Here is a 54,197-nt window from a genome sequence, read left to right as displayed (position 1 = left end):
GAGCTCGGCGTCGGATTCCAACACCGTCTCCACCATGCGCACTGCTCGCTGCCGGAACTCCGGCGGGTACTGACGTGGCATAGCTCCATCCTCCTACAAAGAACGGAACAAAACCTGGGGTACTTCACGGGCTGTGTGGGGTCGAGTCACCAGGTGGACGGTTCTGGTCGGTAGGCGCTGCGTGTGGTGTCGGACGGTGAAAGCGTGCCGACTCTTGGTCGACCTTTTGGGGCGTACTTCGGTGAATCCGTCTGGCCGTGAGTGGTTGCTCGACTCCCTGAACTGGCAGGTCGTACGGCCAGTAGTGGACTCGGATGAACCAGTATGAATTGTCATCACTAAGACAGCGGGTCCGGGGTCCGAGTCCCTGATGGCGCACAAAGATGACCCCCTGACCAGTGGAAACGCCGGCCAGGGGGTCATCTTTTTGTCGTCGCGACGCGGTGAATCCGACTTTTTGACCTCAAAGAGTCGAGTGAATTTGGGCCGGTTCTCCCACGTTTCCCCAGGTCGCGGCGAACTGAGCAGTTCCCGCGGCCAGACTCGAACCTCAACGCTGTTGGTGGTGGCGTCAAGTGTCGCGTTCGCACTGCGCATGCCCGGTAACCAGCAGTTCGTTAGCTGAGCGGCGCGGAAACTGAATGAATGAGCAATCTTTGAGCGTGGAAGTCGACTTCTATTCGCCTTTTTGGATGGAAGGACGAAGCGAGATCGTGCACCCCGACCTCGCTCGGTGGTGGGTCGTCTGCGCGTTCCTCGATTACAGGCGTGTGTGCAGAAGGATCTGAACTGGGCTTGCCTCCGCGGTGTATGCGCCCTGTGCACCGGTTGGGGTGATAGGTAGCCGTTGTGACGCTTTGAGTTGGATCTGTACGTCTGCCCTAGTGCTCGTGTTGCGGGCGCAAAGCATCTTTGATTCGGAACGGCACGAGCGCGATGCGATTGCAGCACGAGAGGCAACCGAGCACATCTTCGAACATGCTGCGCAGCATTAAAAGGCGCGCTGCGTCGAACATGCCCGAGAGCGGATCCGGCGCCTCCTGCGATTGTGCTTGACCGGGCTTCGATTAGTGTCTCGATGCTTGTAGTGCATAGCCTTTGGCCGGTCATGCTGTTGGTTGCGAACGGTTGTCAGTTGACAGTGACTCCGGCGATCGGACGAGGCGGGGTTCGCTTGAATTGGAAGAACTTACATTTCGCGGTCGATCTCCGTCGGACTCGCGCTGATAGCGTCGGGGAGCGTCTACTTCGCGTCCAGGGGCCTCGCGGCAGGTCGGAGTAAATCACCTTCACCGTTTGTCGGTGGGGATATCGGAGACGTCGATCCGGCCGATTCCGAAGCTTGGGAGGTTCATACGGCAGCCGAGCGTCGTGAGACGATATGTCGAGATTCTCAGCGAGGCTGAGTGACGTGTTCGGCTTAAGAGCGTCGCGCACTTATCATTTCGCCATGCGATGTCCGTGTCGGCTTTTGAAACGAGGTCAACCATGATGCTCCGTAGGCTCCGGATTGAACACTTTCGTGGTATCGAGGCCGTGGAGTGGACGATCGGCCGGCGGTTCATCAGTTTGGTTGGTGCGGGCGACAGCACCAAGACCACGCTGCTGGACGCGATCGGATTGGTGCTCAGCCCGAGCTACAGCCCGCAATTCACCGATGCGGACTTCTTTAATCTTGACCTGAGTAAAAGCATCGTCATCGAGGCAGCGGTGACGGACCTGCCTGACACCCTCGTGAAGGAGAGCCAGCTCGGCAAGGATCGTTCGGGGATCATGCCTGACGGAACTCTCGTACACGATCCCGTCGACGAGGCTGAGGAGTGCCTCGTCCTCAGACTGACCGTGACCCCGGAGCTCGAGCCGACATGGGAAGTCGTTCGGCCCGATTCGGACGATGCCCGCACGATCTCGGCCAGCCAACGACGACAGCTTGGCTTCTTCCGGCTGGGGGAGCGACCTGACTTTCATCTCCGCTGGGCCCGTGGCTCGGCCCTCTCAGGTCTGACTGAGGGCGGCGACGGTGCGTCGTCCGTCATCCTCGATGCGCACAGGGAAGCACGGGCGGCGGTTTTCGCCGCGGAGCCTAATCCCTTGCACGCCGCCGCAGCGGAAGCTCAGACATCGGCACGAGCAGTCGGCGCAGCGACGTTCGGCAACCTGCGCCCCGGCCTTGAGCCCGTTTCGGCGTCATCCACACATGCATTGATGCTTCATGACGGCGACGTCCCGCTGTCTGGACTCGGGCTAGGTACGCGCCGACTGACGAGCTTGGCGATCCAAGACCAGGCGATGGCACACGGCTCGATCATCGCCATCGACGAAATTGAACATGGGCTCGAACCACATCGATTGGCGCAGACGCTTTACCACCTCAGGCAGCGGACTGCCGCCGGTCAGCTCCAGGTCATCATGACCACCCACTCACCCACGGCAATCCAGACGATGAGCGCGGTTGACTTCGTTGTCGTGCAATCCGATGGTGCCGGCTCTACCACGTGTCGACCGGTCCCAGAGGACCTCGACAACGTGCAGGGCACGTTCCGCAGCGCCCCTGCTGCGCTCCTAGGCCGTCGTGTGCTCGTCGGGGAGGGGGCGACAGAGGTCGGCTTCCTGCGCGGGCTGCTTCGCCATTGGGACGCCGAGCAGATTAGCAAGGGTGAAGTCACTGCGGCGGTTGTAGGAACCGTCCTCGTCAATGGGGCGGGAGGAACTCAGCCGACGCAGCGTGCCCAGAACTTCCAGCACCTCGGGTATTCGACGTGCATGCTTGTCGACAATGACGACCGTGAGGTTGATGATTCGGTGGCGCAGGCCAGGGCAGCCGGAGTCGAGGTGTACCGCTGGACGCCGGACAACTCTCTCGAGGACGAGGTGGTCAAGACACTCGCGATCGCGGGCCTACAAGCAGTTGTGGATCTCGCCGTGGAAATCAAGGGCGAGCAGTCGATCCAAGCATCCGTCAGCGCCAAGCTCGGCGGCCAGCAGATCGACGGTACCGACGTCACGGCTTGGAGACAGCAAGCCGGAGTTGACGAGCTCACGGTTCGGAACGCCATCGCTGGCGCTGCTGTTGCGAAGAAAAAAGAGTGGTTCAAGCGCGAGGACCGGGGAGAGGAGCTGGCCGGGGTAGTGATTGCCCACTGGGACGGACTGGAATCTAGTCACCTGATGAAAGTGATCGGCAAACTGCAAGACTTCGCGTACCCAACGGCAGCTACGCCGACCGCCGCGAAGAATGAGAAGCCCGCCGGTGCATGACAACCCACCCATCAAGGAGGCCGTCGGAACGGTGCTCGCAGCACTCCCATGCTCGGTGACGCTCCCGGCGGGCGCAGGCAAAACCGAGCTGATCGCGGCTAGCGTGGCAGAAGTTGCTCGACGCGGCGGCACTTCGCTCGTGCTCACACACACGCATGCCGGTGTGGACGCTCTGCGTCGCCGAGTGCGGAAGTTCGGCGTGGCAAGCGATCACGTTGTCATCCGCACGATCGACGCATGGTCGTACGACTTGATCGCCCACTTCCCGGACCTTTCGGGCCTCGCCGTCCCCACGGCCCCCGATTGGGGCAAGTCTGAGGAGTACCACCGCGCCGCCACGCGTGCATCTCGTTCTCTGGCGGTGGTGCGGATGCTTCAGGTCAGCTACACGAACCTTTTCGTTGATGAGTATCAGGACTGTCTGCTCGATCAACACCAGCTTGTGCTTGCGATGGCCTCGGCCGTTCCCGCAGCGGTTTTCGGGGATCCGCTGCAGTGCCTCTTTAATTTCAAGCTGAATCAACCTGTTGACTGGACCTCCGATGTCCTCTTGAACTTTCCCCCGGCAGTGATCGAACATCGCCCGCGGCGATGGGATCCGGATCATCAGGATCTCGGGAAATGGTTGGTCGATATCCGAGCAAATCTGCTGAGCGGCGAGCCCATCGATCTTGGGTCGACGCCGGCGAAGTGGGTGCACCGTCGTGACGCGCGAACGTACGTTGGTGTTTGCTTTGGGGCTGCGAACCTCGTAGGTACGGTTGCCGTTCTAGGCAACCGTCGCTGGGACTGTGTCGGCGCAGCTGGAAATCTGGGTGGCAGATTCACTGTGATGGAAGCCATCGACGAGAAGACCGTGGCGGTACTGGCAAGTCGCATCGACACACACGATGGTGCGGCTGTTGCGCAGGCAATCGTCAAATTCGCAGTCGATTGTTCAAGCGGGCTAGCACCCCACATCTCCGTTGCTAAGCGGAAGCAACTCGGTGATGGAAAGTCATTCGCGACTCGAAGTGCTGTCCTGAAGCCAGCCTACGATGCAGTCCTTGAGGTCCGCCGCGATCCTGCACCGGCGTCCGTAAGAATCGCACTTGACCTACTCAGCAGACTGCCAGGAGTAACAATTCACTGCCGTGAGGCATGGAACGAAATCAACGGGTCTACTGGCGTTGCCGCCACCGACGGTTGCACAATGTCTGAGGGCCTCCAGCGTGTCCGCAACCATTCCCGAGTGGCCGGACGCAGGCCGACCAACAAAGTCGTCTCACGCCCACTGCTCGTCAAGGGGCTTGAGTACGATCACGTCATCATCCTTGCTGCCGAAACGTACAGTGCCCAGGAACTGTACGTGGCTTTGACCCGCGGATCGAAGTCAGTCACGATCATAAGCGATACCTCAGTACTTCCCCCTGCAAAGATGGCAGTTCGCAACGCAACGGGCGATGGACTGCAAGAATAATAGTTGAACCGCACCCGCAGCTTTTACGGTCGGCATAACGCAATTAATTGACGGATGTTTTAGGCGAGATTGATTAGTTTGGAGAGTGCTTGCTGTGCCGGCGACGATCGTGTGCGTCGCAATCTGGCTAGATCTTGGAGGCCGACTGCTTGGGCGACGCGTCGATGATAATGACTTCCATGGTGTCCGGCTCGTTCAGTCCGAGGGCCTGTACCGCTTTCTCTGCCTTCTCGATCTCCTGCTGCGAGTAGGCGATCACGACGAACAGAGCCGAGTCGGTGCCGTTCGCCTTCTTGTAGACCTCCACCTGGTTCTCCATATTGCGCTTGAGCGAGCTGCTCTTGGCGAGCTTGAACTCGATCAAGGTCTTGTCGAGCCCCATCGAGATTTTGAAGTCGACTGGTCCGCGGCCGTTGTTGACTTCACGGTTGATGTCGAACCGGGACTCCTGGAGCAGCAGCCCGAAGAAGATCTGGACGTCCTGTTCGCTTGATAGTCCCTTGCCGTTGCCCTTGTTGATGTTGCGCCAGCCGTCCTGGTTTTCGACGTAGTTCTTGAAAATTTCGACGGCTCGGTGCGCTTCCTGCTGCGAAGTCCAGAGCTTCTCATAGAGCGGGGTCTTTTGCGCGAGGTCGTGTGCGGCCCGCTGCACCTGGTCGCGGAGCAGCGCCTGGGTGTCGTCAACTTTCTGGCGGCTATTGGCGATGGCCTGGTCGCCGGTGTCCTCCTTGACCTTGATGTAGCAATCGACGAGTTCAGGAAACGAGCGGAGCGCAAGTGCGCGTACCTCTTGCTGTTCTTTGGGTGTCGACTTGCTGGTGAGCCGTTGGCCGAGGTAGTGGTTGACGTCCGCGCGAAGTTGATGATTCTCAGTCGCTTCGAGGACCATGTCGAAGGACCGTTCCAGGTCGGAGCGATTGATCCACGTGTCGTCCTTCGTGAGGATGTCCGCGGGTGTCAAGATGACGAAGTCACCCTCGGTGAAAGGGAGGTCACAGGTCTCGGCAGCCCAAGTCTCGGTCCGGTAATTGAACTTCGCTCGTGCGACTGGAATCCTCTTTCGGCTCTCCGGCGGGAGGTGCGCCATCGCGAAGTCGCTGGTGTAGCGAAGCAGGAAGTGTTTAATCAGGTTCGTGGTGAGATCTGAGATGGTGTCTCTGCCGACGCCGTTGCTGACGAGTGCGAGCTTTTCGACGTGGCTCGAACTGGTCAGCGGCTCCTGGCCGACGTTTCGCAGCAAGTTGCCGAGCGCCTCGTGCAACGCGACCGCAAACTTCTTGCCCAATCCGTGGCCGCGATTGCTGCCGACGGTGAAGCCGAGCCAGTTCTGTCGGACCTCTTTAAAGGTGTACCAACTCTTGATGCGACCTGGATCGAGGTCCACATCCGCGTGATCGCGAAGGAAGCACAGATAGCTGACGATCTGCTCGTGTAACGCTCGGTACTCTTCCTTGTCGCTGTTGAACAGCAGGAACGGGTCGATGAAGACAGGAAGGTCAGACACGACGGAGATGTCGAATGCGCCCCATTCCTCAAGGAGACTAGGAGCCACGTTGAAGCGGTCGCTGAAGTAGATGCCGGCAGTGTCGGCGACCCACGGAAACTCCTGCTCAGCCACGTTCGACGCCTGTTCCTCTCCACGACCCGCTCGGTCCCCGTGCGACAGCCTATCCGTAGGGTTCACCCTGGGGTTTGGGGCTGGGGTGAATGGACGAGTAGCCTGCCGTGCACCGCAACTCTTGCATCGCGTTGAGCGGCAGGAGATGTCAACTACGAGGCAAGCAGTGCTATGGGGTGATCAGCGTGAAGCGGCCCGCAGCTGCATCGGCTCAACGCGTCACCGCGGCGGTTTGTCGGGGGATTGTCAGCAGGGGCGGGACCTCGTCCTCCCTGAGCGTCCGTCCGCACAGCGATCACTGGAGCCGTCCGGTGCCAACCGTCGAAGCCCGGGCCGACCAGGACGTGTGGCTCGTCGCTCACGACCTCGCGGCCGCAGTACCGGGCTCCGTTCATTGCCATCTCGCGGTGGTGGACGGAGCGGGCCGCTAGTGGATCTCTATAGTTGAGCGTGCTTGGTATCGGGGTTGGTTGTTAAGTTTTTATGAAAGCGACGTGCGGAGCCCCGCCCTGATTAGAACCACTCGTCGAGCGTAAGGGAAAAACCGTTCTCGAGTTCGTCTTAAGGGATTCAATCGAAGCGTTCATGGTCAATCTCGATATCCAATCCCACGTGCCTGGTCGAGGAGTTCTTGCAAAAAGTTTTCGGCTGCTGTCTTTGGATTATCATGCTCTGCAATTATCGGTGTAATTCCGCGTGTACTCAGCAAGAGTTCCTGTACGGCGTTCGGGCGGGCCAGAAATATGAAAGATTGTGGTTTCGATTTGCTTACACCGTACTCGGACCACTGCTGCTCTAGGCGGTAAAGTAAGTACCGCAAGTTGATATCCGAAAGGCTGTATCCAAGGTACAAGATCGTGTTGCCTAGCACGTCAGCGCGAAGTTTCAAGTCCAGGGGTGACTCGAAGCTCATACGGCGAAAGTAGCTAGACTCGGTAAGTACTAGGGAGTCGTCGTCGTCAAAATCGCCGTGAAACTTTATGATTTGGGTTGTATCGATGGGAGACCTTGCTATATCAGCAACATTAGCAATCTTGTGGTACGGCTTGTTCCAATGGTCAAAAGATTTCTCAATCCACCTGTCGTAGTTGGATGTATAAATCGATCTAAATTCAAGGTCCACAATTGCGCGGTGTATTGCAGATTCTTCGATTCTAATCGATTCTGCATGCCAATTTGTATCCATCCAACTTCTGAGTGGACCGAGACGACCCTCGTTGACGACGCTGTAATACTCTGTCAGAGTCATAAAGTCGCCCGCAAGCTGAAATAATTCAGCATCAAAGTCGAGGTCCTCGGCAAGTTTATCTATCAGGCTTGAGAAAGACGGAAGTCCCAAGTTCATCGAGAGGCCCGCACCCGCGAATAGAATCGCTTTATTGCTGCGTACAGCATCAACTAAGGCTGTAGGTATCATCATTGTCATCCTTGTTTTAGATAATCGGCAAACTTGTCCAGGGCTTTTCGGCGCATGGATATCGCGTTTTTTATGTCTGGGCCTAGTCTTGCAAACGTGTGCTCGTATCCGTCGGGAATGAAAATGCAATCCCATTGAAAGCTGCGGTCGCCGTCAGGATTCGGTGCGATTGTTCCCGAAACTTCGCCTTCGAATAGTTTGATCTGCATCTTCGATGAATCGACGTAGCCAATGATCGTCCTCGCTATGACGGCGCTGCCTCCGAAAAGCTCCGAGAACCTGTCTGCCTCGAGACTATCCCAGAAAATCTGTGTCAACCCTCCGGGCAACCCATTCATTCGGTCGAGGTAGAGTCCGGTGTGTTCCACGAACAGCTCACGACCAACAATTTTGAAAGCTCGAAGGGCTTTGTCTCTCACGAGTTTGACCGTTTGTTCGGTTTGTAGCTCATCTACTTGCTGGCTAATCTTTGTGACGGAAACGCCGGCGGGTTCCAGAATCTCTGCTGCCTCGGCCAGCTTATGCGGATTTCTGGAAAGAAATCGGATTGTTCGCTGCTGGCGTTCGTGTGTTCTGCTCATCATTCTCCTGGCTCATCACCTACCGATGCCAGCATAACGCATGTGCTTGCATCTTCGGCATGCGATCTCATTTGATTTTGCCACCACAAATACTCCAGTGTGGCGGCTTTCGTGCGACGCGGTGTTTCTCGGCAACCCGTCTTATGCGCCGAAGGACCTGCCGAATCGCGCGCGCAGACTGAGAAGAAGTGGTGTGGCCGAAGTTCCTATTTTTCGAATTGCCTTGGTTAGTTTGAAATCCACACCACTCTGAGCGGCGGACGGAAAGTAATTCTGACGCCACCTTGTACTTTCTGGCCTCTTTGCGCACGATGCTGGTGGTCACGAGTGGTCGACGGCCTTGAGCCAGTTTCGGGCGCGTGTGAGGGCCATTGCCCGGTTGGATTGATAGGTCTGTGGCCATTCGATTCCGTATTGGTCGATTCGGTCGATGATTTCGTTCGTGGTGATGATGTTTTCGCGGATCAGAGCGGCGACGAACTGGTGGTCTTTGCTGCGGCCTGCGATGCATTTCGAGACGCAGAGGTCGATCGGGTCCAGGCATAGGGCGGTCCGCCCGTAGGGCTCGGGCGAGCCATCTTCGACGGTGAAGGGCACCAGCCGGTTTTCCCACTGGTTGGGTAGCACGACCGTGTCCTTGTGGATGCCCTCGATGTAGAAGCCGTGGTGAAGGTGGAACGGTGAGTCCTCGCCGAGTCGAGCGTCGAGAGTGAGCAGCTTATCGACGACGCCTTCGGGATGAGTGATGCCGCTGATGGGAAGTATGTCGATCTCGGTTGATTGGAACGCGGTGTCGGGTAGTTCGCTGGTGTTGTAGCTTCCGAGGATTGACTGCGACCCCAAGACGATGACCTGAAATTCTTCGATGTTCGCGCATGACGCGGTTATCGCCCGCGCGAACTGTTGTCGGTTCACGCCAGGATGGTGGTACGAAGGTCGTCGATGACTTGGAGCCGCTCGGGTTCGGTCAGCAACACGTACAGCGGGGACAGGCTCCGCATGTCGTTTCCGGTTTCGTCATCGGATTGGACGAGGCTTCGAAGGGTTTCGATGTCGCTGTTGCGGATGATCTGCTCCCACCAGTCTAGGTAGCTGGTCATGAGTGGATCGCGCGAGGCGTTGCGGCGGATGGTCTCGAGGCTCTGCCTGACGGCGTCGGTGTCGATCGAGAGGTGGTCCCGTTCGATCTTGTTCAGGATCGCCTTCTGCATGAGTCGTTGACGAGTTGCTTTCATGTTCATGACGGGCATCTCGCACTCCTCTCATGGCGCAGGTCAGGCTTCCTATCGTACGGTACTTCTTCTGTCGAATCCCAGGTCGAGGCGGCGGTGCGCGTGTGGCCGTGGTCGGTCGGATGTGGTGCAACGAGGTCGGTGGGCAAGCATCGATAGTTCAGCTGAGAACCGCGGTGTCGGGTTTGATGACGAGGAGACTGGCGGACCCGTCGATGGATTCTGTCTCGATGTTGTCGGTGATATCCCGGATCGGAGCCGACCGGCATTTCGTGTTCGGTGTTCGGTCAATACCGAACACCGAACAGTGCATATTCTCACGAACGGAACGGGGTACTGCGCTGGAATCAGGTCGACTTATTGGGCTGTGTGGGGTCGAGTGACCAGGTGGACGGTTCTGGTCGGTAGGTGCCGTTAGCGGCGTCGGGTGGACGAAAGTGTGCCGACTCTTGGTCGACCTTTTGGGGCGAACCTCGGTGACTTCGTATGGACGCGGGTGGTTGCTCGACTCCCCGAACGCGCAGGTCAGGCGGTCTGTTGTGGACTCGGGCGTACCCGTATGAATTGTGATCACTAAGACAGCGGGTCCGGGGTTCGAGTCCCTGATGGCGCACACCAAGTGCCCCTGAACAGCGTTTACGCTGTTCAGGGGCACTTTTTGTTGTTCGAATTCGCCTGGGTGTCCGCGAAGTTCGCGAAAATGGACAACGCTCTGACCTGTGGATTCTCAATTCGCGTAGGGCGTTTCGGAGACTTGACTCCCAATCGCTCTGTTCGGGGAGTCAAGTTCGCGCAGCCTGCTGCTGACCTGCGTAATCGCGAGCCCTAGTCCGCGTTCGGTTCGCCGACGGACGCCTGCGGACGCTCAACTCATCACTTACTCATCTTTTTGCGCTCAAAGAGTCGACGGTTGAGACTCTGCACCGTAGTTCGTGGCGATTGATCGAATTGGCCCAATCGATGGTGGCGATACGGGTGCGTCCAAGCTCTGTCGTCGAGTCGCGGGCTTGCCGCCGTCGCCTAAGAACAACGGACGTTGGCGATCGCCTCGCGCTGGTCGTTCTTGGCTGTGGGGTCGGTTCCTGCCGAGCACACCACCGCAGAATCGATTCTCGACCAATTGCTTCACCACGCCACCATCGTCGTCACCGACGGTGTCGCTATCCATGTCGGTTGGACGGCTGTGGAACTACGACTGATGCCGTCGCACGATGCGGGAACACCGCCTTAATGTCCGAAGCTGTGTTGGAGTTCGGACGACCTGCGATGGATGGCAAGTCTCTCACCTCATGGCGCTGTTCCGCGATCGCCCGGTGGCACAACATAACTGCACCAATCTCAACGATGGAGGGTGGCCTGGCAGGGCTATGAAGATTGCATTCTCGCCGCCACCGTCGTCCGGCGCAGTTTCGCCTCGGGATGACTATTTAGAGTTGGAGGGATTGGTCCGGCTTCCTGGGATGGCGACGTGGATGATGTGGCGCGGCTCTGGGTCTCCCTCGATGTCGAACGCGGTGTGCCCGATCAGTGACTTGATATGCGGCGGTGGACCGGTGGGGTCAAATGCCTTGTGTCGCAACGCGACGAGAAACCCGATGCGGATGTCATTGCCCTGGTAGGTCGCTGCTTGCTTTAGGTACGCTGTCCGATTGCTCATCGGAAGTTTGGTGTAGTCCACCTTCATCTCGATGTGGATGGCGAAGGTATCGAACTTCAGCCGGATGTCGACCCGCCCTCCGCCGACATGCGAGACCTCGTACTCGGCGCGACTGCCGATGTTGCCGACCAGGTAGTTGTATAGATCTTCATGGATCTTGTCTTCATTTGCCGTGGGGTCAAACAGATATCCGTAGTGGCCGGCTGAAGACCCGGTTCTGCTGGCTACGAAGTTCACGATGAGCAGCAGAACTTGGTCGACGACCGGTTCGACCTCGTCCTTGTAGTCCGGGTTGGTCGAAAGCGCCTCACGCAGCTGGTCGAACAGCTCCCGCTGAGTAAGGTTCAAATGTGAACGTCCGGCAGCGACATGGTCAATCCGTTGTTCTATGGCGGTGAGGATCGCCGGCGAGATATGTTCAAGCAGATCTTCGTCAGGCGAACCAGAGGGAATCAGACGGCCAAGTAAAGGGGGTAGCGGCGTGGACGGGGCGCCGCCTCGGACTTTTCCCGGCGCCTCACCTCCCTTCGCCACGCGTCGGGCAGTCTTGACGATGCTGCGAGCGGCGTGAAGCTGAGCCTTCTCCTCGTCGTCAAGCTCGCTGTCGCCCCGCGACATGAGATCAGCGGCGTACTCCTCGAGGTTGCTCAGATGGCTGGCGTTGCTGGCGAAGCCCCCGTCGATGACTGGCCTAATCAAGTCCTGAACGCCCACGATGTCGGCACAGCGGGTGCCGACGCGGAACGTCCTTGCGCTGACATAGACGGTCAGTAGGTCACGGACGACGACTTCGGCTTGATAAAAACCGTCCTTACCGAGTTGAGTGCCCATCTGTTCGAGGTCATCGGCAAGTGCAGACCAGGCGGTGAGAGCCGCACGTGTGTTATCGCCGTACCAGTGGTCAAGACCACTGGAGTCGATTCTGAATCTCAGTATCTGCTCGCGGACAACAGCGAGCGTGTCCGACGAAAGCGGGACTGTGGCCAACGGGCCCATCGCGTCGTTGGAGACAACACCGTTCACGAGTTCGCGGAGGGCTTTGACAATGCTGAACATCGGGAGGGCGTCGGGCCGGTGGAGGGCGTCGGCGGCTACTCCGAAGAACCTGGCTGCGTCTTCGAGGTGCGGGCCCATCTCCTGAACCGAGGCGGCACGTAGAGCGCGGAGCAGGGAAGCCATTGCAAGAACCCATGCAGCATCCGACTCAACATCAGCGGCAAGCGCTGAGTCGGCGCCGTCCACCGCGTCGACACCACCGAGGGCGCGGACGACGTCGACCAACGGATCTGCTTCTGGCCAGATGTCAATGGCGGTGCTCACCGAACGGATCACTGCGCGCGACATCGGGGCGACCATTGGAACGGTGAACTTCTGCAGCAGCGCCAGCAGTGAGAAATGCGATCCGTGCCCGGCGGCAACGAGACGGGTCAAGGCTTCGAGCGCGTCCGCAGAAGCCAGGTCTGCGGAGGCCTCTGGCTGCTTACGGGCGAGGAAGCCTGCGGCCACGGACTCGAGACCTGCGACGAGCCTGACGCCGGCAACCTGGGTGACGACAGCGCTGTCCAAGAGCGCGTCGAGCGAGTCCCGAAGTAGCGACGGCTGAGCGGTCGCGACGACGGCATCGGCGACAGCTGTCGCGGCTGCGGCAGCTTCAATGTCACCCGGTTGGGCATCTCTAGCGACCAGGGTGGCAACAAGCGGAAGTACTGGTTGTCCGATTAAGGTCGCGGCGTCCCAAGCGATCCGCGCCCATCCCCCGAGGTCGGCGATTGCGGAATGTGGGAACGGTTTGCCGCTGGTCTCCTGCGCCAGGCTCAAGGCAGCATCAGCGAGCGATACGGCACCGGTCTCGCTCATCTGGTCTCCTCCTGAACCCTGGCAGTTCATCTGATGGTTGCTTGGACTGCCGACAGACCAAATGAGTCGACCTCACCACACGAAGTCGCCGCCTTCCGCGATGAGCCGGTTCTTCTCGGGCAGGAGATCAACAAGCGGACCAGTGCTCCGTGTAGCGACGATGATCTGCATCGGCGCCTCTTCGGCAACCTCCAGCAGCGCCGACATCATTGTCGCCAAGTCCCCATCAGGCATTTCCTCCGCGGCTGGCGAGTCCAGCAGCAGGAACCCCGGATGACGGCCAATATTCTCGGCGTACCCGTGCTTGATGAGCGCGATTACCGCGGCGATCTTCAACCGCAGCTGCTCGCCGGGAGACACCGCGCCGTATGAGGAAGGGTCCCCGTTCTGCCGCAGCGTCATGTTCGCGGCACCGTCAAGCCTGATATTGCTCAGGCTATCCGCTCCAAAGTTCACGACCAAGCGCCCGATCTCGGCTGAGATAGTTACAAGCAGCGGGTCCTGGTTGCCCTTTACCCAATCGCCGAGAACCTTCTGCGCGGCGTCGGCGATAGCCAGCTGCATCGGGTCGACCGGAGATGCATCCACCGGTGAGACTGGCTCAGCCAGGGCGTCAGCAGCGCCCTCGGCCCGCGCCAGTTCGATGTCCAGCAGCCTACGTTCCTCCACGACCCTTAACAGTGAAGCATCCAGGTCAATCTCCGCGACGAGTTCGTCATGAGTGACCTGCAGCCCGTTGATCTGCTCACGCAGATTCGCGATCACGCTCTCGATGTCGACACGCGCCTGTTCAAGCGCCTCGATCCCACTCGTCGCCGTTTCCTCCTCCCCGTCCTGGTCGACGGCAGTGGACGTGGACTCGACCAGAGCGGTGGCGACTTCGGCGTCGACGGAGTCCGCAACCACGACGTTCACCTCGAGCGCCTCCAAATTGAGGTCGCTGGTGCACACCGAGCACTTGTGCTCGTCCGGCTCTGCAACACGGCGCTCGCTGGTTACCGCCGCGGTGCAACGCGGGCACACCGTCGGCTCCATCTGGTGGAAAAACTTCGACAACAGCGCATGCTCGTACTCGGTGTGTTGCCGTGCCTTCGCAGCCTTCAGTTGCTGCCGCACGGTGTCGGCAGCAACCGACCGATTCAGCAGCTGCGTCTCCAGAGCGTGCATTCGGCGAACGAGGTCACTGATCTCGGCGCTTGCCCCAGCCAGCCTCGCGGGATCGGGTACGCCGGCGGGTAGTGCGGCAATCTTTGCTTTGACCGTTTCCACAGTTCTCAACGCTTCGCCCCTGGAGGACTCCACGGCCTCGGTTGCGGTCTTCGTCCGCTCCTGAGCAGCCCTTTGCTCAGCCTGCAACGTCCCAGCGACTGTTGCAGCGGTCGCCAGCACCGGAACCCAGTCCGTTCCGATGAACATCTGCATCAAACGGACGCTGAGGGTCGCCTCTTTGCCAATGATCGACTTCAGGTACTTCGGCCGCACCCACAGCGCGTTCACATACGAAGCCCACTTGTGCGTCACAGGTTTCCCCGACTGCGATACTGCAAATGCTTCTAGGCGAAGGCGGTTCAACATGACCGAACTCATCGCGTCCTCGAATGACTCGTTGTCGAACGAAACGAGAACTGTGCCCAAGGTCTCATCGTCCTCGACAACCGTCACCGTGCCCGTACTAACGTAGCCGTTGTCCGCTTCGAAGCCGACCCGCAGCGTCTCAGCGCCGACGACCCAGTCGACCTCAACGTGCTCGATCCACCGTTTCACTGCAACCGAAAACTCCGAACACCGGCCAGCGAGCGACCACAGCAGAACATTCACGATGCTCGACTTGCCACGCAGGTTGCTGCCTGACCCGACACCGTTCACTCCGTCGATCGGCCGCCACGTGAAGTCGAACGGTACCAGTGCACGTACTACCGGCTCCTCAGATTCGTTGCCGTCCTGGTTCTCACCATCATCGGTCTGCGTCTCCGTGTTCTCGGTCTCAGTGTCCTCGGCTGAGGGAGTCGGATCGAGGTCTAGAGGCTGTTGCTCATTGCCGGTGTCTATCTCCTCTAGCTCACAACCATCGGCATCTGGATGCGACGGGTCCAGACGTTTAGTGCCTCGGAAGGACACCCGCGCCACTCGGAGGTGAACTGGCACACCCTTCGATGCCGATGTGGGAATACCCAGGTCTCCAAGGACCTTGTCCACCTCACCGGAGGTGGTCTCCAGCCGATTCTCCTTGCGCCGACGGGCAAGGACCTTCACGATCTCGTCAGCAAGAGAACTCAAATGCCACCTCCAGATCCACCCGCTGTTGTCGTGGTACGGCCATCCAGACGCTTCCGGACATACTCAGCGATCGGCGCGATGTTCAACCCTAGCTCCGTGCCGGCATATGTCGCCTGCTCGTACTGACGCTCCTTCAACTTGCTGCCGATCGTGTCATCAGCAACCAGCGCAACCAGCGCGGCCTGCCGGGCGTACCAACCCAGCACTGCGTCGACTGCCAACTCCGCCGCAGCGTCGGCACCAGCCGAGGTCAAAAACAGCTGATTGCGGTGGCTCTTCGTCCCAGGCTCGCCAGACCGCCGGAACGTCGCCAATCCGTACGTCTCCAGGAGGGCAATCGCGTCATCGATCGCCTCGTATGCGCCGTAGAACCAGCGCGGCATCGGGTAGTAGTGCAAATCGGGCTCGGCATCCTCCAGCAGTCCTCGCGCGACCTGGAGATACGAGTCGGCCAACTCTCCCGCGTCGACCTGCGAGATGATCTCATCAGCCAGATAGTCCGGGTTGCGCATCCAAAAGTCCATCGCCTGCAAGCGCAGTTCGCTACGCACGGCCTTCACCGCGGCTGGCGGATCACCGTCGGCTGCGGCCTCGCCCGTCTGGTCGAGGAGCACGAGAAGGCGGAGAGCATGCTGCGTGCGGGTGTGTGAAGGGCGCTCAATACCGGAACCAGAATTGGCCGTCATCTTCCTCCTTTCGGAATCCATCGTCCAATTGTTGCGCCTGTGGAGCATGACCTTGTGTATCGCCGCGCCGAACGCTGACTTTCGAGTGCTGACAGGGTTACTGAAGCGCCTAGCGCGGGTGGCCACGAACTATCCTCCTACTGTGCGGTCGGTGACGGACCGTCGCGGACGGTGGTGATAGGAAGAGTCATCGGAACTCGTGGTCAGGTTCCTATCCGCCCAGTTCATGGGCAACAAGACTCTGAAACGCCCTGGCCTCGTTCACCGGAGACACGCCAGCAGTTCGTTAGCGAGGAACAGTCGGCGGCCGCTCACCGCAATTACCGTCACCAAGAAGCGGGAGTAACCCGAGTACGCAATCAAGGCAGCATAATCGGAGATATAGCCGACAGGTTCGGTGTCAGCAGACGCACCCTGTACCGCCATCTCGAGAAGATGGCGAAAGATGCATCACGTGAGTAGCCCGAATCCCGATCAGTAGCTCCCTGAGTACAGCCGAGGGCGTGGTGCCTCGCCTCGTACTGCCGCACTGGACTCTTCTCCCACGAAGTGATCAACGTGCACGTCCGGAAACTTTCTGTGTCAGCAGCGGCGAAGTCAGCTCTTCATACCGAGCGAACAATATTCGTTGACGCTCCCGCTCTGACTTGCATAAATTCGGGGCTCCGAATGCCCGGTCCACCAAGTGGTCCAGATCCTGGTGTGCGACCGCGAGGTCTGACGGCATGCGGTCCGGGTCGTACAGTTCAGCTAGTGACAACTCTGGATAATTCTCGCGTACTGCGAGGATCTCGTTCCCTGCGCTGATGAGTTTCTCCCGAACGTCTTCGTCTAAAACTGGCAGCGGAAGCGTATTCCAGACAATCGTGTTGGTGAAACTTGGATCCGATTTCATCCGCCCCCCCACAGTTTTTTGCCACGTCATGAACATCGAGGATGAGATGATGGCGAACAGATACCCTTCCGGATCGGGTGAGGTGAAAAGTTTGATTGATGCGATTACGTCTGGCGCTAGGCGGGCGACGGTTGCGTACAGCCTGTTCTCCGTAAAGGTTTGGGGTATGCCCAAGTAGTGGACCATGGGTTGCCGCCGTTCCTCGAAGAGATGTGGGGTGGCGGCCCCTCGCCTTGTCGCAGCTTTAGTGCTTGCGAGTCGCTTCTCTTCGACTGCCTTTAGACGCACCTTGAGAACTGGACTCGCGTACAGGTCCTCCAAGCTGGCTCCAACGAACCAGAGGCACCAGCGATTTTTCTTGTTGATGAGCTCGTCCCCGCCCCAATAGCGGCGAATGTATTTTTTTGCGATGTGATCGGAATTGATCTCGTCGTGCTGGTCAGGCTCGATTGTGAGGCCCCCCCAGTCCACCGCTTTTGATCCCGCGTCCACCTCGGGAAGGCCCGGGGACAACGGGTGCATACGCTTGGTGACCAAAAGATTTGGCCCGTCGACAAGATATGCGTTGATCTCCGGGACTGAAGTCGCTCGCCCTTCTTGCGGGCCTCGGCCATGCTCAATGAGTAGTGGTGTCACCTTTGGATTTCGTGAGAATCCAACTATCACGCAGTGCACCGCGGCACCGCCGCTGGCTTCGGAAGTCCAGGCAAAGGTCCTGTGGGCAAACTTGATGCGCCATTCTGCAGAGAACAGCTTGCCCCAGAGTGTGGGCACTGCCTGCCCCTGCGAGATCGAATTCGTCGAAACAAAGGCCCATTCACCTTGGCCCACACCGAAGTAGTCGGAGGCTTTCGAGTACCAGCCTGCAACATAGTCAAGGAACCCGTCGTAGCCTGTGCCCCAGACTGATTTGAGATCCTTGGTTTGATCCACAGTTCGTTCTTTTGGCCCTACGAACGGCGGATTTCCAGCGACAATGACAGACTCTGATGGCTGACAAATTTCACTCCAACTGAGTCGAAGGGCATTCCCGACCACAATCTGCGCCTGCATCTGGATCGGCAACCGCTTTGGAGCGTCACCGAAGCGTTCCTTGAGTTTCAGGTCGCATTGACGATCAATGAGAAACATGGCGGTTTCCGCAATACGGGCTGGCCATTCGTCGATCTCGATACCGTAGAAGTGATCGAGTGTGACCTTCAATGCGAGTGTGGGGTCAAAGGCAAGCTGGGTATCACCAGTGATCTCCTGAAGCCGTTCCATGATGCGCAGTTCAAGATCGCGCAACTCACGGTAGGCGACGATGATGAAGTTCCCGCAGCCGCATGCTGGGTCCATGAATCGGATTTCACCTAGGCGATTCCATAGGCGGGTCAGGACCCCCTTTTCGTCTTTCATGGTCCGAGCCCGGTCGAACTCGGACCGGAGCTCGTCGAGGAACAACGGGTCTAGAGTTCGAAGGATGTTCAGCTCGGAGGTGTAGTGCTCTCCAAGCTCACGGCGCGTCTTGGCGTCGCGCACCGACTGGAACATCGAGCCGAATATGGCGGGACTGATAGTCGACCAATCAACGGCGCAGGCGTCGAGGACCGCGTCGCGGAACTCTTTGTCGAGGGCGGGGAGAGTGATCTTCTCGCGAAAGATGCCGCCGTTGACATAGGGCAAACCGGTCACCCGCGGCTGTGTCGCTGATCCGTCCGGGGTATCGAGCTGGACGAACAGGTCGTTAAGCTGGTCGGCGAGGGTGGATCCGTCGGTCGGGGTGTCGTGATGGATAAAGCTGCGGAAGGCGTCTGTCTCCCACATGTCGGTGTCATCGCCGAACATCAGGAAGAGGATTCGGGCGAGGCTCACCGAGATCTCGTGGTCACGTGTCTTGGGATCAAAGGTCCTCGGGTACGCCTTCTCGAATGCGGCGTACATGCGCGCCATAAGTTTCGAGGCCCGCCTGGTCTCGTTCTGCGACTCGACGTCGAAGGCGTTGCGGACTTTGGTCAGAACGGCGTTCGCGTCGAGAACGACGTCGATCGGTAGACGAATTGCGTCGAGGCGGGTGGCGAACTTCGGGTTTGCGGTACCGGTTCGGTGCCGGTGGCTCGTCAGTCGGGTCGAAGTCGAGTCGTCCTTGTTGCGGCGAGCTGGCCACCTCCAGACCTGTTCCTCGTTGTTGTGGAAAATGACCAGCCTGTCGGTCGAGGTCTTCGCAATCAGCCGGTCGAGCTCGGCTTCGACCTTCGAACCGGGCTTTTCGTCACAGACCCACACCCGCAGGCCTTTGTACGAGGAGACATTGCTGGCGGTGAAGGTCTGGCCCTCTGAATCGGTGTAGGCGACCGGCGGGTGGTCGGGCGCGCTCCAGTTCAGGTCGTGGAGAAAGAGTTCCTGGTAAAGGTGCTGCTCGACGAGAGAGACGAGATTGTCGGTCATGCTTCACGAACTCCAATCGAGCAAATAATTTTGATGGTGTCGGTTTCCGAGGACTTGATGACGAGTCGATCCTCGGAGTGCAGCTGGTTCAGCAAATCGGCGAGGTCGTCGAGGCTGTACCGGTTGCGTCTGGCCTGGCTCAGACGCATGGTCGCGTGTTCGGTCAGGGGGCGCTCGTGCAGTGCGTTGAGCGCATCGGAGGCCATGTCCGCGAACAGGGAGTTACCCCCGAGGCGCTCCCACGTCCATTTGCGGATGCCCTTGAGGTTCCCCGTGGCGAGGGCTTCGATGGTCAGCGGCCCGTGGATGAGCGTGTGCTCCCGTTCGAAGTGGTCGTCGCGGAGTTCAACGGTGGCGGTGTCGAGCTGGGCGGCGAACACTCGCATCGCTTCGAGCGGTGTGAGGAGATGCTCGACAGTTTGGCCGTCCGGTGCAGTGGTAGAAAGAGCGAATGCGTCTACGCCGGAGTCGGTGCTGACGAAACAGGCTACACCGCCGCGGTTTTCGGTGATGTACTGATCTCGGGTGCTGTGGATCATGTCCTGCATACCGAGAACGCGTTGGACGAGCTTCGGGTGCTTAGTCTGCGCGTTGGACCACACGAGCCATGCCTCACTGACCGCGTCGGCCTCTCCGTCGGCGTCCTCGGCGTCATCGTTGACCTTGCCCTTATAGAAGTCGTCGAGGATCTTGATTTCCTGATCGCCGCCGAAGAACTGTTCGTCAGACCCAAATGCTTCGGCAGAGGCGCCGAGCCGGTTCCGGATCCGCTGACGCAAGTTGATCTGCTGTTCGATCTTGTCGTGGCTGATGAGGTAGATAAAAACAGTGTCGGACTTCTGTCCGACCCGGTCCACGCGGCCTGCGCGTTGGATGATCCGGATGATCGCCCACGGCAGGTCGTAGTTGACGACGATGTGGGCGTCCTGCAGGTTCTGACCTTCCGAGAGCACGTCGGTGGCGACGAGAACGTCGATCGGATCCTCTACTGAAGAGGGTTCCGGTGCTTCCTGGCCCGGGACGGTGTTGGACCGAGGCGAGAATCGGCGGGCATGGTCCGCCGGGTTCTCTGTGTTGCCGGAGACGAGTCCGACGTTGGCCACGCCGGCGTCCTGCAGCGCCTGGGCGATGTAGTCGGCGGTGTCGACGTATTCGGTGAACACTAGGACCTTCTCGTCTGGGTGGTCGTTGCGTAGCAGGTCGACGAGTGCGTTGATCTTCGAGTCGCGGGTCGGATCCCAGTTGCCGAACCGGTCGAGGAGCGCGGTCAGTCGCTGGTTGTCCTTCTCTAGGTCCTTACGGAGGGTGGTCTTGAATACGGTCGAGTTGATCCATTTCGTCTTGGCCGGAAGCGTCCTTCGTAGCTGGTCGTAGCGACTCTCGAATGAGCCGTGCGTAGGAGCGCCGTCTTCGACGTCTTCGTCGCTGATGTTGAGCTGCTTGTCGGTGAAGCTACCGAGCGGGATCGGCAACTCGTGATCAATTGCGTGGATGAATAGCTCATTGCGCTCACGTTGGCGTTGCAGCGACAGGATGAACGAATGCCCTGACGATGACAGTCGCTTATAAAGGCCGGTGCGGACGAATCCGCTGACATTCCCGCGTCCGGAGCGGATGTCGTCGAGGATCTTGGTATCGGTCTCGGTGTGCCCGGCACGGGGGTTGTCATAGTCCGCGAGGCGATATCGCGGCAGGGTCAGGGCCTGCACCGTATCGAGGGTGGTGTCGTCCTCCATGAGCCGAGCCGGGTCGTCGCCGGCGAATTCGTGGCTTAGCGGACGCGCAACCCGGGTCGGGAAGAAGAACTTGTCCCCGCTGGCAAACTGCAGGTATTGCCGTTCTTCCTGGGTACCGTCCTCGGCGGTGACTGTCTCGGTCTGGGCGGTGCGCTTGACGAAGCTGCGAGTGCGGCGGACCAGGTGATCGCTCATCAGCCGTCGCCAGTCCTCGGCGTGTTCCGAACGCCGGAATGCGGCGAGGGTGTTGATCTTGCCGTCGACCTTGTCGCGCAGGCCCGGGTCCGCGGCCAGCGCCCGGGTCGGCACGATGCCGAGATCCTCGTCGTCGTCGATGTAGAGCCCAATCTGGCTGGCAACGTCAAGGAAGGCGAGGTTGTACGGGGTGGCCGTCAGCAGCAGCACCTTCGAGCTGTTGCGCCGGATGTACTCCCTAATCGATTGGTACGCAACGGTTCCGCTGTTGCGCAGGTTGTGGGACTCGTCGCAGATCACCAGATTGAAACGCTTCAGATCGGGAAGAATCTCGTCGACCATCGAGTACCGAACGACTCGCCCGCCATCGATGCCGTACTCCTCGAGGTGCTTGGTCCACATCCTCTCAAGGTTCTTCGGGCACAGGACCAGAGTCGAATAGTCCTCGGCGGATTGAAGCATCAGCGCCGTGGCGATCGCGGTCAGCGTCTTACCGAGACCGACGACGTCACCGAGCATGGTTCCGCCGCGGTGGACGATGCGGCGGGCAAGTGTTCGAACCGCGCTTTCCTGGTAATCGAGCAGCAGTTCCTTCATAAACCTCGGTAGTACGTAGCCGAGCCCGTCACGGGCATCCTGCGACAGCGCATGACACACCTTGAGGTAAACCTCGAACGGAGTCGGTTGCTGGCCGGCGGCCCAGGACTCGGCAATTAGATCGATGATCTCGGCATTGATCGGCAGCGAGAATCGGTCATTCCAGCGAGATTCGAACCAGTCCGCGACCTTCTCGTTTGCATCCGAGTCCTGGACGTCGATGTTCAGCTCGAGGTTGCTCGTCAACCCGGCACGGGTGAGATTCGATGACCCGACGTATGCCCAGCGTGGTGTGTGCCTTTTGTCAGGAGCATGGAAAAGATATGTCTTGCCGTGCAGCGGCTTTTCGGTAAAGACTTTCATCTGCACCGAGCCATCTTCTAGCTGGCGCTTGAGGGTCTGGAGAGTGGCCTGGCCATCTGTGGTGGCCAGGCCCCGCATCAGCTGGTTCCGCAAATGTTTGACGAGCTGGGTTTGGCGCGCGAGTGCTTTCTGTCGATCGTGAATGTCCGAGCCGTAGGCGGGGGGTTGAACATCACGTTGGAGGGCGTCGAGGATCTCCTGTGAATCCGAGGGAGCGACCATCCCCACCAGCACCCGGGCAGTGGGAAGCCCGGAACCCTCCAAGAGGGCAGGTTTGGTGTCGACGATGTCGGCCAAACTGGACCAGCCGCGCAGGTCGAGATATCCCGTCGCAATGTCGACGGTGTCGAACTCCTCCAGCGATTCCCGCAGTGCGGTATGCAGCCGGGTGTCGTCGGTGAGATTGTCAAAGATGTTAGGCACAGACTGGTGTCCTGACGGTTCGAGAGGCGGGCAAGCGCGTCCCCAAAGTACAGCGTGCGCTCGTCGACGACCGCATCGGAAGGCTGTCTCGGCAGGCAACTGAGATCGTCGACGACGCACCACACCGCAGCGAGCGCGGGACGCACTACGAAGCACCGTCAGGATGTATGACGGTGCGGAGTTGACCCTCTCAAAACAAGAGGGAGTGGCCCTAGCGACTGAGGGAGTGGCCCTAGCGACCGGGCTCGGTCGCGTTGTTGTCGATCAGTGGAGGCACTTGCCGTCCCCGCCTACCGCGATGGCACCGGGTGCGCTTGCCGCAGCCCTGGCCCCGCAGATCAGAGCAAGATGTGCGTGTTCGAAGACGTCGCTTTGGGCAGCGAAGGAGACTCGATCTGCGGCGACGAACAAGGTCCGATCACATCCGTTTCGGCATCCTAGGCCTGCATCCTGGGGATGAGCATCGCGGCTGTTTGGTGTTCGGTCGATACCGAACACCGTACGGAGCAGAACTTCTTGAGGGGACGGGATGCTGCGTTGGAGATGGGTTGACCTTCTGGGGTGTATGGGGTCGAGTGACCAGATGGACGTCCCTTGTGCAAAGGCGATCTGCATGGCGTCAGGTGGACGAAAGTGTGCCGACTCTTGGTCGACCTTTTGCGGCGAACGTCGGTGAATGTATCTGGACGCGGTTGGTTGCTCGACTTCCCGAGCTCACAGGTCAGACGGCCTACAGTGGACTCGGTTACATCACAATGAATTGTCACCACTTAGACAGCGGGTCCGGGGTTCGAGTCCCTGATGGCGCACACCAAGTGCCCCTGAACAGCGTTTCCGCTGGTCAGGGGCACTTTTTGTTGTGCGAGTCAGATCTACCCGTCACATCGAGGCTTCGACTGCCCAGGCTCGGCCCGCTGATCGACGGTGAGGTTCGAGCCACGCTGATCGGGCGCGGCAGTGCCCGCCTGTTTCACGGCGGGTTGGGAGCTGAAGACGTTGCCGACCGAGTTGTCCTTCGGGTGTCGCGCGATGCCCAATCGCCACAGCAACGGCGCGGCGAGGATGTCGAATACGGCTGGCAGGACTGTGAACGCTGCTGTGGCGCTCTTGTTGACGAGACCGAAGAGGGCGTCGGCGTCGCGTTCGCGACGAGGGTTGCGTACTACCTTCAAAACCGCGGCGGCGACGACGTCGGGGGAGGCGACGGGCGGGGGCGGCGATCCTGCGCGGCCGATGTAAGTCGCGGCCCGCTCGTAGATGGGGGTGCGGACTGCGCCCGGTGCGACGGAGCTGACGGAAACACCGGGATAGCGTCGCGCCTCTTGCCGCAAAACGCGAGTCAGGCCTCGAAGCCCCCATTTCGACGTGACGTAGGAGCTCATCCACGGTGTCGCGATGCGGCCCAACAGCGAACCGATGATGATCAGGTGACCCGACCGTTGACGTCGGAACACGGTCAACGTCGAACGTGCCACGTTCGCGGCGCCGAGAAGGTCGACGCCGACGGTCGCGTCGAAGACGTCGGCGGGGGTATCGAGGAAGGCACCGTACGACATCACAGCCGCTGAGTGCACGCAGATGTCGAGACCGTCGTACCGGTCGATCATCTCGTGAACGACGTGATCCACCTCGTCTCGGTGGGATACGTCGACGGGCTGGACCGACACTTCTTCGGCACCGAGGTCGGTGCATTCGGCGGCAACGGCGTGCAGGTCGACGCGGCCGCGTGCGCACAGGACCAGCCGGGCGCCGTCGCGGGCGAATCGGTGAGCTGTTGCACGTCCGATACCGCTCGACGCGCCGGTGATCATCACCACCGGTGAGGACGAGCGGATGCGGTTTGTGGAGGGGGCAGTGCGGTGGTTGTCAGAGTCTGGCATGAGGATCTGCACCTCGAAATCAGGGAACGACGAAAGGTAGACGAGCAGCCGACGGCTTTCGAGTGTGGCGCGGTACCAACGGCCCGGTGGTGCGGAGCTGATTCCACGGTACTCCGTTCCGAATCCGACACCAGGGTGTCGGAAATGTGGCCGGTGTCCAGGGACACGTTGCAGGCCAGGAATCTGTTGCGTCGACAGCGAGGCGAACTGCGTGCTCTTCACGCGTCGACAGTGGACGTGATCGGTGGTGCTCGGTTATGGTTCGAAAGTCGGTTGAATGAACAGCCGCTGACCACCACCTCAGCAGAGCTTGCTCGGCGACATCAATTCTGGCGGGATCTCATCTCGACGTGACCGTTCGGCGAGTCGGTTCGTGAAGTCTGGAGTAGCAATGGGCAACGACTTGTTGACCCCGGTTCAGAGCTCACCCGTGGACGGGCATGTCGCTCCGCCGCCGGGAACGTGCAAACAATGGCCGATACCACTGCGGCACAAACCATTTCGGGTGACCGTGTCCTCGTCGTTCGGCTATGAGGTGGTGAACGTCCTGGGCGACGTCGATGCCGGGACCGTCGCCGAGTTCAGTCGTGCTCTCGACCGAGCGTCGGGGTCGGGCCGGCCTGTTCTGCTCGACATTACTTCTGTCGAATTCATGTGTGCCGCGGGCTATTCCGCGATAACAGCCTCGTGCGGTGCCAACTCACGCTGGGCGACGCGGTGTGTCGTTCTGGGCCATCGCGGGCAACTCCGCCACATGACACTGTTCGGACCCGGCGATCGAACCGCGATCACCACCTGCCGTCATGTGGCCATGGGAATGCTCGACGCGGGTTGAACCGGATCCGGTCGCACTTGCGCTGATGTCGTGATGGCGTGGACAGATTCGCGCTACCGTCCAGTTGTGAGTCCAGCTGGGGCGAGTACCGATGGCGCAAACGAAAAGACCCCGCCCTCAACGAAAGTCGCAGGCGGGGTGTTCTCGTTTCGATTTCTAGCTCGCAGTGACGACTAGGCGCTGCGGCGTGGCTGCCGCAGTAGCTGACACCGACTAGGGCGAGGTGGTGCATTCGAAGCTGCCGGCTTCGTTGGCCGGTCCAGTACCCGTGTATCTCGGCCAGCCGGGATATTCGCACAACGGGCGCGCTCGATCGCCGTTCTCGCGTGCGATTTGATCCGTCGGCGCGACGCCATCCGCTACCCACGTCTGCAACGCGCCGAGAGAATCCCACACCAAATCGAATTCACCGTTGCCGTGACCGTACCCGGGAACCGTGTAGTACTTGACGCTCTGATCCAAGTCGCTTCTGCCGTACTTCGATACCAGATTTTCGTAGTAGTTCGACGTCGCCTGCTGAGGCACGAGCATGTCGGTGTCACCTTGCACCAGGATCAACTTGCCTCCCTTGTCGACGAAGCTGTCGAGGTCGGTGCTGGTGGCGTCGAATTGCTGCGAGAACGCTTCGACTCGGTCCCTGTACTTCATGTAATCGAACTCCACGGGATTCTCCGTCGAGTCCTGAGCAATGAAGTACTTCTGCACACCTTCGACGAACCGGTCGTAGTTCGACATGTCCTCGTCCGTCATCCATATCGACAAGTCGGCCCCGGCCAGCACCGGATACGGTCCGACGGTGTCGACACCGTTGGCAAGCGGATACGGCAGACGCTGCGGCTCACTCGCAAAGGTGATTTCGTCCGCCTGAGCCGGTGTCAGGCAAGGCGTCGACGTCGAGTCACACAGCAGAGTCGAGACATCGAAGGACTCGGAACACCCTCGTACATCCGAGACGATGCCGTCCTCGATGCCGTCCAGGTCGTCGCATGCGCCGATCACGGCGTCCGTGACGAACTGCCTGTGCTCGGGATCCAGATAATTGCCGGGAACGTCGTAGGCAACGTCCACCATGCCCGACCAACCAGCTACGAATGCCTGGTTCTGCGCGGCGGGGTAGTACGCAATGACGCCGTCGTAGTCGTCGGGATAGCGCTGTGCGGCAACGAGGCTTTCGTGGCCCCCTTTCGATCCGCCGACATGAAACTGCAGATCGGGCGTCGACCCGTAGAACTGCTCGACCACAGCGATAGCGGCGTCACGGGTTCTCTTGACGGATTCGCCTGCATAGTTGGCCAGCGCGGTCGGGTTCAGCGCGAAACTACCGGGTGCGTTCTCGCCGACGTCCGTTCCACCGTCGCTGCCGAAAGTTACGTAACCTTGGTCGATCGGCGGGAGGGGAACATCCGTGGACGGACTTGCGTCCGAAGCGTCCGGGTCGGCGTCGCCCGTGCCGGGTACGTTGTCGAGTCCGGTCACGACGGTGCCGTTGTAGCCTCCGCCGCCCATCTGAACGGTTGTACCGTTCCACTCGACCGGAAGATTCACCTGAAATCGGATCGGGGGTGCTGCTGGATCGACGGCGTCGATCGCGCCGGTGACCTGGCAGAAATCTCGCTCCTCCACAGGGGATTTCGCGATTGTTGCCTCCGTCAGGCGTGCGCCCGACGTCGGCAACGCGATGCGCGATGCGTCGAGTTCGAAACCGGACAACGCAGTGCAGGAAGCGACGGCGTCACTGACAACGCGTTGCGTTGTCGGCGTGGTGGCGCCGGAACTTTCGTTGCTGCCGTTGGCGCATGCGGAGGTCAGCGCAACCACAGCAACTGTCACGACGGTCATCGTGTGTCTCGAGAAGCCTCATTTCCATTGTGCAGCAAAGAACACTCACCGACTTCGGGCATGCGCCAGGCGAGGGTCAGGCGAGGGTCAGCGAGTGGCCCGAGCCGGAACCGGGTGCGTCTCTGCCGCTCGGTCGGTCCGCCGTGCCCGCAGCGAGAGAACCAAGAGGCACACCAGAGCGACCACTGCCAGGGCGGTGATCATCAAACCCACACGCCAGATGTTCGACACGTGGCCGTTCACGAGAGCAACCATCGCCATCGGTGCCATGCCGCCGAGAATCGCTGCGGCCTGATATCCCAGCGAAGCACCCGAATAGCGAATTTCAGCCGGGAACAGCTCTGCGAACAGGGCAGCCTGGGGACCGGTCTGGAACGACATGACGAAACACGACACGATCAAGGCAATAGCGAAGGGCCAGATCTTGCCGGAGCCCGAGGATTGAATCAGCATCCACATCGGAATAGCCCACAGGCCCATGCCGGCAATGCCGATTCCGTAGATGAGGCGACGCCCGTAGACGTCCGAGAGATGAGCCGTGAACGGCACCATGGGAATCAGGACTGCGGCGCCGACCATGATGATCCACAGGACGTCAGCTCGCGCCATCCCCAGGTTGGTCGTCGCGACCTGGATGGAACCGGTGATCGTGATGTAGAACATTGCAATACCGACCAGATAGGTCCCCCCGGCGAGGAGGACCGTGCTGAGGTTTCGTCGAAGAACTTGGAAAACCGGCGATTTCTGCTGGGCCGGCGTGGTAGCCAGCTTCTCTTCGACCTTCTGGAATTCCGGAGTCTCCTCCAAATACTTGTGGATTCCGAAAGCAACTAAGATCATGACCAAGCTGATCCAGAACGGCACTCTCCAACCCCACGACATGAATGCCTCGGGTGAGACCAGCCATGCGACGACAAGAAATATGCCGTTACCCAGAACAACGCCGATCGGAATACCGAGTTGTGCGAAGCTGCCGAAGAATCCGCGACGGTTGGCCGGCGCGTATTCCGTTGCCAACAGGACTGCGCCGCCCCATTGAGCGCCCACCGCGAGACCTTGGCAGATGCGGAGTGTGACGAGCAGTACCGGTGCAAGCCAGACGATTTCCGTGTTGGGCACGAAACCGATCAACGCAGTGGCAATGCCCATCAACAGTGTTGCGAACACCAGTACGGGTTTGCGCCCGATCCTGTCGCCGAAGTGGCCGGAGATGATCCCACCGACCGGGCGGGCGATGAAGCCGATGGCAACCGTGGCAAACGCGTTGAGAGCTGCTACGACCTCGTTGTCCGTGGCGAAGAATGTCTTGCTGAAAACGAGTGCAGCTGCAGTGCCGTAAATGTAGAAGTCGTACCACTCGAGAGAGGTGGCCAGAGCGGCGGCGAAAGCTGCCTTTCTCGCGGCCTTCTGTTGTGACGCCGGCGGTGCGGCCGGGGTGTCGGGCGACACTGACATGACTGCCCTCTTTCTGGTTTGTGGCGGATTTGCCGATGGTCGAGAAATGACCGAAACCTTGAACAATGTCTCGCGCCGAAGCGTAAGTGATGTTCGCCACTAATGTCAATGATCGATTTGCTTCGAAAATCAGGAATATTTCGACGGCGAATAGCCCAGTGGAAACCGCGTGGTATACGCGAAATCGACTGGGCTACTTGCCTTTTTCGGGTAAGTCAGTTGCCTTTCCATACGGGGGTGCGACGTTCCAGGAATGCGGCTAGTCCCTCGTCGGAATCGCGTGATGCGAGAACGCTTTTCTCGGCGATTGCCGTCACCTCCCATCCATGCGGGTCGTCGCGTCCTACCACTGCTTCGACCGCAGCAAGCGTCTCACGCACGGCAACCGGAGCATTCCCTGCAATGACCGCGGCCAATCGAAGTGCGTTCGCTACTGCGGTTCCGTCGTCGACGACGTCGTTGGCAAGGCCGAGAGCGAACGCGCGTTCTGCCGAAATCGGTTGCCCGGTAAGGAGAAGCTGTTTGGCAACATGAAGGGGTAGCGCCCGGTGGGTACGGAACAGCGCGCCGCAGTTGGCAACGAGCCCGTGGGTGACTTCGGGGAGGCCGAACCGTGCCGAACGTCCGGCGACGACGAGATCGCACGCCAGCGCAATCTCCATGCCGCCACCGAGCGCAAAACCCTCTACGGCAGCGATGAGCGGGGTTGTGCGGCTACGTCCTGCGATGCCGTACTTTCCGCCGCGTTCGGTCGGATCGCCCGGTCCGGTCGCAAGATCCGTTCCAGCGCAGAATATTTCGGGTCCGCCGGTCAGAATTCCGCACCTGAGATCAGGGTCGTCGTCCAGCACATCGAGCGCGTTGTCGAGCGCCTGCGTCATGTCGGCGTCCACCGCGTTCTTCTTGGCCGGACGGTCCATCGTGATCAGCAGAACGTGCCCTGTGCGTTCGGTGGTGACGCGTGAATTGTCGGTTCTCATCGGTCGATCCAATCCACGACGTCGTCCACTACCGCACGCGATGTGCGGTAACCGTTGATCGGGTGCGAGGTGTCGGCATAGCCGAAGGAAATTCCGCAGACGATTCTGCGGTCTTCCGACAACCCCAATTCACGACGCAGGACATTGGGATAGACGGCCAAGGCAGCCTGGGCGATGGTGCTCACACCGAGAGATGTTGCGGCAAGCAGAAAGTTGCTGACGTAGGCACCGCAGTCGACCGCCCCGTACGCACCCAAGGCTTCGTCGGTATGAAGGATGGCGACATGCGGCGCGCCGAAGAAGCGGAAGTTCTCGAGGGTCTGTTCACGTTGCCTCGTTCGGTCGCCGCGTTCGATGTTCACTGCGTTGTACAGCTGGAAGCCGCTCTCGCGCCGCCTCTGCTTGTGCACGCCCCGGTATTCACGGGGAAACGCGATGTCGGTTTCCTCCACGACGTCGGCCGAGGCCGCCGAATACAGCGCTTCGCGTAAACGTTCGGTGCCCTCGCCTCGGGTGACCGCAAGGTGCCACGACTGGCTGTTGCACCACGACGCCGTGCGCTGAGCCATCGTCAGAATTTCGCGAATCGTGCCGTCGAAAACCGGTTCCGACGTGAAAGCTCGACAACTGACGCGGGATTCGAGCAGATCGCGCAAGGTGTCGTGCGGTTCGCTCGGACGCCTGCCGTTCGCGGCGGTCATCGGACTGCCCCTGCCGCGATGTCGCGTCCGATGATTTCCTTCATCACTTCGGTGGTGCCACCGAAGATCGTCTGTACACGTTGGTCGACGAATGCTCGACCCACGGGATACTCCATCATGTATCCGTAGCCGCCGTGCAATTGGACGCATCGATCGACGACTCGCTTGTGCAGCTCGGAACTCCACCACTTGGCCTTCGCGGAGTCGACGGCAGTGAGTTCGCCGCTGTTCAGTGCCAGAACGCAACGGTCGACGTGGGATTCGGTGACCTCGATTTCCGTCAGCATGTCGGCGAGCACGAAGCGCGTGTTCTGCAGGTCGCCGATCTTCGTGCCGAAAGCGCTGCGATCGAAAACGTACGCTTTCGTCCATTCGTACGTGGCGCGCGCACCGGCGATGGCGGCTACGGCAATGGACAGCCGTTCGAGAGGTAGCCGTTCCACGAGATGAAGAAAGCCGCGGCCTTCGACGCCGAGGAGATTGCTGTGCGGTACCCGAACGTCGGTGAAGACCAGTTCGGCGGTGTCCTGGGCCGCGAGCCCGACCTTGGTCAATTTGCGGCCACGAGTGAAACCAGGCGTGTCACGTTCGACGACGAAGAGAGACAAGCCGCGGGAGCCGGCGTTCGGATCCGTACGCGCGACGACGATGACCAGATCGCAGTGAATTCCGTTGGTGATGAACGTTTTCTGGCCGTTGATGACCCAGTCGTCACCCTCGCGCACGGCTGTTGTCTTGATCGCCTGCAGGTCGCTGCCGGTTCCCGGTTCCGTCATGGCGATCGCGCCGATCAGATCACCGCTCGCCATCCCCGGGAGCCAGCGCCGACGCTGTTCGTCGGTCCCGAGGTCCGACAAGTACGGAATGATGATGTCGTCCTGGCAGCTGAGTCCCGCGCCGAACGACGTGGTGGCGGTTTTGGCGATCTCTTCGGCGACCACCTGCCGGAAGCGGTAATCGGTGACGTCGGAGCCGCCATACGACTCCGGCACCGACAACCCGAGGATCCCGGATTTGCCGGCTGCGAGCCATGCCGAGCGTGGGACCAGCCGGTCGCTTTCCCACTCCTCGTAGAAGGGTTGCACCTCGCGAGCTAGGAACGACTGCACGGTGTCGCGATACGCGTCGTGGTCGTGGTCGAAATGGATGCGTTTCATCGGTGTCTCCTGCGCCATCTGCGATTGCTCTTTATTTCTAGCGCTCGCTACATTGTGTAGTCTGGACCACAATTCGTCAACGGGCCGAATCGGACCCGAATCAGGCCGGGGGCCGAGTCGACCTCGGCGCCGTCGAGCCGCATACATGGGCAGGAGCGCGCAAGATGCAGGCAGTGCAATTGGTCGAGGCAGTCGGACCGCAGGGAGTCGCGATCACCGAGGTGCCGGAACCTGTGGCGTCCGACGGGCAGGTCGTGGTCGATCTGCACGCAGCGGGCGTGTCATTTCCCGACCTACTGCAGACGTCCGGTAGCTATCAGATGGTCGCGTCGCTCCCGGCTGTACTCGGTGCGGAGGGCGCAGGTGTCGTTCGGTCCGCCCCGCTGGGCAGTGGATTGACCGAGGGGCAGAAGGTTGCGGTTCTCGCCCTGGACGGCGCGTGGCAACAGACCGTCGTTCTCGATCCGCGCTTCGTGTTCCCTTTGCCGGAGTCGGTGTCGTTGACAGCAGGATCGGGATTCCTGATGAACTACCTCACGGTGCACTTCGCGCTCGACGAACGGGCGAGGAGTCGAGCCGGGGAGACGGTCCTGGTCCACGGCGCCGCCGGAGGAATCGGGACCGCAGCGCTCCAGGTTGCAGCAGCACTGGGAATGGAGACCATCGCGGTCGTGAGCAGCGACGAGAAGGCGAAGGTCGCAGCCGCGAACCGCGCGACCCACACGGTCATGGTCGACGGCTTCAAGGATCGAGTACTCGAACTCACCGACGGATGGGGCGTCGACGTCGTCCTCGATCCTGTCGGAGGGGATCGATTCCTCGACAGCATCCGATCGCTCGCCCCGAACGGTCGACTGGTGGTGCTCGGTTTCACGGGTGGCGAGATCCCGACGGTCAAGGTCAACCGGTTGCTTCTGAAGAACGTATCCGTCGTCGGTGCTGGATGGGGCGAATACATCCGAGCGTTCCCCGACTACACCGCGCGGCAGTGGGCAGACCTGGAACCACGCCTGAAAGATGGTTCCCTGATCGTCGAAGAGCCGAAGGTCGTTCCCATGGAGGCGGCTGTCAGTGCGTTGGAATCGCTGGCCGATCGCACCGCGACCGGCAAAGTGTCGTTGTCACTGCGGCCGGACGCCGTCGTCGAGTGACGAAAGTATGCTGTCGTGAGGACGAGCTTGCGTATGCGTGAACGAAGGGTACGACATGATGACGATCGGCACCGCGCACCGCGCAGACGACGATTGGCGTGTGTATCGGCCCCTTCCGCTCACGCCCATCCTCGCGGCGGCGTTGTCCTTGTTCCAGGCGAAGGGATATCACGGCACCACGATTCGTGACATCGCTGCACGGGCCGAGATAACGATGCCGTCTCTCTACTACCACTATGGCAACAAAGAGGGAATTCTCGCGGCGCTGCTGAACGTCGGAATGGACGACCTGGCCGCCCACATTGCTGGAGCGCTCAGCGAAGCAGGTGAGTCGACGACCGAGCGACTGCGGCACTTCGTCACCGCCGTCAGTTTGCACGAGACGTGCAGACGGGACATCGCACGAATTCATCCGGAATCACGCTTTCTCGGTCCCGAAGCGCGTTCTCACTACGTCGCCCGTCGAAATACCGTCACGGACAACATGATCGAGCTGCTCGAGACGGGCCGGGCGGAAGGCGTGTTCCAGATCGACGATACCCATTTCATCGCACGGAGCATCTTCGCGATGCTGCAGGGAACACCTCAGTGGTATCGCGACGACGGACCGGATGACCCCCACGATATTGCAGCGAAGTATGTGCAGTCGATTTTTCGGATGATCACCGACTCGGTTTGAATCACGCGATCGGAGTATGCCCGGACGTCGGTTCTGACGCCCGGGCATACTCGTCTCGTCAATCCGTTTCACGGCAGCAGGCGACATTGCGTCCATGCCGCGGTACGTCCGTACGAAGGTGACATTTCGTTTCTCCGGCTCACGTCAGCTCTACGTGGCGGCGAGGTAGTCGTACTTTCCCTTGAGACGGCCCTTGACGAGCTTGCCGGTCGGCGTGCGAGGGAGGTCCGCGTCGAACACGATCCGGCGCGGAACCTTGAAGCGCGCCAACGATTCTCGTGCGTACGCGAGAATTTCTTCGGCACGCTCGTCGGACGGTTCGACCCCTGGAACGAGTTGTACGACCGCAATCACCTGTTCGCCCATCTCGGGATCGGGGACGCCGATCACCGCGACATCCAGAACGAGCGGATGTACCGCGAGCGCGTTTTCGATCTCCTGAGGGTAGATGTTGACGCCGCCGGAGATGATCATGAAGGTCGCACGGTCGGTGAGGAACAGATAGCGGTCCTCGTCGAGATATCCGACATCGCCGGTCGTCGACCAGTTGTCGTGCTGCGGGTGCTGCGCCTTCTTCGTCTTCTCGGGGTCGTTGTGGTACGCGAACGGCATCTCGTCGCGCTCGAAGTAGACGTCGCCGATCTGATTCGGCCCCAACACTTCTCCGTCGGGGCCACAGATGCGAACCGTACCCAGTAGACCGTCCTTGCCTACCGAACCGGGCTTCTTCAGCCACTCGTCGGAGTCGATGCTCGTCATTCCGGCAAGTTCGGTGGAGGAGTAGTACTCCTGCAGAATCGGACCCCACCAATCGATCATGGCGCGCTTGACGTCGACCGGACACGGCGCTGCGGCGTGAATGGCAGTGGTGAGCGACGACAGATCGTACGCCTGACGGTTCTCGTCGGGCAGCTTGAGCATGCGGACGAACATCGTCGGTACCCATTGACTGTGCGTCACGCGAAACTGTTCGATGTAGGCCAGGGCGCGTTCGGCGTCGAACTTTCCCATCACGACGACCGTTCCGCCCAGAGCCTGCACAGCTGCTGCCGTCCGGAGGGGTGCGGCGTGGTACAGAGGCGCCGGCGACAGGTAGACGGTGTCGGAGTTCATTTTCCATACGCCGGACGCCAGCCCCACCATCGTGTCACCGGGCTCGTCGATCTGCCGGTTCGGGAGCGAGGGTTCGATGCCCTTCGGCTGGCCGGTAGTCCCGGACGAATACAGCATGTCCGCGCCGCGGGGCTGAGACTCGAGGGGTTCGTCGGAGAGGCCGACGGTCTCCTCGTCCAGATCTGCGAAACCTCGAATCGAGCCACCGAACGCAAGCCGAAGTTCGACGGCGGGCGTCTGGGTTGCAACGAGTTCGGCAACGTCGTGAAGAGTCGCGGCGGCAACGACAGCGCGCGCCCCGCAATCGTTCACGATGTAGGCCATCTCGCCGGCCGTCAGATGGCGGTTGATGGCAGTGAAGTACAGCCCCGATCGCATTGCGGCCCAATAGATCGCAAAGACGCGGGGGTTGTTGTCGCTGATGAGCGCGATGTGATCGCCCTCGCGAAGGCCCGCGTCGCGGAGATATCGGGCGATCCGAATGGACTGCGACTCCAGTTCACCGAAGGTCACTGTCTCACCCGAATCGGCCATGATGACCGCTGGCTTGTTCGGGTGGGTTTTCGAGTGGGCCCCGGGGTACATAGATTGCCTTTCGCTGAACAGTTATCGTGCGATAGATCACCAGCCTAACGCGAAGTGACCGTCTAGGGAAGAACGATTTCCGACGCAACGAATTGTGCTGCATGGCCGCGTGAATAGGGTTTTTCCAGTCGACAGCGCGTGACCGGTTGGCGTTGACATGAGCCGCTACGCTCTGCCAATCTAAACAGCAACCGAACAATTGAACGGTCGCCCGTGTCGCCGACGCCGGTGAGCCGGACCCCGACAACTCGAGAGGTTCCACGAGATGGGCATTCGTACAGCGCGTCAGTACCGGGATGGTTTGAAGGACGGTCGACGAGTCGTCTACCAGGGCCGACGCGTCGACGACGTCACCGAGTTCGCCGAGTTCGACACGGCGATCTCGCATTCCGCACTCGCATACGACATCGCCGAGCTCGAACCCGACCTTGCCGTAGCGGACGACGGCGACGGTCCCTACACAGCGTTCTATCGCGTTCCGCGCACCGCGGACGACATCGCGCGCCGCGGTGAGCTCATCGAGAGTGTCTGCAGACTCGGGACTGGAACGATCGTTCTCAAAGAGGTGGGCAGCGACGCGCTGTTCGGGCTCCTTCGCGCGCTGACGGGCGAGGGTCTCGAGAACGCCAAGGCGTTCTACGACCATTGCTGCGCCAACGACGTCGCGATTGCCGTCGCGCAGACCGACGTCAAAGGCGATCGCTCGCTCGCGCCCCATCAGCAGGCCGACCCGGATCTCTACCTGCACATCGTGGACGAGGACGAGGAGTCCATCACGGTTCGCGGTGCCAAGGTGCACACGTCGTTCTCCGCGAACGCCGACGAAATCCTCGTTCTCCCGACCCGCGCGATGGGTGCATCGGACGCCGACTACGCACTCAGCTTCGCAGTGCCGGTCGATACTCCAGGCCTCACCCTGTACGTCTCGCCGTATCTGCACGGCGACCGTGACGAGTTCTCGCATCCGCTGTCGTCGAAGCACAAGCTGCTCGAGAGTCTGACCGTGTTCGACAACGTCCGCGTCCCCAAGAACAGGGTGTTTCTCGCACGTCAGCCCGAGCTCGCCGGGCCGTTGGCCATTGCATTCGTCGACTATCACCGATACACGGCGATCAACTACAAGCTGCCGCTCCTCGACCTCCTCGTCGGCGCCGCGACCATGGTGGCCGAAGCGAACGGCATCATCAAGGCCGGCCACGTCAAGAGCAAGCTGACAGAGCTGATCTCGTACACCGAAACCGTCCGCGGGTTCGGTCAGCTCGCGGCGCTGCGTTCGACCCAGGGCGACAACGGAGTTCAACTGCCGGATCCTCTCGCCGTGAACATGGCCAAGTATCACTTCGCGCACGGTTTCACTGCCGCGACGACGACCGTGCTGGACTTGGCGGGCGGTCTGGTGGCCACCGGTCCTGGCGGAGGCGACTGGGCGGATCCCGATACCCGCAAGGTTCTCGAAAAGTATTTCGCCGCAGCCGTTCCCGCGGAACAGCGTCTGCGCTTGATCAACTTGATCGGCGACCTCTGCACGGGAAGCTGGGGTGGATATCAGACCGTCCTCGCCACCCACGCCGAAGGTTCGACGGAGGCCGAGAAAATGCAGATCGCGCGGTCGTTCGACCCGACACGAGCGCGCAACTATGTGTCCGAGCTTCTCGGAATCTGAATCTTCTCGACCACCTACGAAAGGAATTCGAACTTCATGACTACCGCAGTGATCGTCGACGTCATCCGAACGCCGTCCGGGAAGGGTAAGCCGGGCGGCTCTCTGTCAGGGGTTCACCCGGCAACCCTGCTTGCGGACCTCCTGGCCGAGCTGGTCCGCAAACACGACCTCGATCCGGCGTTGGTGGACGACGTCATCGCCGGATGCGTGACGCAATCCGGCGAACAGGCAGTCAACATCGCGCGCACCGCCGTTCTGGCGGCAGGCTTCCCGGAGTCGGTTCCTGCGACGACGATCGATCGTCAGTGCGGTTCCAGCCAGCAGGCCGCTGCTTTCGCCGCCCACGGTGTTGCAGCCGGCACGTACGACATCGTCATCGCCTGCGGAGTCGAGTCCATGAGTCGCGCACCCATGTTCTCGAACGTGGGAGACAAGGACCCCAACGTCGGACCCTTGGCCAAGCGCTTCCCGGAAGGCCTGGTGTCCCAGGGCATCGGAGCCGAGCTGATCGCGGCGAGGTGGAAGTTCGGCCGCGAGGAGTTGGACGAATACGCAGCCCGTTCGCATCGTCGTGCATCCGAGGCGGCAGGGCGGCAGCAAGTCGATCAGATCGTTCCCGTCCGTACGGTCGACGGGTCCGGTAACGAAGTCCTCGTCAGCACGGACGAGACAGTGCGGCCCTCGACCACGGCAGAGTCGCTGGGCGGCCTGCGTCCTGTGTTCCAGAGCGAGGCCATGTCGCAGCGATTCCCGGAGATCGAGTGGTCCATCACCGCAGGAAACTCGTCGCCCCTCACGGACGGCGCGTCGGCCGCCTTGATCATGAGCGAGGAGAAGGCTGCTGCGCTCGGGTTGACACCGCGCGCCCGTTTCCACAGCTTCAGCGTGGCGGGAAGTGACCCACTCCTGATGCTGACGGGGCCGATCCCCGCCACCGAGAAGATCCTCGCGCGTACGGGAATGACGCTGGATCAGATCGACGCGTACGAGGTCAACGAAGCGTTCGCTCCGGTTCCGTTGTTGTGGCAGAGCCACTTCGACACCGACCCCGAACGCCTCAACCCGGCCGGTGGCGCCATCGCGCTGGGGCACCCGCTCGGTGCGTCGGGCGGCAGGCTTCTGGCCTCGATGCTGACGTATCTGGAAGCCACCGGTGGTCGATACGGCTTGCAGACCATGTGCGAAGGCGGCGGCATGGCCAACGCCACCATCATCGAGCGACTCTGACGAGAAGGACTGACATGAGCGACCTACGATTCGACGGTATGACAGCGGTGATGTCGGGCGGAAGCCGCGGCATCGGTTTGGCGATCGCCACCGAATTGGCCAGGGGCGGTGCGAATTTGGTGCTGCTCGCGAAGACCGACAATCCCGACCCTCGCTTGCCCGGAACCATTCACACGGCGGTCGAGCAGATCGAAGCTGCCGGTGGCAAGGCTGTCGGAGTCGTCGGCGACGTGCGAAACGACGACGACGTCCAGCGCGCGGCGTCGACCGCAGCGGACACCTTCGGGGGCGTGGACATCTGCATCAACAATGCAAGCGTCCTCAATCTGGCCGGGACCGAGGACCTACCGCTCAAGCGTTTCGATCTCATTCAACAGGTCAACGTGCGCGGAACGTTCGCTCTCACGCAGGCGTGCCTGCCATTCCTGAAGAAGTCGGAATCGGCGAGCGTGTTGACGCTGTCACCGCCGCTGAACATGTCCGACGAGTGGCTGGGAAAGCACCCGGGCTATATGCTCGGCAAGTACGGAATGACGTTGCTGGCCAAAGGCTTTGCCGCAGAATTCGCGGACGACGGTATCGCCAGCAACTGCCTGTGGCCGGAGACCACCATCGCAACTGCTGCGGTGAAGAACCTCCTCGGCGGCGAGGAGGGGACGTCGCACGCACGTGACCCACAGGTGATGGCCGACGCGGCCGCCCTGCTGCTGTCGCACACCCCGCGTCACCGAACGGGTGAGACGCTGATCGATGTCGATGTGTTGGCCGAAGCCGGCATCACCGATCTCGCGGTGTACGGAGGGCAGGAACCGCTCGACTACGACATCTTCGTCGACCCGCGCTGAGGCTTCGGTTCGCACTGCCGGCCGTGACGACAGCGGGCACCGCCCGCGACACATCACTTTCACCAGCGGCACATGAGGTGTCGCTCGGACAGACAAGGAATTCGAGATGAAGACGACTGATATCACCGCTCTGGTGACCGGTGGGGCATCCGGTCTCGGCCTGGCGACCACCGAAGCGCTCGTGCGGGCAGGCGCGCACGTCGGCATCCTGGATCTGCCGGGCTCACCGGGTAAGTCCGTCGCCGAGCAGCATGCAGGATCGGTGACCTTCCTGCCCGGTGACGTCACGTCCTCCGACGACGTCTCGCAGGCGCTGGACGTGCTGTCCGAGCAGGGCCCGCTTCGCGTCGTGGTCAACTGCGCAGGCGTCGGTCCTCCGGGGAAGGTGCTCGGAAAGAACGGACCCCTTCCGATGGAGGACTTCGAGCGCATCGTCCGCATCAATCTGTTCGGTACGTTCAACGTGATTCGACTCGCTGCCGAGCGCATCGCGTCGACCGAGAGCGTGGATGGAGAACGCGGCGTCATCGTGAACACGGCATCGGTTGCTGCGTTCGACGGCCAGATCGGTCAGCCCGCGTACGCCGCGTCCAAGGGCGCAATCGTGTCCATGGCTCTGCCGATCGCTCGCGAGCTGGCTCGCCACCAGATTCGCGTCGCGACCATCGCACCAGGGATCTTCGACACCCCGTTGCTCAAGACGTTGCCCGACGACGCGCGCGCATCGCTCGGCGCCCAGGTGCCTCACCCCTCGCGGCTCGGTGACCCCGACGAATTCGGAGCTCTGGTACGCCACATCGTCGAGAATCCGATGCTGAACGGCGAGGTCATTCGCCTCGACGGTGCGATCCGCATGGCCCCCCGATGAACGGTATCGAAAACGCGAGCGTGCGATTCTCGATCGAGCAGGGGATCGCTCGCATCGTGCTTACTCGTGGCGCGTCGTCGAACGCGTTGAACACCGATCTGGCCGCCGGCTTCAAGGCTGCGATCGAGGCAGTGGCAGCCGATCCCGGCGTCCGCGTGCTCGTACTGACCGGCGAGGGCAAGAACTTCTGTGCCGGTGGTGATGTGCGCGAAATGGCCTCTGCCGCCGAGATTCCCGCGTTCCTCACCGATCTGGCCGGTACGGTCCACGATGCGTTGAAGATTCTCGACACGCTCCCCGTCGTGGTCATCGCTGGAGTTCAGGGCTCGGCGGCAGGCGCGGGCTTGGGATTCGTGCTTGGCGCGGATTTCGTCGTGGCAGGACGGTCCAGCAAATTCGCCGCAGCCTATTCGGCGGTCGGATTGTCGCCGGATTGTGGCGTGTCGACGCTATTGCCCAGAGTCGTAGGTCCGCGCGCGGCGGCGCGGATGTTGTTGGCTGCAGAGGTCATCGGTGGTCAGGAAGCGCTCGACAACGGACTGGTCACCGACCTGGTCGACGACGCCGAGATTTCCTCTCGTGTGGAGGAGTTGGCACGCAAGGTCTGTGCGAGTGCCTTCCCTGCCGTGGGGCAGACGCGGAGGCTCATGCGGGTGGCGTCGAACGGTTCGCTGTCCGACCGTCTCGATGACGAGGCCCGCACGATTGCCGACGTCGGCGCCTGCGGAAGTGCACGTGAGCGGATCGACCGATTCGCAGGTAGATAGACAACACCGAGAGAGAGATTTCGATGAGTTCGACGACGATCGACGAACCGGCGGCGCTGGTCGAGCGACGCGGGAACGTCGCAGTGGTGTCGCTCAACCGCCCGAGGGCGCTGAATGCGGTCGATTCGACATTGTCCACGGCGGTGGGAAATGCGGTGCACGCAGCCAACGTCGATCCCGACGTGCGAGCGATCGTTCTCACCGGTTCCGGTCGTGCCTTCTGCGCAGGCGCAGATCTGAAGGAGATCGCAGCGGGCAGATCTCTCGACGCCGACGGGCATCCGGAGTGGGGCTTTGCGGGCTTCGTTCGCCAGTGGGTCGACAAGCCGACCATCGCGGCGGTCAACGGTTTCGCCCTCGGTGGTGGAACGGAGCTGTTGCTCGCATGTGATCTGGCCGTCGTGGACGAGACCGCAGCTCTGGGTTTGCCGGAAGTCAAACGCGGCCTCTTCGCCGGTGCAGGCGGCGTTCTGCGCATGAGTCAACAGATTCCGCGCAAGATCGCTTTGGAGATCGCGCTGACCGGTGAGCCGATCACGGCAGCGCGAGCGTACGAGCTCGGCTTGATCAACAGGGTTGCGCCGCAAGGCGCGTCGCTCGACGTGGCACTCGAACTCGCGGAATCGATCGCGGTCAACGCACCGCTGTCGGTGGTGACGAGCAAACAACTCGTCCACGAGAGTGCCAACGGTGACACGTGGGGCGACGGCCTGTGGGCGCGCAATCAGGAAGCCATGAACGTGGTCTTCTCGAGCGCCGACGCGCACGAGGGTGCAACGGCGTTCGGCGAGAAGAGGCAACCGGTGTGGACCGGGAAGTAACGCGTCGAACCGCTCCACGTGGAGGTTGATTCCCGCCCCCTCGTCGGGAATCAACCTGACCACTGCGATCGACCCGACCGCAGGAGTAATAGCACCACATCGGATGAGCAACTGCACCGTTAATCGAGAACGATTTCGTGCGACGAGTGTAAAGCCCAGGGCGCCCGGGTAACGCACCCGAATGGATGTTCGTTGCCTCTGTCAGCTCACCCTCGGCGCCATGGCGGCGGACCAGCATCGTGCCCTGTCGCCCGAGGACGTGCCGATCGGAGGTCGGGAAAATTGACCGCCGACTCGCGACGTAGCGACCTCAGTCGACAAATTGCCGACATGACGAGGTCCTTCTTCGCTCCCAGAAGTCTGGAGGACACCCTCCGCGGGGTGACCGAGAGCGCGACGGAGCTGATCGACGCGGTCGACTGCGCTGACATTCTCGTTGCGGAGGGTCCGAGAAAGTATCGATCGCACGCCGCAACGAGCGAGCTGCCCGTTCGGCTGGACGCCCTTCAAGAGCAGCTCGACGAAGGACCGTGCGTCGATGCAGCCCGTAGCGAATTCTTCGTCCGATGCGACGACTTCCGCACCGATCCGCGGTGGCCCGAGTTTGCTCCGAAAGCCGTGGAAGCCGGTGTTCTCAGCAGCATGTCGTTTCGGTTGTACACGAAAGAAGACACGATCGGCGCCTTGAACCTGTTCGCCTTGACTGCGAACGCGTTCGACGACGCCGACGAGGAACTCGGCGCGGTCCTCGCGACTCACGCTGCCGTAGCGCTGTACACGGCGAACAAGACGGAACAATTCGCCTCTGGCTTGGCGTCCCGAGATGTGATCGGCCAAGCAAAGGGCATGCTGATGGAGCGTTACGGTATCGACGCGGTCCAGGCGTTCGAATTGATCCGCCAGCTCTCACAGAACGAGAACATCCCTGTCGCTACGCTCGCCGCGGACCTCGTCCGGCTGGGATCGGAGTCTGCGTCGCCACCCGCGGCGAGGTGAAGCGCACCCCGGAACGCTCCTGGAGCGGAGGGAGCGTGGGCTCGGCACGCGTGTGTCGAGCCCACGACAGACGGTCCTCCGGCAGTTACACCATCACGGAATCGCGCGGGGTGGGCGGAAACGGATCCTCCTCGAACGGGACAGCCAAAGCCTGTTCGAGTGCGTCGGTTTCGGGGCATTCACGTACCTCGCCGCCGAGCCCGAGGACCTGCCGCCACCAGGAATCGCGATCCGATTCCTCCCGCCAGATCACTTCGTCGTCCATGCGCGACACTCCTTTCCGATTCGACCGTGAAACATGTTGTCCGACAGCGTTTCAGGTCGCGTGCGGTTCGATCGAACGTTGCTCGGCACCCGATCGCGAAATGTCGATCTTCCGAGGCTTCGCTCTTTCTGCAAGCGGAATCGTCACCGACAACACGCCGTTGTCGTACGAGGCCGTGATGCGTTCGGTATCGATACCGTCGCCCAGTGCGATCTGACGGCGGTAGGTTCCGGCGAACCGCTCGGATGAAATCCACTGCACGCCACCATCGCTCGGCGCAGTCCGATGGGCGGTGAGGGTGAGGGTGCCCCGGTCCACGTCGACGTCGATCGAGCCTGGGTCGACGCCGGGGAGGTCGGCGGAGAGCACGTAGTGGTCGTCGACCTTGTACAGGTCCATGGGCATGAAGCGAGGGACACGGTCCGAACCACTCGACGAGCCGAACATGCCGGCGGCGATGGAATCCAACTCACGGAACGGATCGAATCGAAGCACAGCAATCACCTCCTGATGCAGACGATGCGCCCGCCCCTGTAGCGGGCTGCCGTTTCACTGTGCTGAGGAAGAATTTAGCACTCTCGATCGGAGAGTGCCAAGAGGGTGGAGAAATTTTTTCGGATCGATCGGTACCTCAATGGTGTTGCGGGACAGCAGCGCCGAGCATTGTCGGCCTGGACCGCGCGTGTTCGCGGTCAGCTTGTCGACGCACTGTTCTCCAGGACTGCACGTAGTTCCACCCTGTCGTCGAATGGCGCAGACCTGTTGCCGTGGACCACGTGGTCGTCGCATCCCCGTCCGGCGACCACGAGCACGTCACCGTGCCGTGCGTGCTCGACCGCGAGTTCGAAGGCATCGCGCCGGTCCGGTTCGACGAGTACCGTCGCCGAACCGGCTGCAACAGCGCCATCGACGACCGCATCTCGGATGGTGTCGGCGTCTTCGGAGAAGGGGCTCTCGTCGGTGACGATGACGATGTCGGCGTACTCGGCTGCAGTGGCTCCGAGCGGGAAGCGCTTCCCGATGTCACGGTCGCCGGTCGCGCCGATGACCACGATCAATTTCCCGGTACTCAGCGACCGTAGATAGGGGAGCAGCCGGTGCTGGCCGTCGGTGTTGTGCATGTAGTCGACGAGCGCCACGACGCCGCTCCGGCCGTCGTCGACGCGTTCCAAACGGCCGGGTACATGGGTCAACTGCTCGAATCCGGCGACAGCCGCGTCGAGCTCGACTCCCGTCGCGGCGAGCATGGCGAGCGCGGTCAACGCGTTGTCGACCTGATGAGGACCCAGCAGCCGGAGGCGGACGTCCAGGGGGCCGTCGGGTGTGTGTGCGGTGAAGGATGTGCCCGTGGGGCCCGAGCGGATTCGATCTGCGTGGATGTCTGCCCCGGGATCCGACGCCGACCACGTCCAACACGGCACACCGACCGACGACGCGAGCCGACGACCGTAGTCCCCGTCGATTCCGATCGCCGCCACCTCGGTTCGGTGTGATTCGAACAGGCGTGACTTGACGGCGAAGTACTCGTCCATCGATCGGTGGTAGTCGAGGTGGTCGCGGGTGAGATTCGTGAACCCGACGGCGGCGAAGTGCGTCGCGTCGACTCGGCCCTGGTCCAGCCCGTGCGAGGACACTTCGAGAGCAACCGACGTGGCGCCTTCGTCACGCATCGCCGCGAGGGATTGCTGCAGTACGGCGGCTTCCGGGGTGGTCCGGGCAGCCGGTCGGGTGGTTCTCGGTCCTGCGATGGAGATGCCGGTGATGGTGCCGACGGTCTCGCCCGCGGCGGACAGTGCGGCCCCGAGCAGGTAGGTCGTACTTGTCTTTCCGTTGGTACCCGTCGTTCCGTATACCCTCAAACCCTTCGAGGGGTGACGGTGGACGAGTGCGCTGGCCGGACCCGCACAGCTGCGGGGGTTGGTCACGACGACCGAAGGCAGTGACACCGCGGGACGGTCCGACAGGATCGCGACTGCTCCGCGGGCGAGCGCTTCGAGTTCGAAGTCGAGGCCGTGCGCATGGCGTCCGGGAAACGCGAGGTAGAGGTCGCCTGGTTCGACCGTGCGCGAATCGTCGCTGACGCCCGTTACCACCGCGTCCCCGTATACGGCGGATGCCGAGGGCACCGCGTCGGCGATGTCGGCGAGGTCGTGACCACCGATCTCGGTCGACGCGTCAGCGGTCGGAGGAATGGACGCGCTGTTGCAGGTCATCGCTTCTCCTACCCATACGAATAGACGATCGAACGGGCAGCGGCGGTTCTCGCGAACCTGTTGTCGCTGCCGTCTGGAGATACGTTGTCCGGGATCGCAAAAGTAGGCGAGTGTCAGCGGGGATTTCGCCAAAACTTGTGCAGCAGAGGAGGTTTGACCGATTCGGTCTTCCGGTATCCGAAGGGCGAACGGTTGTCTTCCACTGCCAGAATGGAGTTTACATGTTTCGCCATACCGATTACCTGCAGTTCGACGTCAAGCCCGAGAAGGCGGACCCCGTGTACGCCCGCAAGCTCCAGGAGTTGATCGGCGGCGCGTACGGCGAGATGACCGTGACCATGCAGTACCTGTTCCAGGGCTGGAACTGTCGCATGGAAGGTAAGTACAAGGACCTGATCATGGACATCGCCACCGAGGAGATCGGGCACGTGGAGATGCTGGCGACGATGGTCGCACGCCTTCTCGAAGGCGCGCCTGCGACGGAGTCGACCAAAGCGGCGGCGGCTGATCCGGTGGTCGCGGCGGTGATGGGCGGGATGGATCCGCAGCAGGCCATCGTCGCCGGGGGAGGTGCGATGCCTCAGGATTCGAACGGTGTCCCGTGGAACGGCCGCTACATCGTTGCGTCCGGAAACCTGTTGGCCGACTTCCGTGCGAACGTCGCCGCGGAAGCTCAGGGACGGTTGCAGACCGCGCGGCTGTACAACATGACCGACGACCCGGGAGTGAAAGCGATGTTGAAGTTCAACCTCGCCCGCGACACCCACCATCAAAATTTGTGGCTCGCTGCGATCGAAGAGTTGCAAGCCGACGGACTCGAAGGCGTCGTCGCGCCCAACGCTCTGCTGGACGAAGAAGCCACCGAGCATGCCACCGACCTGTGGCATCTGTCCGACGGGGAATTCTCGTCCACCGGCGGGTGGGCGAATCGTCTCGCGCCCGACGGCGCCCGCCAGATGGGCTTCCTCGCGGACCCGCAACCGTTGGGCAACAAGGCATCCGCCCCCGCACCGGATCCGAAACTGTACGCGACCTACGACGGCGCCAAGGGCGATCCAGCGTCGGCGGCCCTCGGCACCGAGAAGGGGATGATGGGCAAGATCAAGGACGCCCTCGACCCCGACGAGACGTAACGGGCGTCGACACAATCCATCTGGCGAGGCGCGGTTCGGGGGCTGTGTCCGGACCGCGCCGCCGGACAATCAGTTCTGTGGGGTAAGCATGCCGAAATCCATTTCCGATCTTTCGGTCGACGAGTTGGGTGGGCCGGGAAGCGTTCTGGTCCGTCAGCGGGACGACCATGTCGAACTCGATCGTCTTCTTCGGGGAATCGAGGCCGCGGAAGGCGTCGAGCAGAACGATCTTCTGCGCGCGCTGTGCCGGCTCGTCTTTCCGCACGCGTTTGCCGAAGAGGCAGTCTTGTGGCCGATCATTCGCAAACATGTGCCCGAGGGCGAGAAGTTGACGCTCGACATCGAGCAGGAACACCAGCAGATAGACGAGTTGTTCTCGGATCTCGAGGCCATGCCACCGCAGGATCCGGATCGTGAGCCCCTGCTGCAGAGAATATTCCAGCTTCTGAGGCAGGACGTGCGCGACGAAGAGGACCAATTGCTGCCGATGTTGCGGGCTGCGATGACGGATCGGCAGTTGCACCGCACAGGCATGATGTGGTCGATCGTTCGACGGGCCGCACCCACCAGGCCTCACCCTGTTGTTGCACGTCGGCCACCAGGCAACGTGGTGGCTGCTGCACCGTTGACCGTGGTCGACCGTGCTCGCGACCGCCTCGACCGCCTGTCCGACCACGCGTCACCCATTGTCGCGCGGCCCAGCCACATCGGTAGTCGCGGACTCGCCGCCGTGGCCGGTGTTATCGAACATATCCCGCCGCTGACACGCGGTGAGCATCCCTCGACCAGGACGACCCGGCGCTAGGCGCGGGCGAACCGTCAGTTGCCTCTGCCGTTCCCGTTCCCGTTCCCGTTCCCGTTCCCGTTCCCGTTCCCGTTCCCGTTAGCGTTTCCGTTGCCGTTGTTGCCGCCACTTTTGTTGTTGCCGTTGCCGTTGTTCCCGCTGCCGTTGCCGTTGTTCCCGTTGCTATTGCCGTTGTTGCCCGACTCTGCCGGCGGAGTGTCCGCAGGCAGTCGAGGAGCCGGAATCGCGGCTGTCTCGGGCAGGTACGTCTCCGGTGCCACCGGTTCGACGATGACGGAATCGGTGGTCGGCGACGAGATGGGTTCTGCTGCTTCGGGTGTCGAGGTGATCGGTGTCGACGGGACTGGACTCGACGTTTCGGCTCGGGGGTCGCTTGTCGGGGGTTGTGGTGAAGTCTGGGAACTCCACGCCACCGCGACGGCGACCAGTCCGGCGACCGCCGTTGCGACGCCCGCGGTCATCCGACCGACTCGTCGTCGAGGCGGAGGTTCCATCTGATTCAACTCGTGCACAGGGACTTCGGTGATCGCAGGGTAGACCCAGGTGCCCAGGTCGCCTGTCGGAACCGATGGGCGATCCAGTGTGTCCACCGTGGCAAGTCGTTCGGCTACCTCGTCTGCCGTGGGACGATCCTCGGGTCGGCGAGCAGTCATCTCGGACAACAGCCTCGCCCACTCCGGGGGCAGCCCGGCAGGCACCTCGGGATCACGATGCAGACGTGCGACGGCCGCGGCGATGGCGCTACCCTCGAAAACCACGCGGCCACCGATACATTCGATCAAGACGAGACCGAGTGAATACACGTCGGTGGGTGGGCCCGTCGTACTTCCGAGAGCTTGTTCGGGACTCAGATAGTGTGCGGTTCCCACGGCAGTGCCGTGTTCGGTCAATCTGGCCGCATCGACGACGCGTGCAATGCCGAAATCGGTGAGCTTGAACGATCGGTGGGCGTGCACGGTCGGCGGTGTGACGAGAATGTTCGCCGGCTTCACGTCGCGATGAACCACGCCTGCGGAGTGGATGTAAGCGAGCGCAGTGGCCACGTCGCGGCCGAGGCCGGCGACATCGGGAAGAGGCAGACATGCTCCGGCCCGTAGCTGATTCAGGGTGGGACCGTCGACGAACTCCATGACGAGGTAAGGCGTCTCGAAGCCCTGATCGTCCAGAGCGGTCCCGCCGTCGAACAGAGTCACCAGGCCGGGATGAGACAGGGCAGCGAGTGTCTGCATCTCGGCTTCGATGCGTCGGCGATCCGGCAGGTCGCCCCGGTCGCGACGAAAAATCTTGAGTGCAACCGTCCGGCCCAGTCGTACATCCTCGGCTCGGACGACATCTGCTGCTCCGCCCCTGCCGATGACCTCTCGAACCACGTACCTGTCGGCGAACAACGCGTGGTGCGGGTTCGACAGGTTATGTCCTCGGCCTGCCATGTGATCGTGCCCCAGTTCGGTCGGTTCATCGGTCTCGACCGACTGTATATCTTGTCCGCCTCGTATCCGGTCTTCTGTGTGCCCGAGGTGAAGAATGCAGAAGTGAAGGCACAATGGATTCCGGTCGAGGGACGCTGGGACGATGTCAGGAGAGACGCACAGTGCAGAGCCCGCAGGACGACCGTTCGACCGGTGGCGCCCCTTTGCCGGACCTTCGTCCGGTCTATCAGCCAGTGGTCGCGCTCGACACCCGCACGGTGGTCGGGTTCGAAGCGCTGGTGCGTCCGTCGGCGAACAGTCCCTCCACGTCCCCCGAGCAGTTGTTCACAGACGCCGAGGACCGAAATTGCATGGTCGAGTTCGACTGGCACTGCCGGCTCACCGCAGTACAGGGGGCTCTTGCGGCCCGCTTTCCCCGTCATCTTCAGCTGTTCGTGAATACCGAGCCCGCTGCGCTCGGCGCGCCGCCACCGCCGGAGTCGCGCCGAGTGCTCGCCGAGGCCCGATCGTTGTCGGTGATCGTGGAGATAACGGAACGCCAATTGATGTCGGACGTCGCCGGGCTTCTGGGCGCCGTGGCACAGGCTCGTGACAACGGCTGGCGTGTGGCTGTCGACGACGTCGGCGCGGACGCATCCAGTTTGGCGCTGCTGGCGCTGGTGCGACCCGACGTCATCAAGCTCGACATGCGATTGACTCATGGTCGCTCGACTCGGGAGACCGCCGCGATCCTCACCGCGGTCGGCGCGGAAGCAGACCGCACAGGCGCCGTCGTTCTGGCCGAGGGAATCGAGTCCGAGGCCCACGAGCGGTGGGCACACGACATCGGTGCGGTGTGGGGCCAAGGCTGGTTGTACGGTCCGCCCGACGCACTGCCCGTGTTCGACGCCCATGCCCGCGTCGTCGATCGATGGACGACGCAACCAGCGGTGACGGTGCGAGCGCCGGTTGCGGTGACGCCGGGCGGTCTCGCTCGGCAACACTCTCGCCTCCGGCACGGCGGTGAAGAACTCGTCGAGTACTGCGAGTACGAGCTTCTGCGCCGTGCCGAATCGGCGGGATCCACGGGGATCGTGCTGGTCACCGCGTCGACCTCGACCGAAATGTCCGACGCGTACCGCTCGCGGCTCGATGACCTGGCGTCACGAACGGCGTTGACCGCGGTGTTCGATTCTCGCCCCGCGCCTGCGGGTCACCGCTACCGTGCCGTCGGCATCGGCTCCGACGAACCACTGGCGCTCGAACGGTCGATGATCGTCGTCGATCCGTTGTTCCACGGCGCGTTGATCGCCGTGCACGACGGGCGCGCGCACGACGGAAGTCCCCGTTACAAGTATCTGTTCACGCTCGACAGAGAATTCGTTCTCGACGCGGCCACCGTGCTGATGCATCGAATTCCAGGTCCGGGCACTGTCGACTGAATATCGACCAGCGTTCATTCGGACAGCGGGGGAGTAGGCGCGTCTCGCACTTCGTGGACACCTCGAACGAACTCCGACAACGCTTCCGCCGAGGTGTGACGCGGTTGCCACCCGAGTTCGGTGCGGGCGCGTGAAGTGTCCATCAGTGGCAACCGCAGAACCGCGTCGAGCAGGTCGGGGCTGGTGGGCACGATTCGGAGCTTCCACAGAAGAAGTACCAATGCGCGAACCGGCATGACCGGAACCGGTACGACCCGGGCGCCGAGTACGTCCGCCAGCACCGCGGCAGTCACGGGTGGTTCAGCGGCGATGTTGAAGGCTCCGTGCGCGTGGTTGGTGGCAGCGCGCGAAAATGCGTCACCGACGTCGGCGGAATGCACTGCCTGGAACACGAGGCCCGGTAGTTTCGGGACGAACGGGATCAGCTCGGGTCGGACCAACTGCGGCGGCAGGAACGGACCCGCGAACAAACGACGTTGTTCGGTCGAGGCTTCGGGTTTGAACACGAACGCGGGACGAATGCGGACGATGCGCATCGAGGGATGTTCGAGTTCGAACGCGTCGAGTGCGCGTTCGAGGTACGACTTCTCGCGCGTGTAGGCGGCGCCCGGCCACCCGTGCGTGGGCCAATCTTCCTTCACTGCAGTATCTTTGGGTCCGGGTGCGTAAGCGCCGACCGACGACGAGTAGATCAGCGACGGCACGTGCGCGCGTGCGGCCGCGTCGAACACTGCAAGTGCGCCCAATACATTTGCGCTCCAGGTGTGCGCAGGATCGCGGGTGGGCTGAAATTGCCACGCCAGATGAACGACCACATCGACGTTCGAGAAGAACGGCAGCAGATCGTCTTTCGCAATGTCGGCCTCGACGAACGTCGTCTTGTCCGGCTGCGACGTCGGCGCCCGTCGCGCCAGTCCGATGATTCTGCCGACGCGGGGATTACGGGTCAGGGCGTCGACGACGCTGGTGCCGAGGTTGCCGGTCGCCCCGGTGACCAGCACGGTGAGCTGTGATGCGTCGTTCACGGTGGGTCTTCTCCAAGTCTGCTCGCGGGTAAGGTGGAACGTGCTGCTACACGCACGGCGGAGGCGCGCGTTCTGTGCCTACCCGCTCGAAAACGGCGTAAACCGCAAGGGCGACAACGGGTTCGGATCCACGACGCGGTCCGTTCCGTTCATCTCGCTCTGCGCGAATCATCTCCTCGACCGCGTTCCACGGCTGCGGTGGTCGCCGCGGAGACCGTCATGACGATGAAGTCGCGTCTGCGGTCGTTTCGGTCATCGGCCGTCACTTCGGTGTCCGCGAACTGGCGATCGGTGGTTTGCAGAGCCACCCATCCGTCTACCAGGGTGATGACGGTCAGTATCAGTTCGGAAGCGTCGGCTGCCGACAGTGTCGGCAGGGCTCTCGTGGCGCTGCCGATCAACCTGCGTGCGTGTTCGCGACGCGGATCTTCGATTGCCGCGCTGCGTATTTCGAGTCCCTCCCAGAACAGCAGTCTGGTGAGTCGGGGATGCTCGATCGCGAAGTCGAACCGTCTGCCTGCGTAGTCGGCGATCGCAGACGGGCCGTGCCCGATCAGTGGAACTGCTGTCGAGAAAAGAGCCACTTGCTGCGCGAGAACTGTCGAGAAGAACGAACCCTTGTTGCCGAAGTATTGGTAGATGCGTTCTTTGTTGACCCCGGCTTTGGTCGCGATGCGTTCGACCCGGGCGCCCGCGAACCCGAACTCACTGAACTCGTCGACACCCGCTTCGAGGAGGAGCGCCTTCGTACGTTCGGTGTCCCACGCCATGCGTCGACTCTACCCAACTCCAACCATCTGGTTGGAGATGGAGATTCTCGACGGGTAGAGTCCATCTCCAACTGTTCGGTTGGAAATGGAAGGGTGCGCTCGATGGAAACGCTGGCGGTGGCGTCGACCGTGTTGGATCATGTCGCACTCGATCGCCACGGCGCCTCGAGTGAACGGCGGCGTCGACGACCGATGCCGTCCGGGCCCCCGACTCCGTCGACCCATCTCAGGGTTCTGATCACCTGGATGTCGATCTTCCCGTTGGTTGCGGTGGGGATGACCCTGATGGCGTCGGTCGTACCGACGACTGCAACGTGGCCGACGTGGTGTCGAGCGCTGCTGCTCACCGCAATCGTCGTGCCGACGTCGGCGTATCTCGTCATGCCTCGATTGCTCGCGATGACAGTCCGCTGCATGCACTGGCGTCACCGACGGTCGAACCGGACTCAGCTCGTCTGCTCGAACACTGCTGCGAGGCCTTGTCCGCCGCCGATGCACATGGTTTCGAGGCCGTAGCGGGTGTCGCGGCGCTGCATTTCGCGTAGGAGGGTGGCGAGGATGCGTGCTCCGGTGGCGCCGACGGGGTGGCCGAGGGAGATGCCGGAGCCGTGGGGGTTCAGTCGTGGGTCGTTGGGTTCGATGTTCCAGGTGCGCAGGACGGCGAGGGTTTGTGCGGCGAACGCTTCGTTGAGTTCGATGACGCCCAAGTCGTTCATCGTGAGTCCGGCCCGCCCGAGGGCTTTCTCGGTGGCGGGGACTGGTCCGATGCCCATGGTCCGCGGCGGCACTCCCGCGACGGCCCAGGAGACGAGTTTCGCGATGGGCCTCAGGCCGAGTTGGGTTGCTTTCTCGGGGGTGGTGACGATGGCGAGGGCGGCGCCGTCGTTCTGGCCGCTGGCGTTGCCGGCGGTGACGGTGGAGTCGGGGTCGATCTTCGAACGGATGGCGCGCAGCTTGCCGAGGGATTCGATGGTGGTGTCGGCGCGGGGGTGTTCGTCGGTGTCGACGACGACGGAATCTCCCTTGCGCTGCGGGACGCGGACTCCCACGATCTCTTCGGCGAAGACACCGTTGTTCTGGGCGGCGACGGCTTTGTGGTGGGAGGCGGCGGCGAGGGCGTCCTGGTCTTCGCGGCTGATGGAGAATTCCGCCCGTAGGTTTTCGGCGGTTTCGATCATGCCGCCGGGGACGGGGAAGTTCCTGCCGCCTGCGGTGACGCGGGCGCGGGCGAGGCGGTCCGACAGTGCGACGGCGTCGGCTTTGACGCCCCAGCGCATTCCGGTGGTGTAGAACTCGGCCTGGCTCATGCTTTCTGCGCCGCCGGCGAGGACGAGGTCGCTGGCGCCGGTCTGTACTTGCATGCACGCCTGTAAGACGGCTTGGAGGCCGGATCCGCAGCGGCGGTCGATCTGTTGGCCGGGGACGTCGATGCCGAGGCCTGCGTCGAGGGCGGCGACGCGGCCGAGTGCGGGTGCTTCTCCGTTCGGTGATGCTTGGCCGAGGATGACGTCGTCGATGTCGGATCCGGATATGCCGGTGCGCGAGGCGAGTTCGGTGATCACGGCGGCAGCGAGAGCTTCCGGAGCAACGTCTTTCAAGACCCCACCGAAGCGCCCGACGGGGGTGCGGAGGGGTTCACAGATGACGGCATCAGGCATGTCGATGTCCTTGCTTGTCGGTGGCGTTCGTGTCCAGGCGGCGTAGGTCGGTGTCGATTGCTTGGGCGGCGGCCAGGAGGGCGGGGAGGAGGTGTTCGCGGGCGGCGTCGGCGGAGTGCCGGGCGGCGGGGGTGGACACGTTGGCTGCGGCGATGACGGTGCCGGCGGTGTCGTGGATCGGTGCGGCGATCGAGCGCAGACCTGCTTCGAGTTCTTGGTCGACCAGGCAATAGCCCTGGGTGCGAACGGATTCGAGTTCGGCGCGAAGGGATGCGATGTCGGTGATGGTCTTACCGGTCAGCGGCGTCGGGTCCAGTCGTGACAGGTAGGCGTCGAGTTCGTCGGATGAGAGTCCTGCCAACAGGACTCGGCCCATCGAGGTGGCGTAGGCGGGAAAGCGGGTGCCGATGGTGATCGCGACGGTCATGATGCGTGAGACCTGGACGCGGGCGACGTAGACGACGTCGTCGCCGTCGAGGATGGATACCGACGACGATTCGTGCACCCGCTGGGAGAGTGCTTCGAGGTGGGGCCCGGCGACGTCGGGCAGTGTCAGCGACGACAGGTAGCTGTAGCCGAGTTCGAGCACTCTCGGGGTGAGCCAGAAGAGGGTTCCGTCGGTACGCACGTAACCGAGTTCGACCAGAGTGAGGAGGAAGCGTCGCGCAGTCGCCCGGGTCAGATCGGTGGTCTTGGCGACGTCGGTCAACGTGCGACGCGGGTTCACCCCGTCGAACGCCCTGATCACCGCCAGCCCTCGGCCGAGCGATTGCACGTAGTCCGACGACGGCGCCGTCTCGTCTGCCATGAACTCTCCTTCGTTCCCGAACACCGTAGCAAATGTTCGCATAGTGGCGATACGTTCACAGAACGTACAAAGCGATGTATGGTCGACCGCATGATGGACAAAGTCGTAGCGAGCGCCGCCGACGCGGTGGCGGATCTGCCGGATGGAGCGTCGATCGCCGTGGGTGGTTTCGGGCTGGTCGGGGTTCCCGAGGTGTTGATCGGTGCCGTGCTCGATCAGGGCGCATCGGATCTGGAGATCGTGAGCAACAATTGCGGCACAGATAGTTTCGGGCTCGGTGTGCTGCTGGAGAAGCGTCGTATCCGTCGCACGATTTCCTCCTACGTCGGGTCGAACAAAGAGTTCGCGCGCCAGTATCTCGCTGGTGAACTCGAGGTCGAGCTGACGCCGCAGGGCACACTCGCCGAGCGACTGCGGGCGGGCGGGGCG

General features: G+C 61.7%; 44 protein-coding genes. 18 read left to right on the top strand and 26 right to left on the bottom strand.

Features of this window, described 5'->3' with window-relative positions; translation table 11 throughout:
• The first annotated feature begins 1,536 nt into the window (after window positions 1–1,536).
• Both HQ354_RS23060 and HQ354_RS23055 read left to right on the top strand, forming a co-directional pair.
• On the top strand, window positions 1,537–3,258 hold the full coding sequence (locus tag HQ354_RS23060; protein ID WP_222635720.1) for an ATP-dependent endonuclease: 1,722 nt from the start codon (window positions 1,537–1,539) through the stop codon (window positions 3,256–3,258).
• A complete protein-coding gene (locus HQ354_RS23055) occupies window positions 3,236–4,717 on the top strand; it encodes an AAA family ATPase (protein ID WP_261769033.1) in 1,482 nt (493 codons plus the stop codon). The genes HQ354_RS23060 and HQ354_RS23055 overlap by 23 nt, the downstream gene beginning before the upstream one ends.
• 127 nt (window positions 4,718–4,844) lie before the next feature.
• On the opposite strand, the gene HQ354_RS23050 is transcribed toward HQ354_RS23055, so the two are convergent.
• The 5 genes from HQ354_RS23050 to HQ354_RS23030 form a co-directional block, all read right to left on the bottom strand.
• Window positions 4,845–6,335 carry a hypothetical protein gene (locus HQ354_RS23050; RefSeq protein ID WP_222635718.1) on the bottom strand — a complete coding sequence of 497 codons (1,491 nt, stop codon included), beginning with the start codon at window positions 6,333–6,335 and terminating at the stop codon, window positions 4,845–4,847.
• 589 nt (window positions 6,336–6,924) lie between these two features.
• The gene (locus HQ354_RS23045; RefSeq protein ID WP_222635717.1) at window positions 6,925–7,755 is read right to left on the bottom strand and encodes an SIR2 family protein; all 831 of its coding nucleotides are present in this window, start codon (window positions 7,753–7,755) and stop codon (window positions 6,925–6,927) included.
• Window positions 7,756–7,757: 2 nt separating this feature from the next.
• Entirely contained in the window at window positions 7,758–8,333 is a 576-nt protein-coding gene (locus HQ354_RS23040) for a non-canonical purine NTP pyrophosphatase (protein ID WP_222635716.1), read from the bottom strand.
• Between the two features lie 321 nt (window positions 8,334–8,654).
• Window positions 8,655–9,248 carry a DUF6036 family nucleotidyltransferase gene (locus HQ354_RS23035; protein ID WP_222635715.1) on the bottom strand — a complete coding sequence of 198 codons (594 nt, stop codon included), beginning with the start codon at window positions 9,246–9,248 and terminating at the stop codon, window positions 8,655–8,657.
• Complete coding sequence (locus HQ354_RS23030) at window positions 9,245–9,583, bottom strand: hypothetical protein (protein ID WP_222635714.1); 339 nt, start codon at window positions 9,581–9,583, stop codon at window positions 9,245–9,247. Before HQ354_RS23030 ends, HQ354_RS23035 begins: the two co-directional genes overlap by 4 nt.
• Window positions 9,584–10,601: 1,018 nt before the next feature.
• On the opposite strand from HQ354_RS23030, the gene HQ354_RS23025 reads away from it, so the two are divergent.
• Complete coding sequence (locus HQ354_RS23025; RefSeq protein ID WP_222635713.1) at window positions 10,602–10,796, top strand: hypothetical protein; 195 nt, start codon at window positions 10,602–10,604, stop codon at window positions 10,794–10,796.
• A gap of 192 nt (window positions 10,797–10,988) precedes the next feature.
• Here HQ354_RS23025 and HQ354_RS23020 read toward each other — a convergent pair whose 3' ends face one another.
• From HQ354_RS23020 to HQ354_RS23010, 3 genes are all read right to left on the bottom strand, one after another.
• A complete protein-coding gene (locus HQ354_RS23020; RefSeq protein WP_222635712.1) occupies window positions 10,989–13,079 on the bottom strand; it encodes a hypothetical protein in 2,091 nt (696 codons plus the stop codon).
• 72 nt (window positions 13,080–13,151) lie between these two features.
• Entirely contained in the window at window positions 13,152–15,356 is a 2,205-nt protein-coding gene (locus tag HQ354_RS23015; RefSeq protein ID WP_222635711.1) for a hypothetical protein, read from the bottom strand.
• Window positions 15,353–16,042: a hypothetical protein gene (locus HQ354_RS23010; protein WP_222635710.1), complete on the bottom strand. Its 690-nt coding sequence runs from the start codon at window positions 16,040–16,042 to the stop codon at window positions 15,353–15,355. Before HQ354_RS23010 ends, HQ354_RS23015 begins: the two co-directional genes overlap by 4 nt.
• A gap of 171 nt (window positions 16,043–16,213) precedes the next feature.
• Here HQ354_RS23010 and HQ354_RS26040 point away from each other — a divergent pair, with 171 nt between their 5' ends.
• Window positions 16,214–16,504 (top strand): helix-turn-helix domain-containing protein, encoded by a 291-nt coding sequence (locus tag HQ354_RS26040; RefSeq protein WP_222635709.1) that lies wholly within the window; start codon window positions 16,214–16,216, stop codon window positions 16,502–16,504.
• A gap of 91 nt (window positions 16,505–16,595) precedes the next feature.
• On the opposite strand, the gene HQ354_RS23000 is transcribed toward HQ354_RS26040, so the two are convergent.
• The 3 genes from HQ354_RS23000 to HQ354_RS22990 all read right to left on the bottom strand — a co-directional run bounded on the left by HQ354_RS23000 (window position 16,596) and on the right by HQ354_RS22990 (window position 24,558).
• Window positions 16,596–19,364, bottom strand: coding sequence for a DNA methyltransferase (locus HQ354_RS23000; protein ID WP_222635708.1), 2,769 nt, complete (start codon window positions 19,362–19,364; stop codon window positions 16,596–16,598).
• Complete coding sequence (locus tag HQ354_RS22995) at window positions 19,361–22,678, bottom strand: helicase-related protein (protein WP_222635707.1); 3,318 nt, start codon at window positions 22,676–22,678, stop codon at window positions 19,361–19,363. The genes HQ354_RS23000 and HQ354_RS22995 overlap by 4 nt, the downstream gene beginning before the upstream one ends.
• A gap of 872 nt (window positions 22,679–23,550) precedes the next feature.
• Entirely contained in the window at window positions 23,551–24,558 is a 1,008-nt protein-coding gene (locus HQ354_RS22990) for an SDR family oxidoreductase (protein ID WP_222635706.1), read from the bottom strand.
• Window positions 24,559–25,063: 505 nt separating this feature from the next.
• Here HQ354_RS22990 and HQ354_RS22985 point away from each other — a divergent pair.
• The gene (locus HQ354_RS22985) at window positions 25,064–25,393 is read left to right on the top strand and encodes an STAS domain-containing protein (protein WP_222635705.1); all 330 of its coding nucleotides are present in this window, start codon (window positions 25,064–25,066) and stop codon (window positions 25,391–25,393) included.
• 213 nt (window positions 25,394–25,606) lie between these two features.
• Here HQ354_RS22985 and HQ354_RS22980 read toward each other — a convergent pair whose 3' ends face one another.
• The 5 genes from HQ354_RS22980 to HQ354_RS22960 all read right to left on the bottom strand — a co-directional run bounded on the left by HQ354_RS22980 (window position 25,607) and on the right by HQ354_RS22960 (window position 31,525).
• Window positions 25,607–27,223, bottom strand: a complete 1,617-nt coding sequence (locus HQ354_RS22980; RefSeq protein WP_167678120.1) for a tannase/feruloyl esterase family alpha/beta hydrolase — start codon at window positions 27,221–27,223, stop codon at window positions 25,607–25,609.
• A 96-nt stretch (window positions 27,224–27,319) separates the two neighbouring features.
• Window positions 27,320–28,687: an MFS transporter gene (locus HQ354_RS22975; protein WP_084423522.1), complete on the bottom strand. Its 1,368-nt coding sequence runs from the start codon at window positions 28,685–28,687 to the stop codon at window positions 27,320–27,322.
• A gap of 215 nt (window positions 28,688–28,902) precedes the next feature.
• On the bottom strand, window positions 28,903–29,667 hold the full coding sequence (locus HQ354_RS22970) for an enoyl-CoA hydratase-related protein (RefSeq protein ID WP_167678118.1): 765 nt from the start codon (window positions 29,665–29,667) through the stop codon (window positions 28,903–28,905).
• On the bottom strand, window positions 29,664–30,368 hold the full coding sequence (locus tag HQ354_RS22965) for a nitroreductase (protein ID WP_167678116.1): 705 nt from the start codon (window positions 30,366–30,368) through the stop codon (window positions 29,664–29,666). Before HQ354_RS22965 ends, HQ354_RS22970 begins: the two co-directional genes overlap by 4 nt.
• Window positions 30,365–31,525, bottom strand: a complete 1,161-nt coding sequence (locus HQ354_RS22960) for an acyl-CoA dehydrogenase family protein (RefSeq protein ID WP_167678114.1) — start codon at window positions 31,523–31,525, stop codon at window positions 30,365–30,367. The genes HQ354_RS22965 and HQ354_RS22960 overlap by 4 nt, the downstream gene beginning before the upstream one ends.
• A 164-nt stretch (window positions 31,526–31,689) precedes the next feature.
• On the opposite strand from HQ354_RS22960, the gene HQ354_RS22955 reads away from it, so the two are divergent.
• Together HQ354_RS22955 and HQ354_RS22950 are read left to right on the top strand one after the other, a co-directional pair.
• A complete protein-coding gene (locus tag HQ354_RS22955; RefSeq protein WP_167678112.1) occupies window positions 31,690–32,676 on the top strand; it encodes an NADPH:quinone oxidoreductase family protein in 987 nt (328 codons plus the stop codon).
• Between the two features lie 37 nt (window positions 32,677–32,713).
• Window positions 32,714–33,355 carry a TetR/AcrR family transcriptional regulator gene (locus HQ354_RS22950; RefSeq protein ID WP_222635704.1) on the top strand — a complete coding sequence of 214 codons (642 nt, stop codon included), beginning with the start codon at window positions 32,714–32,716 and terminating at the stop codon, window positions 33,353–33,355.
• Between the two features lie 150 nt (window positions 33,356–33,505).
• Here the strand turns inward: HQ354_RS22950 and HQ354_RS22945 are convergent, their stop codons facing one another.
• Window positions 33,506–35,053, bottom strand: a complete 1,548-nt coding sequence (locus tag HQ354_RS22945; protein WP_068421053.1) for an acyl-CoA synthetase — start codon at window positions 35,051–35,053, stop codon at window positions 33,506–33,508.
• A gap of 265 nt (window positions 35,054–35,318) precedes the next feature.
• On the opposite strand from HQ354_RS22945, the gene HQ354_RS22940 reads away from it, so the two are divergent.
• From HQ354_RS22940 to HQ354_RS22910, 7 genes are all read left to right on the top strand, one after another.
• Entirely contained in the window at window positions 35,319–36,716 is a 1,398-nt protein-coding gene (locus HQ354_RS22940; RefSeq protein ID WP_068421055.1) for a 4-hydroxyphenylacetate 3-hydroxylase N-terminal domain-containing protein, read from the top strand.
• Window positions 36,717–36,752: 36 nt separating this feature from the next.
• Complete coding sequence (locus HQ354_RS22935; RefSeq protein ID WP_068421057.1) at window positions 36,753–37,943, top strand: thiolase family protein; 1,191 nt, start codon at window positions 36,753–36,755, stop codon at window positions 37,941–37,943.
• A gap of 14 nt (window positions 37,944–37,957) precedes the next feature.
• Window positions 37,958–38,788 carry an NAD(P)-dependent oxidoreductase gene (locus HQ354_RS22930; RefSeq protein ID WP_068421061.1) on the top strand — a complete coding sequence of 277 codons (831 nt, stop codon included), beginning with the start codon at window positions 37,958–37,960 and terminating at the stop codon, window positions 38,786–38,788.
• 106 nt (window positions 38,789–38,894) lie between these two features.
• A complete protein-coding gene (locus HQ354_RS22925; RefSeq protein WP_068421063.1) occupies window positions 38,895–39,656 on the top strand; it encodes a 3-hydroxyacyl-CoA dehydrogenase in 762 nt (253 codons plus the stop codon).
• Window positions 39,653–40,423 carry an enoyl-CoA hydratase/isomerase family protein gene (locus tag HQ354_RS22920; protein WP_068421065.1) on the top strand — a complete coding sequence of 257 codons (771 nt, stop codon included), beginning with the start codon at window positions 39,653–39,655 and terminating at the stop codon, window positions 40,421–40,423. The genes HQ354_RS22925 and HQ354_RS22920 overlap by 4 nt, the downstream gene beginning before the upstream one ends.
• 23 nt (window positions 40,424–40,446) lie before the next feature.
• A complete protein-coding gene (locus HQ354_RS22915) occupies window positions 40,447–41,244 on the top strand; it encodes a crotonase/enoyl-CoA hydratase family protein (RefSeq protein ID WP_068421067.1) in 798 nt (265 codons plus the stop codon).
• Window positions 41,245–41,574: 330 nt separating this feature from the next.
• Entirely contained in the window at window positions 41,575–42,240 is a 666-nt protein-coding gene (locus HQ354_RS22910) for a GAF and ANTAR domain-containing protein (protein WP_167678109.1), read from the top strand.
• Window positions 42,241–42,325: 85 nt separating this feature from the next.
• Here the strand turns inward: HQ354_RS22910 and HQ354_RS22905 are convergent, their stop codons facing one another.
• The 3 genes from HQ354_RS22905 to HQ354_RS22895 all read right to left on the bottom strand — a co-directional run bounded on the left by HQ354_RS22905 (window position 42,326) and on the right by HQ354_RS22895 (window position 44,718).
• A complete protein-coding gene (locus HQ354_RS22905) occupies window positions 42,326–42,505 on the bottom strand; it encodes a hypothetical protein (RefSeq protein WP_068421073.1) in 180 nt (59 codons plus the stop codon).
• A gap of 51 nt (window positions 42,506–42,556) precedes the next feature.
• Window positions 42,557–43,000, bottom strand: a complete 444-nt coding sequence (locus HQ354_RS22900; protein WP_068421075.1) for an Hsp20/alpha crystallin family protein — start codon at window positions 42,998–43,000, stop codon at window positions 42,557–42,559.
• 197 nt (window positions 43,001–43,197) lie between these two features.
• Window positions 43,198–44,718, bottom strand: a complete 1,521-nt coding sequence (locus HQ354_RS22895) for a Mur ligase family protein (protein WP_084423524.1) — start codon at window positions 44,716–44,718, stop codon at window positions 43,198–43,200.
• 221 nt (window positions 44,719–44,939) lie between these two features.
• Here HQ354_RS22895 and HQ354_RS22890 point away from each other — a divergent pair, with 221 nt between their 5' ends.
• A complete protein-coding gene (locus HQ354_RS22890) occupies window positions 44,940–45,851 on the top strand; it encodes a manganese catalase family protein (protein ID WP_167678107.1) in 912 nt (303 codons plus the stop codon).
• Window positions 45,852–45,939: 88 nt separating this feature from the next.
• A complete protein-coding gene (locus tag HQ354_RS22885) occupies window positions 45,940–46,656 on the top strand; it encodes a hemerythrin domain-containing protein (protein ID WP_167678105.1) in 717 nt (238 codons plus the stop codon).
• A 14-nt stretch (window positions 46,657–46,670) separates the two neighbouring features.
• On the opposite strand, the gene HQ354_RS22880 is transcribed toward HQ354_RS22885, so the two are convergent.
• Complete coding sequence (locus HQ354_RS22880; RefSeq protein WP_222635703.1) at window positions 46,671–48,086, bottom strand: serine/threonine-protein kinase; 1,416 nt, start codon at window positions 48,084–48,086, stop codon at window positions 46,671–46,673.
• Between the two features lie 161 nt (window positions 48,087–48,247).
• On the opposite strand from HQ354_RS22880, the gene HQ354_RS22875 reads away from it, so the two are divergent.
• Window positions 48,248–49,507, top strand: coding sequence for an EAL domain-containing protein (locus HQ354_RS22875; protein ID WP_308115276.1), 1,260 nt, complete (start codon window positions 48,248–48,250; stop codon window positions 49,505–49,507).
• A 14-nt stretch (window positions 49,508–49,521) separates the two neighbouring features.
• Here HQ354_RS22875 and HQ354_RS22870 read toward each other — a convergent pair whose 3' ends face one another.
• From HQ354_RS22870 to HQ354_RS22850, 5 genes are all read right to left on the bottom strand, one after another.
• A complete protein-coding gene (locus HQ354_RS22870; protein WP_167678099.1) occupies window positions 49,522–50,532 on the bottom strand; it encodes an NAD-dependent epimerase/dehydratase family protein in 1,011 nt (336 codons plus the stop codon).
• 149 nt (window positions 50,533–50,681) lie between these two features.
• Window positions 50,682–51,302 (bottom strand): TetR/AcrR family transcriptional regulator, encoded by a 621-nt coding sequence (locus tag HQ354_RS22865; protein WP_068421088.1) that lies wholly within the window; start codon window positions 51,300–51,302, stop codon window positions 50,682–50,684.
• Window positions 51,303–51,439: 137 nt separating this feature from the next.
• A complete protein-coding gene (locus HQ354_RS22860) occupies window positions 51,440–51,685 on the bottom strand; it encodes a hypothetical protein (protein ID WP_157105202.1) in 246 nt (81 codons plus the stop codon).
• Window positions 51,686–51,748: 63 nt separating this feature from the next.
• A complete protein-coding gene (locus HQ354_RS22855) occupies window positions 51,749–52,960 on the bottom strand; it encodes an acetyl-CoA C-acetyltransferase (protein ID WP_167678097.1) in 1,212 nt (403 codons plus the stop codon).
• Complete coding sequence (locus HQ354_RS22850; RefSeq protein ID WP_068421253.1) at window positions 52,953–53,768, bottom strand: IclR family transcriptional regulator C-terminal domain-containing protein; 816 nt, start codon at window positions 53,766–53,768, stop codon at window positions 52,953–52,955. Before HQ354_RS22850 ends, HQ354_RS22855 begins: the two co-directional genes overlap by 8 nt.
• A 93-nt stretch (window positions 53,769–53,861) precedes the next feature.
• Between HQ354_RS22850 and HQ354_RS22845 the strand changes: the two genes are divergently transcribed.
• Window positions 53,862–54,197 (top strand): CoA-transferase (locus tag HQ354_RS22845; protein WP_308115277.1); only part of this gene is annotated, 336 nt, incomplete at its 3' end.

It is taken from the genome of Rhodococcus sp. BP-261 (assembly GCF_019835205.1).
Lineage (GTDB): Bacteria > Actinomycetota > Actinomycetes > Mycobacteriales > Mycobacteriaceae > Rhodococcoides > Rhodococcoides kyotonensis_B.
The sequence above is the reverse complement of the archived record's forward strand: the minus strand, read 5'-3'. Positions and strand labels throughout refer to the sequence as shown.

Excerpts from the sequence above, each read along its gene's own strand:
- HQ354_RS23055 (WP_261769033.1), top strand. The coding sequence starts at position 3,236 with ATGAGAAGCCCGCCGGTGCATGACAACCCACCCATCAAGGAGGCCGTC.
- HQ354_RS23045 (WP_222635717.1), bottom strand. The coding sequence starts at position 7,755 with ATGATGATACCTACAGCCTTAGTTGATGCTGTACGCAGCAATAAAGCG.
- HQ354_RS23040 (WP_222635716.1), bottom strand. The coding sequence starts at position 8,333 with ATGAGCAGAACACACGAACGCCAGCAGCGAACAATCCGATTTCTTTCC.
- HQ354_RS23030 (WP_222635714.1), bottom strand. The coding sequence starts at position 9,583 with ATGCCCGTCATGAACATGAAAGCAACTCGTCAACGACTCATGCAGAAG.
- HQ354_RS23020 (WP_222635712.1), bottom strand. The coding sequence starts at position 13,079 with ATGAGCGAGACCGGTGCCGTATCGCTCGCTGATGCTGCCTTGAGCCTG.
- HQ354_RS23010 (WP_222635710.1), bottom strand. The coding sequence starts at position 16,042 with ATGACGGCCAATTCTGGTTCCGGTATTGAGCGCCCTTCACACACCCGC.
- HQ354_RS23000 (WP_222635708.1), bottom strand. The coding sequence starts at position 19,364 with ATGACCGACAATCTCGTCTCTCTCGTCGAGCAGCACCTTTACCAGGAA.
- HQ354_RS22990 (WP_222635706.1), bottom strand. The coding sequence starts at position 24,558 with ATGCCAGACTCTGACAACCACCGCACTGCCCCCTCCACAAACCGCATC.
- HQ354_RS22975 (WP_084423522.1), bottom strand. The coding sequence starts at position 28,687 with ATGTCAGTGTCGCCCGACACCCCGGCCGCACCGCCGGCGTCACAACAG.
- HQ354_RS22970 (WP_167678118.1), bottom strand. The coding sequence starts at position 29,667 with ATGAGAACCGACAATTCACGCGTCACCACCGAACGCACAGGGCACGTT.
- HQ354_RS22965 (WP_167678116.1), bottom strand. The coding sequence starts at position 30,368 with ATGACCGCCGCGAACGGCAGGCGTCCGAGCGAACCGCACGACACCTTG.
- HQ354_RS22960 (WP_167678114.1), bottom strand. The coding sequence starts at position 31,525 with ATGAAACGCATCCATTTCGACCACGACCACGACGCGTATCGCGACACC.
- HQ354_RS22955 (WP_167678112.1), top strand. The coding sequence starts at position 31,690 with ATGCAGGCAGTGCAATTGGTCGAGGCAGTCGGACCGCAGGGAGTCGCG.
- HQ354_RS22945 (WP_068421053.1), bottom strand. The coding sequence starts at position 35,053 with ATGTACCCCGGGGCCCACTCGAAAACCCACCCGAACAAGCCAGCGGTC.
- HQ354_RS22940 (WP_068421055.1), top strand. The coding sequence starts at position 35,319 with ATGGGCATTCGTACAGCGCGTCAGTACCGGGATGGTTTGAAGGACGGT.
- HQ354_RS22935 (WP_068421057.1), top strand. The coding sequence starts at position 36,753 with ATGACTACCGCAGTGATCGTCGACGTCATCCGAACGCCGTCCGGGAAG.
- HQ354_RS22930 (WP_068421061.1), top strand. The coding sequence starts at position 37,958 with ATGAGCGACCTACGATTCGACGGTATGACAGCGGTGATGTCGGGCGGA.
- HQ354_RS22925 (WP_068421063.1), top strand. The coding sequence starts at position 38,895 with ATGAAGACGACTGATATCACCGCTCTGGTGACCGGTGGGGCATCCGGT.
- HQ354_RS22920 (WP_068421065.1), top strand. The coding sequence starts at position 39,653 with ATGAACGGTATCGAAAACGCGAGCGTGCGATTCTCGATCGAGCAGGGG.
- HQ354_RS22915 (WP_068421067.1), top strand. The coding sequence starts at position 40,447 with ATGAGTTCGACGACGATCGACGAACCGGCGGCGCTGGTCGAGCGACGC.
- HQ354_RS22910 (WP_167678109.1), top strand. The coding sequence starts at position 41,575 with ATGACGAGGTCCTTCTTCGCTCCCAGAAGTCTGGAGGACACCCTCCGC.
- HQ354_RS22905 (WP_068421073.1), bottom strand. The coding sequence starts at position 42,505 with ATGGACGACGAAGTGATCTGGCGGGAGGAATCGGATCGCGATTCCTGG.
- HQ354_RS22895 (WP_084423524.1), bottom strand. The coding sequence starts at position 44,718 with ATGACCTGCAACAGCGCGTCCATTCCTCCGACCGCTGACGCGTCGACC.
- HQ354_RS22890 (WP_167678107.1), top strand. The coding sequence starts at position 44,940 with ATGTTTCGCCATACCGATTACCTGCAGTTCGACGTCAAGCCCGAGAAG.
- HQ354_RS22885 (WP_167678105.1), top strand. The coding sequence starts at position 45,940 with ATGCCGAAATCCATTTCCGATCTTTCGGTCGACGAGTTGGGTGGGCCG.
- HQ354_RS22880 (WP_222635703.1), bottom strand. The coding sequence starts at position 48,086 with ATGGCAGGCCGAGGACATAACCTGTCGAACCCGCACCACGCGTTGTTC.
- HQ354_RS22865 (WP_068421088.1), bottom strand. The coding sequence starts at position 51,302 with ATGGCGTGGGACACCGAACGTACGAAGGCGCTCCTCCTCGAAGCGGGT.
- HQ354_RS22860 (WP_157105202.1), bottom strand. The coding sequence starts at position 51,685 with ATGACGAGATACGCCGACGTCGGCACGACGATTGCGGTGAGCAGCAGC.
- HQ354_RS22855 (WP_167678097.1), bottom strand. The coding sequence starts at position 52,960 with ATGCCTGATGCCGTCATCTGTGAACCCCTCCGCACCCCCGTCGGGCGC.
- HQ354_RS22850 (WP_068421253.1), bottom strand. The coding sequence starts at position 53,768 with ATGGCAGACGAGACGGCGCCGTCGTCGGACTACGTGCAATCGCTCGGC.